Source organism: Pseudomonas fluorescens (genome assembly GCF_005938625.1).
Taxonomy (GTDB): domain Bacteria; phylum Pseudomonadota; class Gammaproteobacteria; order Pseudomonadales; family Pseudomonadaceae; genus Aquipseudomonas; species Aquipseudomonas fluorescens_BD.
The window spans coordinates 111713-168431 of sequence record NZ_VCNJ01000003.1 but is presented as its reverse complement, the minus strand read 5'-3'; the positions used below and the strand labels follow the sequence as shown (position 1 = coordinate 168431).

At 59.6% G+C, this 56719-nt stretch carries 51 protein-coding genes and 1 pseudogene (2 of these 52 cut by a window edge); 24 read left to right on the top strand and 28 right to left on the bottom strand.

The window, feature by feature from the left end; genetic code table 11:
* Positions 1–297, top strand: partial view of a hypothetical protein gene (locus FGA82_RS02710; RefSeq protein ID WP_007920327.1) — the 3' portion only. The gene continues 87 nt to the left of window position 1, outside the view; the window shows 297 of its 384 coding nt (coding positions 88–384); the start codon falls outside the window, past its left edge; its stop codon occupies positions 295–297.
* 192 nt (positions 298–489) lie between these two features.
* Positions 490–3102 (top strand): hypothetical protein, encoded by a 2613-nt coding sequence (locus FGA82_RS02705; RefSeq protein WP_141125931.1) that lies wholly within the window; start codon positions 490–492, stop codon positions 3100–3102.
* Between the two features lie 64 nt (positions 3103–3166).
* Here FGA82_RS02705 and FGA82_RS02700 read toward each other — a convergent pair whose 3' ends face one another.
* From FGA82_RS02700 to exbB, 6 genes are all read right to left on the bottom strand, one after another.
* On the bottom strand, positions 3167–4567 hold the full coding sequence (locus FGA82_RS02700; protein ID WP_064116442.1) for an aminoacyl-tRNA deacylase and HDOD domain-containing protein: 1401 nt from the start codon (positions 4565–4567) through the stop codon (positions 3167–3169).
* 79 nt (positions 4568–4646) lie between these two features.
* A complete protein-coding gene (gene recG, locus FGA82_RS02695) occupies positions 4647–6722 on the bottom strand; it encodes an ATP-dependent DNA helicase RecG (RefSeq protein WP_141125930.1) in 2076 nt (691 codons plus the stop codon).
* Positions 6723–6731: 9 nt separating this feature from the next.
* The gene (locus FGA82_RS02690) at positions 6732–7661 is read right to left on the bottom strand and encodes a hydrogen peroxide-inducible genes activator (protein WP_007920331.1); all 930 of its coding nucleotides are present in this window, start codon (positions 7659–7661) and stop codon (positions 6732–6734) included.
* A gap of 183 nt (positions 7662–7844) precedes the next feature.
* Positions 7845–8591, bottom strand: coding sequence for a TonB family protein (locus FGA82_RS02685; protein WP_038359287.1), 747 nt, complete (start codon positions 8589–8591; stop codon positions 7845–7847).
* Positions 8588–9016: a TonB system transport protein ExbD gene (gene exbD, locus FGA82_RS02680; protein ID WP_053125060.1), complete on the bottom strand. Its 429-nt coding sequence runs from the start codon at positions 9014–9016 to the stop codon at positions 8588–8590. The genes FGA82_RS02685 and exbD overlap by 4 nt, the downstream gene beginning before the upstream one ends.
* Before the next feature lie 6 nt (positions 9017–9022).
* Positions 9023–9982 carry a tonB-system energizer ExbB gene (gene exbB, locus FGA82_RS02675; protein ID WP_141125929.1) on the bottom strand — a complete coding sequence of 320 codons (960 nt, stop codon included), beginning with the start codon at positions 9980–9982 and terminating at the stop codon, positions 9023–9025.
* 188 nt (positions 9983–10170) lie between these two features.
* Between exbB and FGA82_RS02670 the strand changes: the two genes are divergently transcribed.
* Positions 10171–11028: an SDR family oxidoreductase gene (locus FGA82_RS02670; RefSeq protein WP_141125928.1), complete on the top strand. Its 858-nt coding sequence runs from the start codon at positions 10171–10173 to the stop codon at positions 11026–11028.
* A 78-nt stretch (positions 11029–11106) separates the two neighbouring features.
* Here the strand turns inward: FGA82_RS02670 and FGA82_RS02665 are convergent, their stop codons facing one another.
* From FGA82_RS02665 to FGA82_RS02640, 6 genes are all read right to left on the bottom strand, one after another.
* The gene (locus tag FGA82_RS02665) at positions 11107–11847 is read right to left on the bottom strand and encodes a hypothetical protein (RefSeq protein ID WP_141125927.1); all 741 of its coding nucleotides are present in this window, start codon (positions 11845–11847) and stop codon (positions 11107–11109) included.
* 67 nt (positions 11848–11914) lie between these two features.
* Positions 11915–12295, bottom strand: coding sequence for a RidA family protein (locus FGA82_RS02660; RefSeq protein WP_003229509.1), 381 nt, complete (start codon positions 12293–12295; stop codon positions 11915–11917).
* Positions 12296–12319: 24 nt separating this feature from the next.
* The gene (gene spoT, locus FGA82_RS02655; protein ID WP_007920338.1) at positions 12320–14425 is read right to left on the bottom strand and encodes a bifunctional GTP diphosphokinase/guanosine-3',5'-bis pyrophosphate 3'-pyrophosphohydrolase; all 2106 of its coding nucleotides are present in this window, start codon (positions 14423–14425) and stop codon (positions 12320–12322) included.
* A 57-nt stretch (positions 14426–14482) separates the two neighbouring features.
* Positions 14483–14746, bottom strand: a complete 264-nt coding sequence (gene rpoZ / locus FGA82_RS02650; RefSeq protein ID WP_016985812.1) for a DNA-directed RNA polymerase subunit omega — start codon at positions 14744–14746, stop codon at positions 14483–14485.
* Positions 14747–14913: 167 nt separating this feature from the next.
* Positions 14914–15534 carry a guanylate kinase gene (gmk, locus tag FGA82_RS02645; RefSeq protein WP_008078609.1) on the bottom strand — a complete coding sequence of 207 codons (621 nt, stop codon included), beginning with the start codon at positions 15532–15534 and terminating at the stop codon, positions 14914–14916.
* 13 nt (positions 15535–15547) lie between these two features.
* Positions 15548–16411: a YicC/YloC family endoribonuclease gene (locus FGA82_RS02640; RefSeq protein WP_141125926.1), complete on the bottom strand. Its 864-nt coding sequence runs from the start codon at positions 16409–16411 to the stop codon at positions 15548–15550.
* A gap of 268 nt (positions 16412–16679) precedes the next feature.
* Here FGA82_RS02640 and rph point away from each other — a divergent pair, with 268 nt between their 5' ends.
* From rph to gltS, 3 genes are all read left to right on the top strand, one after another.
* Positions 16680–17402, top strand: coding sequence for a ribonuclease PH (gene rph, locus FGA82_RS02635; protein WP_016985814.1), 723 nt, complete (start codon positions 16680–16682; stop codon positions 17400–17402).
* 28 nt (positions 17403–17430) lie between these two features.
* Complete coding sequence (locus FGA82_RS02630) at positions 17431–17799, top strand: DUF4870 domain-containing protein (RefSeq protein WP_007920344.1); 369 nt, start codon at positions 17431–17433, stop codon at positions 17797–17799.
* A 368-nt stretch (positions 17800–18167) separates the two neighbouring features.
* Positions 18168–19376: a sodium/glutamate symporter gene (gltS, locus tag FGA82_RS02625; RefSeq protein ID WP_141125925.1), complete on the top strand. Its 1209-nt coding sequence runs from the start codon at positions 18168–18170 to the stop codon at positions 19374–19376.
* An 80-nt stretch (positions 19377–19456) separates the two neighbouring features.
* Here the strand turns inward: gltS and FGA82_RS02620 are convergent, their stop codons facing one another.
* Positions 19457–20236 (bottom strand): exodeoxyribonuclease III, encoded by a 780-nt coding sequence (locus FGA82_RS02620; RefSeq protein WP_007920349.1) that lies wholly within the window; start codon positions 20234–20236, stop codon positions 19457–19459.
* Positions 20237–20318: 82 nt separating this feature from the next.
* Between FGA82_RS02620 and pyrE the strand changes: the two genes are divergently transcribed.
* On the top strand, positions 20319–20963 hold the full coding sequence (gene pyrE, locus FGA82_RS02615; RefSeq protein WP_042608114.1) for an orotate phosphoribosyltransferase: 645 nt from the start codon (positions 20319–20321) through the stop codon (positions 20961–20963).
* 183 nt (positions 20964–21146) lie between these two features.
* Here the strand turns inward: pyrE and argB are convergent, their stop codons facing one another.
* The 4 genes and pseudogenes from argB to coaBC all read right to left on the bottom strand — a co-directional run bounded on the left by argB (position 21147) and on the right by coaBC (position 25440).
* Positions 21147–22052, bottom strand: coding sequence for an acetylglutamate kinase (argB, locus tag FGA82_RS02605; protein WP_141125924.1), 906 nt, complete (start codon positions 22050–22052; stop codon positions 21147–21149).
* 17 nt (positions 22053–22069) lie between these two features.
* Positions 22070–23446, bottom strand: a pseudogene (locus FGA82_RS02600) (phosphomannomutase/phosphoglucomutase); the annotation flags it as partial.
* Positions 23447–23770: 324 nt separating this feature from the next.
* Complete coding sequence (gene dut, locus FGA82_RS02590; RefSeq protein ID WP_038359240.1) at positions 23771–24226, bottom strand: dUTP diphosphatase; 456 nt, start codon at positions 24224–24226, stop codon at positions 23771–23773.
* Positions 24227–24231: 5 nt separating this feature from the next.
* Positions 24232–25440: a bifunctional phosphopantothenoylcysteine decarboxylase/phosphopantothenate--cysteine ligase CoaBC gene (gene coaBC, locus FGA82_RS02585; RefSeq protein ID WP_141126114.1), complete on the bottom strand. Its 1209-nt coding sequence runs from the start codon at positions 25438–25440 to the stop codon at positions 24232–24234.
* Between the two features lie 135 nt (positions 25441–25575).
* Here coaBC and radC point away from each other — a divergent pair, with 135 nt between their 5' ends.
* Positions 25576–26250, top strand: a complete 675-nt coding sequence (gene radC, locus FGA82_RS02580) for a RadC family protein (RefSeq protein WP_077575044.1) — start codon at positions 25576–25578, stop codon at positions 26248–26250.
* A 134-nt stretch (positions 26251–26384) separates the two neighbouring features.
* Here radC and FGA82_RS02570 read toward each other — a convergent pair whose 3' ends face one another.
* The gene (locus tag FGA82_RS02570; RefSeq protein ID WP_141125923.1) at positions 26385–27971 is read right to left on the bottom strand and encodes an ABC transporter substrate-binding protein; all 1587 of its coding nucleotides are present in this window, start codon (positions 27969–27971) and stop codon (positions 26385–26387) included.
* 448 nt (positions 27972–28419) lie between these two features.
* Here FGA82_RS02570 and rpmB point away from each other — a divergent pair, with 448 nt between their 5' ends.
* Positions 28420–28653, top strand: a complete 234-nt coding sequence (gene rpmB / locus FGA82_RS02565; protein ID WP_007920377.1) for a 50S ribosomal protein L28 — start codon at positions 28420–28422, stop codon at positions 28651–28653.
* Positions 28654–28664: 11 nt separating this feature from the next.
* Positions 28665–28820 (top strand): 50S ribosomal protein L33, encoded by a 156-nt coding sequence (gene rpmG, locus FGA82_RS02560; RefSeq protein ID WP_003177274.1) that lies wholly within the window; start codon positions 28665–28667, stop codon positions 28818–28820.
* A gap of 76 nt (positions 28821–28896) precedes the next feature.
* On the opposite strand, the gene FGA82_RS02555 is transcribed toward rpmG, so the two are convergent.
* Positions 28897–29106, bottom strand: a complete 210-nt coding sequence (locus FGA82_RS02555; RefSeq protein WP_007920378.1) for a hypothetical protein — start codon at positions 29104–29106, stop codon at positions 28897–28899.
* Positions 29107–29264: 158 nt separating this feature from the next.
* The gene (locus FGA82_RS02550; protein ID WP_141125922.1) at positions 29265–29627 is read right to left on the bottom strand and encodes a cupin domain-containing protein; all 363 of its coding nucleotides are present in this window, start codon (positions 29625–29627) and stop codon (positions 29265–29267) included.
* A gap of 239 nt (positions 29628–29866) precedes the next feature.
* Here FGA82_RS02550 and FGA82_RS02545 point away from each other — a divergent pair, with 239 nt between their 5' ends.
* Both FGA82_RS02545 and FGA82_RS02540 read left to right on the top strand, forming a co-directional pair.
* Positions 29867–31360, top strand: a complete 1494-nt coding sequence (locus FGA82_RS02545) for an aldehyde dehydrogenase (RefSeq protein WP_141125921.1) — start codon at positions 29867–29869, stop codon at positions 31358–31360.
* Positions 31361–31548: 188 nt separating this feature from the next.
* Positions 31549–32694, top strand: a complete 1146-nt coding sequence (locus FGA82_RS02540) for an MFS transporter (RefSeq protein WP_141125920.1) — start codon at positions 31549–31551, stop codon at positions 32692–32694.
* An 88-nt stretch (positions 32695–32782) separates the two neighbouring features.
* Here FGA82_RS02540 and FGA82_RS02535 read toward each other — a convergent pair whose 3' ends face one another.
* Both FGA82_RS02535 and FGA82_RS02530 read right to left on the bottom strand, forming a co-directional pair.
* On the bottom strand, positions 32783–34351 hold the full coding sequence (locus FGA82_RS02535; protein ID WP_141125919.1) for a phospholipase D family protein: 1569 nt from the start codon (positions 34349–34351) through the stop codon (positions 32783–32785).
* Between the two features lie 60 nt (positions 34352–34411).
* Positions 34412–35833, bottom strand: coding sequence for a PLP-dependent aminotransferase family protein (locus tag FGA82_RS02530; RefSeq protein WP_141125918.1), 1422 nt, complete (start codon positions 35831–35833; stop codon positions 34412–34414).
* Positions 35834–36011: 178 nt separating this feature from the next.
* On the opposite strand from FGA82_RS02530, the gene FGA82_RS02525 reads away from it, so the two are divergent.
* Positions 36012–36257 (top strand): DUF1127 domain-containing protein, encoded by a 246-nt coding sequence (locus FGA82_RS02525; protein ID WP_141125917.1) that lies wholly within the window; start codon positions 36012–36014, stop codon positions 36255–36257.
* Positions 36258–36310: 53 nt separating this feature from the next.
* On the opposite strand, the gene FGA82_RS02520 is transcribed toward FGA82_RS02525, so the two are convergent.
* Positions 36311–37621, bottom strand: a complete 1311-nt coding sequence (locus FGA82_RS02520; RefSeq protein ID WP_141125916.1) for an NAD(P)/FAD-dependent oxidoreductase — start codon at positions 37619–37621, stop codon at positions 36311–36313.
* Between the two features lie 147 nt (positions 37622–37768).
* Between FGA82_RS02520 and FGA82_RS02515 the strand changes: the two genes are divergently transcribed.
* A complete protein-coding gene (locus tag FGA82_RS02515) occupies positions 37769–38122 on the top strand; it encodes a YkgJ family cysteine cluster protein (protein WP_038359217.1) in 354 nt (117 codons plus the stop codon).
* Between the two features lie 178 nt (positions 38123–38300).
* Here the strand turns inward: FGA82_RS02515 and FGA82_RS02510 are convergent, their stop codons facing one another.
* On the bottom strand, positions 38301–38789 hold the full coding sequence (locus FGA82_RS02510; protein WP_003177284.1) for an Lrp/AsnC ligand binding domain-containing protein: 489 nt from the start codon (positions 38787–38789) through the stop codon (positions 38301–38303).
* Positions 38790–38945: 156 nt separating this feature from the next.
* Between FGA82_RS02510 and dadA the strand changes: the two genes are divergently transcribed.
* The 6 genes from dadA (at position 38946) to FGA82_RS02480 (ending at position 45226) form a co-directional block, all read left to right on the top strand.
* Positions 38946–40250 carry a D-amino acid dehydrogenase gene (gene dadA, locus FGA82_RS02505; RefSeq protein WP_064389549.1) on the top strand — a complete coding sequence of 435 codons (1305 nt, stop codon included), beginning with the start codon at positions 38946–38948 and terminating at the stop codon, positions 40248–40250.
* Positions 40222–40575 (top strand): RidA family protein, encoded by a 354-nt coding sequence (locus FGA82_RS02500; protein WP_008086784.1) that lies wholly within the window; start codon positions 40222–40224, stop codon positions 40573–40575. The genes dadA and FGA82_RS02500 overlap by 29 nt, the downstream gene beginning before the upstream one ends.
* A 95-nt stretch (positions 40576–40670) precedes the next feature.
* Positions 40671–41744, top strand: a complete 1074-nt coding sequence (gene alr / locus FGA82_RS02495; protein WP_141125915.1) for an alanine racemase — start codon at positions 40671–40673, stop codon at positions 41742–41744.
* 88 nt (positions 41745–41832) lie between these two features.
* Positions 41833–42381, top strand: a complete 549-nt coding sequence (locus FGA82_RS02490; RefSeq protein ID WP_008086779.1) for a cupin domain-containing protein — start codon at positions 41833–41835, stop codon at positions 42379–42381.
* Between the two features lie 182 nt (positions 42382–42563).
* Positions 42564–42980, top strand: a complete 417-nt coding sequence (locus FGA82_RS02485) for a c-type cytochrome (RefSeq protein ID WP_053125000.1) — start codon at positions 42564–42566, stop codon at positions 42978–42980.
* A gap of 323 nt (positions 42981–43303) precedes the next feature.
* Positions 43304–45226, top strand: coding sequence for an acetyl-CoA hydrolase/transferase C-terminal domain-containing protein (locus tag FGA82_RS02480; protein WP_141125914.1), 1923 nt, complete (start codon positions 43304–43306; stop codon positions 45224–45226).
* Positions 45227–45354: 128 nt separating this feature from the next.
* Here the strand turns inward: FGA82_RS02480 and FGA82_RS02475 are convergent, their stop codons facing one another.
* Both FGA82_RS02475 and rep read right to left on the bottom strand, forming a co-directional pair.
* A complete protein-coding gene (locus FGA82_RS02475) occupies positions 45355–45927 on the bottom strand; it encodes a xanthine phosphoribosyltransferase (RefSeq protein WP_008086064.1) in 573 nt (190 codons plus the stop codon).
* 59 nt (positions 45928–45986) lie between these two features.
* Positions 45987–47996 (bottom strand): DNA helicase Rep, encoded by a 2010-nt coding sequence (rep, locus tag FGA82_RS02470; RefSeq protein ID WP_064116415.1) that lies wholly within the window; start codon positions 47994–47996, stop codon positions 45987–45989.
* Between the two features lie 262 nt (positions 47997–48258).
* On the opposite strand from rep, the gene FGA82_RS02465 reads away from it, so the two are divergent.
* The gene (locus FGA82_RS02465) at positions 48259–49929 is read left to right on the top strand and encodes a putative bifunctional diguanylate cyclase/phosphodiesterase (RefSeq protein ID WP_141125913.1); all 1671 of its coding nucleotides are present in this window, start codon (positions 48259–48261) and stop codon (positions 49927–49929) included.
* A 70-nt stretch (positions 49930–49999) separates the two neighbouring features.
* On the opposite strand, the gene FGA82_RS02460 is transcribed toward FGA82_RS02465, so the two are convergent.
* Positions 50000–51394 (bottom strand): NorM family multidrug efflux MATE transporter, encoded by a 1395-nt coding sequence (locus FGA82_RS02460; RefSeq protein ID WP_141126113.1) that lies wholly within the window; start codon positions 51392–51394, stop codon positions 50000–50002.
* A gap of 158 nt (positions 51395–51552) precedes the next feature.
* Here FGA82_RS02460 and FGA82_RS02455 point away from each other — a divergent pair, with 158 nt between their 5' ends.
* From FGA82_RS02455 to FGA82_RS02445, 3 genes are all read left to right on the top strand, one after another.
* A complete protein-coding gene (locus tag FGA82_RS02455; RefSeq protein WP_095119827.1) occupies positions 51553–52473 on the top strand; it encodes a LysR substrate-binding domain-containing protein in 921 nt (306 codons plus the stop codon).
* A 184-nt stretch (positions 52474–52657) separates the two neighbouring features.
* A complete protein-coding gene (locus FGA82_RS02450) occupies positions 52658–54634 on the top strand; it encodes a methyl-accepting chemotaxis protein (RefSeq protein ID WP_141125912.1) in 1977 nt (658 codons plus the stop codon).
* Positions 54635–54853: 219 nt separating this feature from the next.
* Positions 54854–56068 (top strand): aldose 1-epimerase family protein, encoded by a 1215-nt coding sequence (locus FGA82_RS02445; protein ID WP_141125911.1) that lies wholly within the window; start codon positions 54854–54856, stop codon positions 56066–56068.
* On the opposite strand, the gene FGA82_RS02440 is transcribed toward FGA82_RS02445, so the two are convergent.
* Positions 56065–56719, bottom strand: partial view of a YifB family Mg chelatase-like AAA ATPase gene (locus FGA82_RS02440; RefSeq protein WP_110718106.1) — the 3' end only. The gene runs 839 nt beyond the window's last position; 655 of the gene's 1494 nt are visible here — the last part of the coding sequence; its start codon lies off the right edge, out of view; the stop codon is at positions 56065–56067. The genes FGA82_RS02445 and FGA82_RS02440 overlap by 4 nt on opposite strands.

The window sequence follows — 56719 nt, the reverse complement described above, 5'->3', positions numbered from 1 at the left end:
GACAAGGATCTGGTGTTTCAGCTGCAGACGCTGGACGGGAAAGTGGCGCGGCATTTCGTGGTCAAGGATCAGCGCATCACCAGCAAGTCTGGCGTGGTGGCAGAGCCGGCGTTTGCGATTGCGTTTAAAGATGCCGGTTATGGCTTTGCGACGATGCAGGCGAAGAACAAGCAGTTGGCGTTTATGCAGGGGATTCAGGACAAGTCGATCCAGCTCAAGGGCAATCCGGCGCTGGTGATGTGGTTTCAGGGGTTGATGAAGTATTTGAAGCCAAGAAAGGCGAAGGCTAAAGCTTAAGAAGTCGCTGGCTTGAACAAACCCATGCGCGCGCACTGAATAACGGTGCGCTTGTCTTGTAAGGCCATCATTGCGGCTCGCAAAGACAATCGGACTGTCATTTCTATCAGGTGTTTTGTGCATCGTCGCGATGCTCTACTCAAGTTCCAGTTCCGGCCTTAAGGGACTTCACCGACTTGATGGAGCAAGCTCATGACGCAGACACACAGTATTTCGACCCCCAAGTCTCTCGATCCGACATTTGCTCAGGATGGCGTGCTGACCTTACCGATACCCGGCATTGCGGGCGACGAAGCGGCGGCGGTCTTGGCGCTTCCCGATTCTAAATTACTCGTTGCGATACCTTTAACGGGAGCGAACGCCCCGGTTGCCATTGCGAGGCTGAATGACGACGGTTCGCTGGACGAGACCTTCGGTCTGGCGCGCAGAGGTTTCGTTGAAATAGCGCTGGAAGGGGCTCGGATCAGCTATGTCTCCGGTCTCGATGCGCTCGAGGATGATGGTTGGCTGATACGCCTTCAGTATTTCTCGACTACCTCCGATGACGTTGGCCTCGCACTGGTCCGCCTGAAAAAGACCGGTGAACTGAACGAAACGTTCGGCACCAACGGCGTGCGGTTCATCTCCCATTATGGCAACCCCGACCCCGCTAGCGCGCCGCGCAAGACCAGTCATCCGAGCAGCAGGTTCTCTCAGACTGCGCACGCTTCATTACGGTCAACGGCCCTGAAGGTGGGCGGCAAAATCGTCCTGCTTCATCTCGTGTTTTTTGCTGATGCGCCATTGCCAGTGGGCGTTGTGATACGTCTGCAAGCGGATGGCTCCCTCGATCGATCATTCAACGGTTCGGGCTATGTGGTTGTGAATGTCGCCACATCGAATAACGTCTCCGGTATCGCCGTTCAAGCCGATGGCAAGGTGCTGGTCTGCGGTGCATACCAGGACGGATCGGGAGGCCGTGGAGTTTTTCTGGCGCGTCTGGACACAAATGGCGCGCTGGACAGTCGATTCAACAACGGCCTGGCCTTGTTGATTCCCGACGATGAAGGCGAGAATTTTCTGCAATCGATTTCGGTACGTGAAGGCGATGGCAGGATTATCGTCGCGGGCCAAGCCCTGCGTAATGGTCTCGACGGTGGGTTGATCGCTGCATTCACGACCAGCGGCGCGGCAAACCTTGTGTTCAATGGTGGCAAGCCGCTGTTTTCGCCGTTACTAAAAGGGTTGGCGTGGACGCATACCTCGCAGGTGGGTGGTTTGATCGTTGTTGTCGGGCAGGGTGAGTCAGCCGTGGTGACGGCGCGTTTTCTTGCTGATGGAAAACCGGATACGGCTTTCAACGGTACGGGGCATGCGTTGTTTGAAGACAGCGCAGGGGAAGCCTTCGCGCGAGGTTTGGCCGTCATGGGGGACAGCCGGATCGTGGTGTGCATTGAACTCTCCGTCCATTCTGATCTTCCCAAAGTCCCTGGGCGTTTCGTGCGCTATCTGGCGGGCACGCCATCCTTGAATAACGATCCGACCTTCGGCGACGGTGGCATCCTCAGATTTCCGTTTCCCGGGTTCTCGGGGTATGACGTCAGGGCACTGCTGGCGCTGCCGCAAAACAAATTGCTGGTTGCCGTTCGCCTTTCAACACCCGGTGCGCCTACACGGATCGTTCGCCTGCTTGAAGACGGTGCTCTCGACTCAGCTTTCGGTGGAGAAGACTCCGGCTACGTCGAGATCAGGCTGAAAGAAAGTTTTTACATGAGTCGGATCCTCGGGTTTACACCGCTGAGCGATGGCGGTTGGCTGGTTGGTGCTCAGTACACGGAAGAGGGCGCGAATAACTCGACGGGCCTGGTGCTGGTCAGACAGCGCGAGGACGGGCAACTGCATACGTCTTTCGGGGAACAAGGTGTGCTCTATCTTCCCTACGCGAAGATGGGCGGCGGCGGATATACCGGGGTGGTGCAAGCGTCTGCCAGCGGTGCCGCAGTGGCTGGCGCAGCAGGGCTGGTCGCGCAACAACTGGACGAAAAAATCGTCGTGGTCAGTACCGTTGAGGATGCTGCCGGACGGACAAAAGGTATCGCTCTGAGGTTCGATCCGAACGGTTCTCCCGATACGACCTTCAACGGCACTGGCTTTGCGTTCATAGAGCTTGCAGAGATTTCGCCTTCTGACATCGTTGCGCAAGCGATCGCGACCCATGTGGATGGAGCCGTGGTGATCTGCGGCCATTACTTCGCGAAGAGTGCGCATGGCGCCTTTGTTACCCGTCTCAACGCCACGGGCAAGGTTGACGCAGACTTTGGAAACAACGGCGCGGTGGACGTGCCCCACGATCAATGGATAAGCCTGGACGTTGCGGCAATCGTCGACGACAAGATTGTTGTGGCCGGCGGTGCGGCGGTGGAGGGCGTCTCTCAGGGCTTGATTGCGGTGCTCAATCTCAGCGGCTCCTACAATCGGGTGTTCAATGGTGGTCAACCACTGATTTCGTCACCTGTCTCCCAAGGTGTCAGATGGTTGCATTGCGTGCCGCGTACGGACGGTTCAGTCATCGTTTGCGGTAACAGTGGCACTGGCGCGCTTGATGAGAATCTCAGCGCGGTCACCGCACGCTTTCTGGCGGATGGTTCTCCAGACTCCTCTTTCTTTGGTTCGGGATTTACCGTTTTCAATGAAAGCGCGGGTTTCGAATACCCCCACGGCATGGCGGTAATGGACGATGGGCGCATCGTGGTGGGCGGAGTGTATTTCACCGACTCTGGGTACGATAAAGGCTGGGTGATCCGTTACCTGGACAAGTCGGCTTAAGCCGGAGGTTGGCCCATCGCGGGCAAGCGTCGCTCCAACTGGAGGTTGCTTGCCCGCTTTGCATTCAGGCCTGGCTGAACTGCGAAGCCAGTTCGCGCAATAACACCTCGGCCTCAAGCACTTTGCTGACGACGTCATTGGCTTTGTCGCGAGTCAGGCCGACGCGTTCGAGCAGCGCATCCGGAATATCTTCATCCGGTCCAGAGCCAATCCCGCGTCCACGCAGCAGGCGCACGGCCAGGCAGACGAGGTTCGGGTATTCGGCGTAGGCGCCGTCGTAGCTTGGGTCGTGCTGGAAGCGCAGGGCGGTGGCCAGTTCATCGGGCATGTCCCAGTAGCGCATCAGCCACGAGCCGATCTGTTCGCGGCTGATACCGAGCAGGTGTTGCTCGATGTAGCTGTGGCACAGGTGCGGGTTGACCTCCAGGTGGCGGCAGATCAGCGAGAAGTGCGGCGGGAACACGTGGGCCAGCAGCAGGTAACCGAAGTTGTGCAGCAGACCCGCCAGATACGTCAGGCCGGCTTCCGGACGCTGGGCGCGCGGCATGGCGCGGGTCAGGCCTTCGATGACGGCGGCGGTGTAGATCGATTGCTGCCAGTACGGCGTGGTGTGTTGCGGGTGGTCTTTCGGCAGGCTCAGGGTCTTGCCGAGGGCCAGGCCCAGCGCCAGGTTGATCACCAGATCGAAACCGAGCACGCGAACGATCGCGTCTTCCACCGAACGAATCTTGCCCGGCGAAGCGTAGTACGGCGACGCCGCCCAGCTCACCACTTGTGCGGCCAGCGCCGGGTCGGTTTCAACCACGCCGGTGATGTCGTCGATGGTGGCGTTGGGGTCAACGCGCAGCTTGATGATTTTTTGCGCGGTTTCGGCCAGCGGCGGAATCTCGATGGTCGCTTCCAGACGCTGCTGAATACGCCGCGCAGTGAAGGCTTGTACGGCCTGGGTGATTTCCTCGCGGTCATCGTCCGGGCGGTCGAGGTTCGGGCGGATACTGCTCAGGGCTTCGCCGAAGTTGGCGGCGCTGGCCTTGGTCAGCATGGTCTTGAAGTCTTCGCTGGCGATTTCCAGCAGCAGGCCCGGCTCGCCGGAGTTGATCAGCAACTTCGGTTCGCGCAGCAGGCTCTCTTCGTAGAGGCACGGCGAACTGGTCAGCGCCGGCAGGCCTGGCAGCAAGCTCAGGCTGTGCTTGCCGAGCATCTTTTCCAGGCGCTCGGTGGACACGGCGGTCAGGCGCCGGCCAGTCAGTTCGGCGAGTCTGTTGAGGTCGAGCAATTGGCTCTGCGGAAACAGCACCATCAGCGCGCCGACGGCGTCGTCCAGCAACACGGCTTGTACCTTGCGCGATGCATTGAGGCCGTGGTGGTCGAGCACTTCTTCGTAGGCGATGCCCAGCTTGCCCAGCAGCAGCCGAATGACAGACGGCGCGTGCGGGGATTCGGGGGCGAGAGCGGCTTCGGTCATGATCTGTATCCGTTTTTGAAACAATGGCAGGAGTATAACCACCTTGGTCAGAACGATCTGTCAGAAACTGCGACGGTGCTCACACTTGGCCGTATTGCTGCCCGTGGCGCAACCAGCGATCGAGTAATGGGCTGACGTGGGTTGGCCAGCGTTCCAGCAGGGCTTGCGCGGCGTCGCGGACGGCGGGCAGCAAGTCGGCGTCGCGCATCAGGTCGGCGACTTTGAATTGCAGCAGACCGGTCTGGCGGGTGCCGAGCATTTCGCCGGGGCCGCGCAGTTCGAGGTCTTTTTCAGCGATGACGAAACCGTCATTGGTCTCGCGCATGATGCCCAGGCGCTGGCGACCGATCTGCGACAGCGGCGGGTGGTAGAGCAGCACGCAATGGCTGGCGGCGCTGCCCCGGCCAACGCGACCGCGCAACTGGTGCAGTTGCGCGAGGCCAAGACGCTCGGGGTTTTCGATGATCATCAGGCTGGCGTTGGGCACGTCGACGCCGACTTCGATCACCGTGGTCGCGACCAGCAGTTGCAGGTTGCCGGCCTTGAATTCGGCCATCACGGCGGCCTTCTCGACGGGTTTCATGCGCCCGTGAATCAGCCCGACTTTCAATTCGCCGAGGGCAAGAGTGAGGTCTTCGAACGTGGTTTCGGCGGCCTGACAGGTCAGCTCTTCCGACTCTTCAATCAGCGTGCACACCCAGTAGGCCTGACGGCCCTCGGCGCAGGCACCGCGCACGCGTTCGATGACTTCGACGCGGCGGGTGTCGGTGACCAGTACGGTGTTGACCGGCGTTCGTCCGGGCGGCAGTTCGTCGAGGATTGAAGTGTCGAGGTCGGCGTAGGCGCTCATCGCCAGCGTGCGTGGAATCGGTGTGGCGGTCATGATCAGTTGATGCGGGCACATGCGCCCGCCGACGCCTTTCTGCCGCAGCGCCAGACGTTGTTGCACGCCGAAGCGGTGTTGTTCGTCGATGATCACCAGCGCGAGGTTCTTGAACTGCACTTCGTCCTGGAACAGCGCGTGGGTGCCAACCACCATCGGTGCGCCGCTGGCGATCTGTTCCAGCGCGGCAACACGGTTCTTGCCCTTGAGCTTGCCGGCCAGCCACGCGACTTCAATGCCCAGCGGCTCGAGCCAGCGCTTGAAGGTGATGAAGTGTTGTTCGGCGAGAATCTCGGTTGGCGCCATCAGCGCGACCTGATAACCGGCCTCCAGCGCTTGCAGGGCGGCGAGGGCGGCAACCACGGTTTTGCCGGCGCCGACGTCACCCTGAATCAGCCGCAACATCGGTTCGTGCTGACTGAGGTCGTAGGCGATTTCATTGCCAACGCGCTGTTGCGCACCGGTCGGATTGAAGCCGAGGTTGGCCAGATATTTCGGTGGCAGCTTTTTCGCCTTCGGCATCGCTGGCGCGCGCAGTGAACGCATGCTTTCTCGCAGACGCTGTTGCGACAGTTGATGGGTCAGCAGTTCTTCGAAAGCGAGACGATGCTGCGCCCAGTGATGACCGAGCGCGAGTTCGTCGACGTCGGCATCGGCGGGCGGGTTGTGCAGGTAGCGAATCGCATCGGCCAGCGGCGCCAGTTGATAGTCGCGGGCGAGTTCGGTCGGCAGCCAGTCGGGCAAGGTGTCTGGCTTGAGCATCGTCAGCGTTTGCAGGCACAGCTGACGCAGACGCGCTTGGGTCAGGCCTTCGGTGAGCGGGTAGACCGGGGTCAGGGTTTCATCCACCGGCGGCGGTTCGTCGCCGGTGATGGCGCGATATTCCGGGTGGTAGATTTCCAGTCCTGAGGCGCCGGGCCGGGCTTCGCCGTAACAGCGAACCCGCGTGCCGCGCTTGAGGCCTTCTTTCTGTGCGTTGCTGAAATGGTAGAAGCGCAGGCTGAGACCGCCGGTGCCGTCCTGCAGGCGCACGACGAGGCTGCGGCGTCGGCCCATGACCACGTCGGCGCCGCTGACGGTGCCTTCGACCACGGCGTCCTGTCCCGGTCGCAACGCGCCGATTGGCACCACACGGGTGCGATCCTGATAGCGCAGCGGCAGGTGGAACAGCACGTCCTGCAGATTCTCCAGGCCGACCTTGGCCAATTTCTCGGCCATGGCTTCGCCAACACCCTTGAGTGCCGTCACCGACACTTGCGACAGCTCAGTCATGACGCTCGCTTAACCGGCCGTAACCGGCGCCGCTGGCTTGGCCACCGAACACAGGCGAATGGAGTCGGCGAGGATCTCGATGGCTTTCGGCCGCGGGAAGCTCGCGCGCCAGGCGATGGCCACGGTGCGGAACGGCACCGGCGGCGACAGTGGGCGCACTTCAATCACGCCCGGAGCGTAGTGGTGGCTGTCGACCGCCGACAACGGCAGGATCGAGATGCCCAGACCGGAGGCGACCATGTGCCGGATGGTTTCCAGCGAGCTGGATTCGACCGTAGTGTGCTTGGCGCCGTCGTTGCCCTTGGTCAGGGTCGGGCAGGCTTCCAGCACTTGATCGCGGAAGCAGTGGCCTTCACCGAGCAGCAGCAGGCTCTTGTCGTTGAGCAGGCCGGCGTCGATGGTTTCTTTCTGCGTCCACGGGTGCTGCGCCGGCATCAAGACGTAGAACGGCTCGTCATAGAGCGGCAGGGTCAGCACGTCGGCTTCGTTGAACGGCAGGGCGATGATGATCGCGTCGAGCTCGCCGTTGCGCAGTTTGTCGCGCAGCACGTGGGTGAAGTTTTCTTCGATGTACAACGGCATCTGCGGGGCGACCCGGTGCAGTTGCGGAATCAGATGCGGGAACAGGTAAGGGCCGACGGTGTAGATTGCGCCGACTTTCAGTGGGGCGGTCAGCTGGTTCTTGCCGGCCTGGGCCAGTTCGCGGATGCCTTGGGCTTGCTCCAGAACCTTCTGCGCCTGGGCGACGATGCCTTCGCCGACCGGGGTCAGGCGCACGGCGCTTTTGCTGCGCTCGAAAATCAGCACACCGAGTTCGTCTTCAAGCTTTTTCACGCCCACCGACAGGGTCGGCTGGCTGACGTGGCAACGTTCGGCGGCGTGGCCGAAATGCTGCTCTTGGGCGAGGGTAACGATGTAGCGTAATTCTGTGAGGGTCATAGCAAGCGTCCATGAAGATGCGGGCCAAGCATACCGGCTGCAATCGATAGACGCACGTTATCAGACTGAGCGCTCAATGCGACTACGTCATAAAGCAAAAGATCGCAGCCTTCGGCAGCTCCTACAGGGAAATGCATTCCAATGTAGGAGCTGCCGAAGGCTGCGATCTTTTGATCTTGCTACTTAGCGGCGGCGTTCGAGCGAGTAAACAAACGGCGCCACAATTTCGATCGAGCCATTGTTCAACATGTCGGCCGGTGGCTTGGGCAACGGTTGTGCGCGGCGGATCATTTCCAGGGTAGCCCGGTCCAGATCGGCGTTGCCGGAGCGGCCCACCAGTTCGAACGACAGCACATTACCTTCGGCATCCACCACGAAACGCAGACGGTTCAAGCCTTCCTTGCCCCGTGCCTGAGCACTGGCCGGGTACTTTTTGTACTTGGCCAAATGCGCGAGCAGAGTGCCTTGCCAGCTGGCCTTGGCAGCCATCTGAGCAGGCGACGGACCCGGTGCAGGCTGGGCGGATTTCTCCGTCGGTGCCTGAGTCGGTTGCGTGTCGGCCGGTTTCTCCTCGGAAGGTTTTTCCTTCGGTGGATCGGGCAGCTTCTTCTCGACCGGCTTCGGCGGTTTAGGCTTGGGCTTCGGCTTGGGTTTCTGCACCGCGATTTCAGCTTTCGGTGCTTCGGCCAGCTTCGGAATCGGCAACTCTTCCACCGGGGCCGGTGGCTGCGGCGGTGTGACGACTTTCGGCGGAGCAGGCGGTGGCGGGGCCGGAACCGGGGCCAACTCGACCATCATTGCCTGCGGCGGCAATTCGATGGGCGGGCGGGCGGTCCAGTTCAGCGCCAGCGCGATGGCCAGCGCATGAACGCCCAGCACCACGGCCAGGCTACCGCTGTAACGCGTCAGCTTATGGCGCGTCGTGATCATTTCTTGGCTGCCGTCTCAAGTCCGACCAGACCGACCTTCAGGTAACCGGCAGAGCGCAGGTTATCCATCACGCTCATGAGATCGCCGTAATCCACGCCTTTATCGGCCTGGAAGAAGATGGTGGTGTCTTTCTTGCCCTTGGTTCTGGCGTCGAGGGTTGCGCCCAGTGCTTCGGGCTTCACTTCGTCTTCACCGAGGAACAGGCGTTGGTCAGCCTTTACGCTGAGGAACACCGGTTTCTCTGGCCGCGGCGCCGGTTTGGCGGTCGAGGCAGGCAGGTCGACTTTGATGTCCACGGTGGCCAACGGAGCGGCCACCATGAAGATGATCAACAGCACCAGCATCACGTCGATGAACGGCGTGACGTTGATTTCGTGGTTCTCGGCCAGATCGTCGTCTGCGCCTTCTTTCAAATGCAGGCCCATGGCCGATTACCCCACTTTGACCATGTGCGGCTGCGAGCTGCGCTCAGGCTGGTGGTCGAGGTCGCGGCTGACCAGCAGCAGAACTTCTGCCGAAGCGTCGGAAACCTGCGCCTTGTAACCGGCGATGGAGCGGGCGAACACGTTGTAGATCACCACGGCTGGAATCGCAGCAACCAGACCCAGTGCGGTGGCCAGCAGTGCTTCAGCAATACCGGGCGCTACGACAGCAAGGTTGGTGGTCTGGGTTTTGGCGATGCCGATAAAGGAGTTCATGATGCCCCATACAGTACCGAACAGACCGACGAACGGCGCGGTGGAACCGATGGTGGCGAGGACGCCGGTGCCGCTGCTCATGTTGCGACCACAGGCTGCAACCAGACGCTCAAGGCGGAAGCTGACGCGTTCCTTGATGCCTTCTTTCTCGCGGCTGTTGACCGACAGGCGCATCTCTTCGAGCGCGTCGTGCACCAGCAGGTTGGCGAGGGTGCCTTCCTTGCCGGCGGTCGCGCTGGCTTCTTTAAGGGTGGTGGCTTTCTTCAGGGCGGCGATTTCGCCACGCAGACGACGCTTGGCGCCCATCAGCTCGAAGCCTTTGGCGATCCAGATGGTCCAGGTGATGATGGAGGCGATGGCCAGACCGATCATCACGATTTTCACGATGATGTCGGCGTTCTGGTACATGCCCCACGGCGACAGGTCGTGGGCCATGCCCAGGCTGTTGTCGGCTTCGAGAACTTCAGGAACGTCGGCAGCGTCGACTGCTTGTACTGGATCGGTCGCGGCCGGAGCAGCGGCAGGGGCTTCAGCAGCAGGGGCGTGCTGTTCGGTCGCGGCCGGTGCGGCAGGTGCTTGAGCGTCGGCGAAAGCGGCAGTCGGTGCCAGCATCAGGCTGAGCAACAGAGCCGCCACTGCGCTCCAGGCGCGAGGTCGATTGGTTGGCGAAGCGGGGATTTGATTACGTGTCATGCTGGCCGGACCTGAGATAGAAAAACGGTGATGCTCTACCAGGCCTCGTAAGGCCGAGAACAAAAGTGGCGTGCATTATTGCAAGTAATTCTTGTTAACAAAAGTAATAGAGTATCTTTTTTTCCTGCATTGCTAGCCGCTCGTCCTGTCCCGAGGCTAGTCTGTGTCTTTCCGATAGGAGTTTTTTGATGTCCGCGCCTTCTGTTTTGATTGCCGGTTGTGGTGATGTCGGCAGTCGTCTGGCCAAGCAATTGCTGGCGGCTGGCTGGGAAGTTCATGGCTTGCGCCGGGATGTTTCGAAGCTGCCTGCTGGGGTGACCGGCGTTGCCGGTGACCTGTTCAATGAAGACTGCCCGGCGACCTGGCCGGTCGGTGCCGTGGACTATCTAGTGTATTGCGCAGCGGCAACCGATCACGATGAAGCCGGTTATCGCGCGGCTTATGTGCAGGGTTTGCAGAACGTGCTGAGCTGGCTCGACGACTATGGTCAGGTGCCTGAGCAACTGATCTTCGTGTCCAGTAGCAGCGTTTATGGGCAGCAGGAGGGTGAGTGGGTCGATGAGAACTCAGAGACCATCGCTGCCGGTTATTCAGGACGATTGATGCTGGAGGCTGAGCAGGTCGCGCTTAAGAGTGGCATTCCTGCGAGCATTCTGCGGTTGACCGGCATCTATGGCCCGGGCCGCGAGTGGCTGCTGACTCAAGTGCGTCGCGGCTATCGCGTTGCGGTCGATCCGCCGCTGTATGGCAATCGGATTCATGCTGACGACGCGGCAGGGTTGCTGGCGTTCCTGTTGGAGAAGGCTCGGCAGGGCGTGAAGCTTGAGGATTTCTACATCGGTGTCGACGATGCACCGGCGCCATTGGCGGAAGTCGTAGGCTGGTTGCGTGAGTATCTGGGCGTTACCGAGTGGGCGGACGACGCCAGCGTACGGCGCACGGGCAGCAAGCGTTGCAGCAATGCCCGGGCTAAAGCGTTGGGCTGGACGCCAATGTACCCAAGCTACCGCGAAGGCTATGCCGCGATCCTCGAAGGTAAATGCTGACTTTTTAACAACACAAAACAACTATGGGAGCGAGCAGGCTCGCTCCCACATTTGATCTTCAGTGGTTTCAGAAGCGGGTTACTGCTTCTCCAGCAACCACTTGCGCTCGCCCGGCGTGTACTGCGGCATTTCATCCGCCAGCGCTGTGTTCACGGCCTGGAAAATCTCCAGTTCCTTGCCCTTGCGCGCAAAGATGTAGGCATTGCCTTGACCGTTGAGTTGCAACCACATGTTGTCGTTGGTGCTGCTCATCGACGCGCAATCGCCCGCCAGGCACAAGGCATAACGGTCGGCCCCCGGCAAACCGGAAACCTGGCCATCAGCCTGGAACTGCACGGTGCTGCCTTCGCCCTGACCATTGGCGATTGTCCAGCTGCCGCCCATGTAGGCGGAATACAGCGCGCGTTCGAAACTGGCACCGATCGGCGCGCCTTCCGGCACCGGAATCTGTGCGCGGTCGAACACCTGCTCGGGTTCGTTCTCGCTGGCGGCTTGCTGCAGTTGCCCGCCGTCGCGTTTCAGCTCGCTGGCGGAGCTGCCATAGAAGTCGACTTTCCAGGCGCCGGATTTCTCACCCAGCAGCCGTCCTTCGACGTTCTCAAAACCGTTGGTGTAGCGGGCCTGACTGGCCTTGGTGTTGACGTCCCACTCAAGGTTCGGGCCGTAAGCCTGAAGCGCTTCGCGCAGGGGGCCGCCCTTGGCTGCGGCATCGATCGCCACCTGGTTGATCCAGGTGCCGCTGATGTCACGGTCGGCAGGGTTGCTGGCGCAGCCGCCGAGGAAAATGGCGAGCAGCGGGAGAGCTAGCGCTTTGCGCATGGTGGAATCCTTTCAAAACCTTTTCTTGCAGCAACCGGCGCGGCGTTTGAAGGCCGCGCCGTGCGCATCACTCGATGACCAGAATGGCATCCATTTCAACCTGCGAACCCTTCGGCAGGGCAGCAACGCCGATGGCGGCGCGGGCCGGGTATGGCTGGTCGAAGTACTTGCCCATGATCTCGTTGACCTTGGCGAAGTGGCTCAGGTCGGTGAGGAAGATGTTCAGTTTGACGATGTCCTTGAACGAACCGCCAGCGGCTTCAGCCACGGCTTTGAGGTTCTCGAACACCTGGACGGTCTGGGCTTCGAAGCCTTCAACCAGTTCCATGGTTTTTGGGTCCAGAGGAATCTGACCCGACATGTAAACGGTGTTGCCTGCCTTGATCGCCTGGGAGTAAGTACCGATGGCGGCCGGGGCCTTGTCGCTGGTGATAACAGTCTTGGTCATGTATGACTCCTTGTAATGGTTGAGTTATGCACGCATGCGGGTGATGCGGATCACCCCGGTCAAGGCGCGCAGCTTCTTGATCACGCGGGCCAGGTGCACACGGTCGTGGACGCTGACCACCAACTGGACCACGCTGATGCGACCATCGCGTTCGTCCATGCTGATTTTCTCGATATTGCCGTCGGCTGCGTTGACGCTGCTGGCCAGCAGGGCGATCAGGCCGCGCTGGTGTTCCAGCTCGACGCGCAGTTCGACGTTGAATTCGCCCGTGACATCCTTGGCCCACGAGAGCTGGATGCATTTTTCCGGGTTGTGCCGGATTTCGCTGATGTTGCGGCAGTTGTCCAGGTGCACGACCATGCCTTTGCCCGCCGACAGGTGCCCGACAATCGGGTCGCCCGGGATCGGCGTGCAGCACTTGGCGTAGCTGAGCACCAGACCTTCGGTGCCGCGAATCGCCAGCGGGCCTTCCGGGCTTGGCAGTTGTTCGCCTTCGCCGAGCAGGCGGCGGGCGACCACGTAGGCCATGCGGTTGCCGAGGCCAATGTCTTCGAGCAAGTCTTCGATCAGTTCGAGGCGGTATTCGGTGAGCATCGCCTTGACGCGTTCGGCCGGAATCTTCTCCAGCGAACTGTCGAAACCGTTGAGCACCTTGTTCAGCAGACGTTCGCCGAGGCTGATGGATTCAGAGCGGCGTTGCAGTTTCAATGCATGGCGGATGTGCGTGCGCGCCTTGCCGGTGACGACGAAATTGAGCCACGCCGGGTTCGGCCGTGCGCCGGGGGCGCTGACGATCTCGACCGTGGAGCCGCTTTGCAGCGGTTCGGACAGCGGTGCGAGACGACGGTTGATCCGGCAGGCGATGCAGCTGTTGCCGACATCGGTGTGCACCGCGTAGGCAAAGTCGACCGCCGTGGAGCCTTTCGGCAGCTCCATGATCCGGCCTTTTGGTGTGAACACGTAGACCTCGTCCGGGAACAGGTCGATCTTCACGCTTTCGATGAATTCCAGCGAGTTGCCGGCACGTTGCTGCATTTCCAGCACGCCTTTGACCCACTGGCGGGCACGGGCGTGGGTGCCTTTCGGCTGCTCGTCACCGCTGGACTTGTACAGCCAATGGGCGGCGATGCCGTTGTTGGCCATCTCTTCCATTTCGCGGGTGCGGATCTGGATCTCGATCGGTACGCCGTGCATGCCAAACAATGTGGTGTGCAGCGACTGATAGCCGTTGGCCTTGGGGATCGCGATGTAATCCTTGAAGCGCCCCGGCAACGGTTTGTACAAGTTATGTACAGCACCCAGCACGCGGTAGCAGGTATCAACCTTGTCGACGATGATCCGGAACGCATAGACGTCCATGATCTCGTTGAAGGCCCGACGCTTGCCGCGCATTTTCTTGTAAATGCCGTAGAGGTGTTTCTGACGACCGCTGACTTCGCCCTGGATACCGTCGATGGCGAGGCAATGACCAAGGGACTCTTCGATCTTGTTGACGATTTCCTTGCGGTTGCCCCGGGCGCGTTTGACTGCCTGGTAGATCCGCGCGGAACGCATCGGGTGCATGGCCTTGAAGCCGAGGTCTTCGAATTCGATGCGGATCGCATGCATGCCCAGCCGGTTGGCGATGGGCGCGTAGATTTCGAGGGTTTCCTTGGCGATGCGTCGGCGTTTTTCCCCGGACAGCACTTCGAGCGTGCGCATGTTGTGCAGGCGGTCGGCAAGCTTGACCAGGATCACGCGAATATCGCGTGCCATGGCCATGGCCATTTTCTGGAAGTTTTCAGCCTGGGCTTCGGCCTTGGTCTCGAAATTCATCTGGGTCAGTTTGCTGACCCCGTCGACCAGTTCGGCCACGGTTTCACCGAACTGCGCTTGCAGCGCTTCCTTGGCAATACCGGTGTCTTCGATCACGTCATGCAGCATCGCGGCCATCAGGCTCTGATGGTCCATGTGCATGTCGGCAAGAATATTGGCCACGGCAAGAGGATGCGTGACGTACGCCTCGCCGCTGCGACGGCGCTGACCGTCATGGGCTTGTTCGGCGTAGAAATACGCTCGGCGGACCAGGTTGACCTGGTCATTGCCGAGGTAGGTCGATAAGCGATCGGCGAGGGCGTCTATGCTCGGCATGATAATTCCTGCCGTAAGCTGTGATCCCGCGCCGTGCTACGTCGACCAGGCATAGGCTTAGACGGCCTCGTTGGACTCGTCCTCGAACGCTGCGAACAGCGGCTCATCCTGGACGATTTCCTGCTCGGCGATGAACTCGTAGCTCATCAGGCCTTCAGCGATTTCACGCAGCGCTACAACGGTAGGCTTGTCGTTTTCCCACTGAACCAGTGGCTCTTTGCCGCCGGTGGCCAGTTGACGGGCACGTTTGGTAGAGAGCATGACCAGCTCAAAACGGTTTTCCACGTGGTTCAGGCAGTCTTCAACGGTTACGCGGGCCATGGTATTCCTCGGAGCGAATGCAATATGCGCGCTGCCCGGTTGGGCGAGCGGACTAAACAGTTTAAAAAATCACCAGCGATTAGGGAAGCGCTGATTTTTTGACCAAGCCCTTCAACGCGCTGCAAGCACCAATGTAAAGCGCTTGCAGCTGTTTTGGGAAGTGCTGATTATCCGAGCAATTCGGCCAGCAACTTGCCGAAACGTACTTGCTGGCGTTTCTGTTGGAGTTGATTGGCGCGGAAAATCGCCTTCAGATCGTCAAGTGCATGAGCAAAATCGTCGTTGATGATCAGGTAGTCGTACTCGACATAGTGACTCATCTCGCTGACCGCTTCGCGCATCCGGCCGTCAATGATCTCGTCGCTGTCCTGGCCACGGTTGGTCAGGCGCTGGTGCAGTGCCTGAAGCGACGGCGGCAGGATAAAGATCGAGCGAGCTTGCGGCATCAGCTTGCGCACTTGCTCGGCGCCCTGCCAGTCGATTTCCAGAATCAGGTCGTGACCTTCGTCCAGCGTCTGCTGCAGGCGGCTTTGCGAGGTGCCGTAGAAGTTGCCGAAGACTTCGGCACGTTCGAGGAAGTCGCCGTGCTCGCCCATCTTCACGAACTCTTCGCGCGTCACGAAGTGATAGTTCACGCCGTCCACTTCACCCGGACGCATTGCGCGCGTGGTGTGGGAAACCGAAACACGAATTTCCGGTATGGCGTCGGTCAACGCCTTGACCAGACTGCTCTTGCCCGCGCCCGATGGCGCGGAAATGATGTACAGGGTGCCGGTGCTGTGGGTCATGTCAGGGATAGCCTTACTCAATATTCTGCACTTGTTCGCGCATCTGCTCGATCAACACCTTGAGGTTGACGGCGGCTTGGGTGCTGCGCGGGTCGAAGGCCTTGGAGCCCAGTGTGTTGGCTTCGCGGTTGAGTTCCTGCATCAGGAAATCGAGGCGGCGTCCGGCCGCGCCGCCGGATTTGAGCACCCGGCGCACTTCGATGATGTGGGTGCTCAGGCGATCCAGTTCTTCGGCCACGTCGCTCTTTTGCGCGAGCATGACCATTTCCTGTTCGAGGCGCTGCGGGTCCAGCTCGGCCTTCATGTCGGCGAAGCGGTCGAGGACTTTCTGGCGTTGGGTGGCCAGCATCTGTGGCACCAGTTCACGCAGGGTCACCACGTCTTCCTCAATGGAGGTCAGACGCTCGTTGATCAGGCGTGCCAGCTCAGCGCCTTCGCGCTCGCGGCCGGCCTTCAACTCTTTCAGGCCTTGATTGAACAGGGCCAGTGCGTCGGCGTTCAGTGCCTGCGGGTCAGTCGCATCACCCACCAGTACGCCGGGCCAGGCCAGCACTTCCAGGGGATTGAGTGCGGCAGGATTCTTGATCAAGCCGGCAATGGTCTCGGCCGCTGCGACCAGTTGCGCGGCGCGCTCGCGATCGACTTGCAGGGTTTTGCCGGTGCTTTCTTCGGTGAACCGCAGGGTGCATTCGAGTTTGCCCCGCGACAGGCCCTGACGCAGCGCTTCACGCACCGCGCCTTCGAGATCGCGAAACGACTCCGGCAGACGCAGGTGAGGTTCAAGGTAGCGGCTGTTGACCGAGCGCAGTTCCCAGCTCAGGGTGCCCTGTGCGCCGGCTTTTTCGACGCGGGCGAAGGCGGTCATGCTGTGCACCATGGCGGTGACCTCGCAATGCAGATCGGCGCAGCAGGATGTTCCGCAGGCGCGATATCAATGAATTTAAGCCGACTGGCAGCAAAGGCGCAGGATTGTAGCGCAGTGCAGCGAATGCGCCCAAACACACGGTGTGACAAAGGGCTGCAGCCCGTCGGTAATGGGAGTTTCAGGGCCTTCGGTCGACGCTCGGGTTTTTAACGAGTGCCCAGGCGCGGTGCAGCGCTCTATAATGCTCGGCAGTTTTCCGTCCCCAGTACAGGTATTCCCTATGAAACGTCCAAGTGGTCGCGCTGCCGATCAGCTCCGCTCGATCCGCATTACCCGCAACTACACCAAACACGCCGAGGGATCCGTACTGGTCGAATTCGGTGATACCAAAGTCATCTGCACCGTCAGCGTCGAAAACGGCGTGCCGCGCTTCCTCAAAGGCCAGGGTCAGGGTTGGTTGACCGCCGAGTACGGCATGCTGCCGCGCGCCACTGGCGAGCGTAACCAGCGTGAAGCGAGCCGTGGCAAGCAGGGCGGTCGCACCCTGGAAATCCAGCGTCTGATCGGCCGTTCCCTGCGCGCTGCGCTGGACATGTCCAAGCTGGGCGACGTGACCCTGTACGTCGACTGCGACGTGATCCAGGCCGACGGTGGTACTCGCACGGCTTCGATCACCGGTGCCATGGTTGCGCTGGTTGATGCGCTGAAAGTGATCAAGAAGCGTGGTGGCCTGAAGGGTGGCGATCCGCTCAAGCAGATGATTGGTGCCGTGTCGGTCGGCATGTATCAGGGCGAGGCCGTGCTGGATCTGGACTATCTTGAAGATTCCGCTGCCGAGACTGACCTCAACGTAGTGATGACCAGCACCGGTGGTTTCATCGAAGTGCAGGGCACTGCCGAAGGCGCGCCGTTCCAGCCTGAAGACTTGAACGCCATGCTGGAGCTGGCCAAGCAGGGCATGAACGAAATCTTCGAACTGCAAAAGGCTGCATTGGCCGACTGAGCAGGTTATTAACCGCAAGGAGGACGCGATGAGTGACGAGCAAGAGCTGCTGCCCAAACCGAGCCAGGAGGTTCGCCAATGGGCGATGTTTTGTCACTTGTCCGCCTTGCTGGGGATCTGGATTCCGTTCGGCAATCTGATCGGACCGTTGATCCTCTGGCAGATGAAGCGCGAAACGGACCCGTTCATCGATGCTCAAGGTAAAGAGGCGCTGAATTTTCAGATCACCGTCGCCATCGCATCGTTGATCTGCTTCCTGCTGATGGTGCTGATCATCGGGTTCTTTCTGCTGGGAATATTGGCTATCGGCGCACTGGTTTTGACGATCATTGCGGGAGTTAAGGCTAATGAAGGCTTCCCGTACCGATATCCGTTTACCTGGCGGCTGATCAAATAAAAAGATTATAAAGTTTTAGAATAAATGCCCTGACATGTCAGGGCTTTTTTATTTCTGAAGCAGAGCTAACTCGCGTTGTATGTAGGAATAATCCTTCTGCGATGAGTGGTGTATAACATTTTATATAAAGGCCGCCGTTACACGTTTGGTCACAACTGCATTGCCTTGCTGCTGATATATGTCCTTGGAATCGGGTGTGGCGATTGTTAAAGTTTCCCCGTTAATACTTCTCCAGAAATATTAAGATATATTCAAGCCATCGAAGGTTCTTGAATTCCCGAGTAATCAGTGTTGAGACAATCAGCCGGTTCATGAGGCGCGTGCAGGTAAACAACTCGTCTCTGAATATATAGCCAAGAATAATCCCAATGATTCAGCTCGATTTTTACGGAACACTTGTGGCCGCATCCTTAGTACTTCTGCTAGGGCGTGGGCTAGTTAGGCGTGTTGGTTTTATGCGCAGTTACAATATCCCTGAGCCTGTCGCGGGTGGGCTGGTAGTTGCCTTGCTGTTGTTGCTGCTGCGAACGTTCGATATTGAAGTTCGTTTCGATACTTCCCTGCAGACACCTTTGATGCTGGCCTTTTTTGCCACCATCGGTTTAAGCGCAGACTTCGCCAGTCTGAAGAAAGGTGGCCGGATAGTGGGGATATTTCTCCTGGCGGTCACCGGGCTCTTGGTGGTGCAGAATGCCATGGGGATCGGGCTGGCAAAAATGCTTGGGCTCGACCCGTTGATGGGGCTGCTGACCGGATCGATCACCCTGGCGGGCGGTCATGGCACCGGCGCTGCGTGGGGCACGGTATTCAGCGAGAAGTACGGCCTGGCCTCAGCGTCCGAACTGGCGATGGCCGCCGCGACGTTTGGTCTGGTGCTGGGTGGTTTGATCGGCGGGCCGGTTGCGCGGTTGCTCATCAAGCGTGTAGAGGTGCCCGGTTGCAATCAGCAGGAAGCGCCACGGTTGCCAAAAGGTTTTGAACAGCCGAACAAGGAACGCTCGATCACGCCATTTTCGTTTGTCGAAACCCTGGCTCTGATTGCAGTGAGCTTGCTGGCGGGCAATCTGTTGAATGGCCTGCTGCAAGGGACTGCATTCGAGTTGCCGACGTTCGTGTGTGTCCTGTTTGTAGGCGTGGTGTTGCGCAACGGGCTCTCGGCGCTGGGCCTGTATCAGGTGTTCGAGCGTGAAGTGTCGGTGCTGGGTAATGTCAGCTTGTCGCTGTTTCTGGCGATTGCCCTGATGTCGCTCAAGTTGTGGGATCTGGCCGCACTGGCGTTGCCGATTTTCATCATTCTGGCTGTACAGGCGCTGGTCATGGCGTTGTTCGCGATTTTCGTGACGTTCCGGGTGATGGGCCGCAACTACGATGCCGCCGTGCTGGCCGCTGGACATTGCGGTTTTGGTCTTGGTGCCACGCCGACTGCCATTGCCAACATGCAGGCCGTGACGCAGCGCTACGGCCCCTCGCAGATCGCGTTTCTGGTGGTGCCGATGGTGGGGGCGTTCTTCATCGACATTATTAATGTCGTCGTGATCAAGCTGTACTTGATGTTGCCGTTCTTCGCCGCCGTCTGAGTTCGATTCCGCTTCGAGCGCAGGCATAAAAAATGCCCGTATCGCAAGATACGGGCATTTTTTGTACTGCGAAACGACGCTTAGATGGTCAGCGTCCAGTCGTAGTCGACGATCAGCGGCGCGTGCTGCGAGAACCGCGGCTGACGTGGCAGGCGTGCGCTGCGTACGAAGCGTCGCAGGCCTGGAGTCAGGATCTGGTAGTCGAAACGCCAGCCCAGATTGAGCATCTCGGCCTGTTCGTTATCCGGCCACCAGCTGTACTGGTCGCCTTCACGGCTGACTTCGCGCAGGGCATCGACATAGCCCATGTTGCCGACAATCTCGTCCATCCAGGCGCGTTCTGGCGCCAGGAAGCCCGGGGATTGCTGGCTGTCGCGCCAGTTCTTGATGTCGAGCTTCTGCTGCGCCACGTACAGCGAGCCACAATAAATGTACTCGCGACGTTTACGCCGCTGTTTGTCCAGGTACTTGCCGAAGTCGTCCATGAGCTTGAACTTCTGGTTCAAGTCCTCATCGCCGTTCATCCCCGAAGGAAGCAGCAAGGTGGCAATACTGACTTTGTCGAAATCTGCTTGCAGGTAGCGCCCGTAGCGGTCGGCCGTCTCGAAACCGAGACCGCTGATGACAGCCTTCGGTTGCAACCGCGAATACAAAGCCACGCCGCCTTGGGCAGGGACTTCAGCATCGCAGGCATAAAGGAAGTAGCCATCCAGTTGGAAGGCTGGGTCATCCAGTTCAAAGGCGGAGGCACGGGTGTCCTGCAGGCAGATGACGTCGGCATTCTGTGCTTGCAGCCAACTGAGCAAACCACGCTCGACTGCCGCCTGAATACCATTGACGTTCACACTGATGATCCGCATAAATGGCCCCAAAAATCGCGTGCGTGTATGATACACGGCGTCAAGCTAATTAGCTAAATCCGTGGTATTTGGGGTTTTTTTCATGCAAGCGTATCAGCGCGATTTCATTCGTTTTGCCATCGATCGCGGCGTTTTGCGCTTCGGTGAGTTCACCCTGAAGTCCGGGCGCACCAGTCCTTACTTCTTCAACGCCGGCCTGTTCAACTCGGGTTCGGCTCTGGCGCAGCTGGGGCGTTTCTACGCTGCAGCCATTGCCGAAAGCGGCATTCCCTTCGATGTTTTGTTTGGCCCGGCCTATAAAGGCATCCCGTTGGCGGCAACCACTGCTGTTGCGCTGGCCGAACATCACGACCGCGACCTGCCATGGTGCTTCAACCGCAAGGAAGCCAAGGCCCACGGCGAAGGCGGCAGCCTGGTTGGCGCACCGCTGACCGGCGAAGTACTGATCATCGACGACGTGATCACTGCTGGCACCGCGATTCGTGAGGTGATGCAGATCATCGCTTCCCAGGACGGTGCCAAGGCTGCTGGCGTGCTGATTGCGCTGAACCGTCAGGAGCGTGGCAACGGTGAGTTGTCGGCGATCCAGGAAGTCGAACGCGACTTCGGCATCCCGGTGATCAGCATCGTTTCGCTGAATCAGGTGCTGGAATTCCTCGCCGATGATCCACAGCTCAAGCAGCACCTGCCAGCCGTAGAAGCCTATCGCGCCCAGTTCGGCGTCTGACACACCTTCTCTGTAGGAGCTGCCGAAGGCTGCGATCTTTTGATTTTGGCATTTGGGAGCAAGATCAAAAGATCGCAGCCTTCGGCAGCTCCTACACAGGAGAGGTTCAGAACTCTGAGGTTGCAGACAAAAAAAGACCCCGCTCAGCCAGGCTGAGCGGGGTCTTTTTGCGTGCGCTACGGCTTAAGGACGCTTGCGATTGCTGATCAGCGTACCCACACCGGTGTCGGTGAAGATTTCCAGGAGGATCGCGTTCGGCACACGACCGTCGATGATCAACGAGCTGCCCACGCCGCCCTGCACCGCTTCCAGTGCGCAACGGATCTTCGGCAGCATGCCACCGTAGATGGTGCCATCGGCAATCAGATCATCGACCTGCTGGGTGCTCAGGCCGGTCAGCACGGTGCCCGACTTGTCCATCAGGCCGGCGATGTTGGTCAGCAGCATCAGCTTCTCGGCTTTCAACGCTTCGGCCACTTTACCAGCGACGAGGTCGGCGTTGATGTTGTACGACTCGCCGTTCTCACCGACGCCGATCGGCGCGATGACCGGGATGAAGTTGCCTTTGACCAGCAGATTCAGCAGTTCGGTGTTGATCCCGACCACTTCACCTACCTGACCGATGTCGATGATTTCCGGTTGAGTCATCTCCGGTGTCTGGCGGGTCACAGTGAGCTTCTTCGCACGAATCAGCCCGGCGTCTTTACCGGTCAGGCCAATGGCGCTGCCGCCGTGACGGTTGATCAGGTTGACGATGCTCTTGTTGACCTGGCCGCCGAGGACCATTTCTACCACGTCCATGGTCGCGGCGTCGGTGACTCGCATGCCGTCGACGAAATGGCTTTCGATCGACAGGCGCTTGAGCAGATCGCCGATCTGCGGGCCGCCACCGTGCACGACCACCGGGTTGATGCCCACGGCTTTCATCAAGACGATGTCGCGGGCGAAACCGGTTTTCAGCTCCTCGCTTTCCATCGCGTTGCCGCCGTATTTGATCACCAGGGTCTTGCCGGCATAGCGTCGGATGTAAGGCAACGCTTCGGACAGGACCTGGGCGGTATGGGCGGCGGCTTCGCGTTCGAGGGTCATTCAGGGCTCCGGGTGGATCAGAACGGTAGTTGGAGATCAGGTGCAACGCGTTTCAGTTGGGCGTGGAACACATCCTTGATGCGTTGCAATTCAGCCTCGTCATCGGCCTCGAAGCGCAGCACCAGCACCGGCGTGGTGTTGGATGCGCGCACCAGGCCCCAGCCTTTGGCGTAATCGACTCGCACGCCGTCGATGGTGGTCAGGTCAGCGCCTGCGCCCCACTGTGCGTCGTGCAGTGCATCAATGATGCTGAATTTGCTCTCTTCGGTCACATGGATATTGATTTCCGGCGTAGAAATATCGTTCGGGAAGGTCGCAAACAGCTCTTCCGCGGTGGATTTTTCCTTGCTGAGGATCTCCAGCAGCCGTGCGGCACTGTAGATACCGTCGTCGAAACCGAACCAGCGCTCCTTGAAGAAAATGTGCCCGCTCATTTCACCGGCCAATAGCGCGCCGGATTGTTTCATTTTCTTTTTGATCAACGAATGACCGGTCTTCCACATTAGCGGACGACCACCGTATTCCTTGATCAGCGGCACCAGGCGACGGGTGCATTTGACGTCGAAAATGATCTCGGCGTCCGGGTTCCGCGCAACCACGTCACGGGCAAACAGCATCAGCAGGCGATCCGGGTAGACGATGCTGCCGGTATTGGTCACCACGCCGACACGGTCGCCGTCGCCGTCGAAAGCCAGGCCGATGTCGGCGTTGGTTTCCTTGACCTTGGCGATCAGGTCGACGAGGTTTTCAGGCTTGCCCGGATCCGGATGATGGTTCGGGAAGTTGCCGTCGACTTCGCAGAACAGCGGGATGACTTCGCAGTTCAGCGCTTCGATCAGTTGCGGGGCGATCACGCCGGCCGCGCCGTTGCCGCAGTCGACCACAACCTTCATGCGCCGCGCCAGTTTGATGTCCTGGACGATTTCGGTGTTGTAGCGGTCGAGGATCTCGACCTGAGTGACGCTGCCGGTACCGCTGCTCAAGTTGTTGGTCTTGAGGCGCTCGTGCAGGGCCTGGATCTGTTCGTTGGCGAGGGTGTCGCCGGCGATGACGATCTTGAAGCCGTTGTAGTTCGACGGGTTGTGGCTGCCGGTGAGCATCACGCCCGACTTGCCGGCCAGCACGTTGGCGGCGTAGTACAGCGCCGGCGTCGGCACCAGGCCAACGTCGCTGACGTGGCAGCCGCTTTCGGCGATACCGCGAATCAGCTCGGCAACCAGCTCCGGGCCGGACAAGCGGCCGTCGCGACCGACGGACACGTTTGGTTCACCCTGAGCCAGGCTCTGCGAACCGATGGCGCGGCCGATCCAGTAAGCGGTTTCGGCATTGAGGAATTCCGGCACGGTGCCGCGAATGTCATAGGCGCGGAAAATGCTGTCGGGCAGCTTCGGGGCAATCTTGGCTGGGGTGCTCATCTACGGAAATGCTCCATCTCGAAAGTGGCGGGACAGACCGACGAATCGTTCGACGGCAGGCTCAAACTGAAGGGTATGACGGCGTTTTCCACAGAGAGTTCGTGGTGTGAAAGGGCCATGACGCCTCGGCTGGCGTGGCTTTCGGCCGGCAAAACCTTGATTTACGGTGTTAAAACCTGTCGCGGAAACTGCACAAATTTCCCCTGTAGGAGCTGCCGAAGGCTGCGATCTTTTGGCTTTGTTTTTTAAGATCAAAATCAAAAGATCGCAGCCTGCGGCAGCTCCTACAGGAGATGTATTCGGTTATTTCGTGCCGGTATGGCCGAAACCGCCGGTGCCGCGTTCGGTTTCGACGAACTCTTCAACCATTTCGAAATGCGCCTGCACTACCGGCACCAGCACCAGCTGCGCCAGACGTTCGCCGACGGTCATGGTGAAGTCGGTCTGACCACGGTTCCAGCACGACACCATCAGCGGGCCCTGGTAATCCGAATCGATCAGGCCGACGAGATTGCCCAGCACGATGCCGTGTTTATGGCCCATGCCGGAGCGCGGCAGGATCAGCGCGGCGAGGTTCGGGTCGCCGATGTAAACCGACAGACCGGTGGGGATCAGCACGGTTTCACCCGGTTTGATCACAATGTCCTGATCCAGCATGGCGCGCAGGTCGAGGCCGGCGGAGCCCGGGGTGGCGTATTGCGGCAGCGGGAAATCGGTACCGATGCGTGGGTCGAGGATCTTGGCTTGCAAAGCGTGCATGTAAATTAAACCTGGTTCAGACGTTCGGCGATAAAAGTGACCAGTTGGCGAGCGATCTTGCTCTTGCTGGTCTGGGCGAAAACCGTGGCGTGCAGCTCACGGTCAATCACGCTGCAGGCGTTTTCTTCGCTGTTGAAACCGATGCTCGGGTTGGCGACGTCATTGGCGACGATCAAATCGAGATTCTTGTCCTTCAGCTTGCGTGCAGCGTAGTCGAGCAGGTGTTCGGTCTCGGCGGCAAAGCCGACACTGAACGGACGGTCGGGACGGGTCGCGATGGTGGCCAGGATGTCCGGGTTACGCACCATTTGCAGGACGAAGCCGTCACCGCTCGTAGGATCTTTCTTGAGTTTTTGCGGGGCGACGACTTCCGGGCGGTAGTCCGCAACCGCAGCCGAGGAAATGAACACGTCGCACGGAATTGCGGCTTCGCAGGCCGCGAGCATGTCGCGGGCGCTGACCACATCGATTCGCGTGACGCGATCCGGGGTTGGCAGGTGCACCGGGCCGCTGATCAATGTGACGCGGGCGCCGGCTTCAACCGCTGCTTCAGCCAGGGCAAAGCCCATTTTCCCGGAGCTGTGGTTGGTGATGTAGCGCACCGGGTCGATGTTTTCCTGGGTCGGGCCGGCGGTAATCACCACGTGTTTACCGGTCAGCGCCTGCCGCTGAAAGCAGTCTGCTGCGCATTGCGCCAGATCGGTGGCTTCCATCATGCGGCCCATGCCGACGTCGCCGCAGGCCTGACTTCCAGACGCCGGGCCGAAGGCCTTAAGGCCACGGCTTTCCAGGAGTTGCAGGTTGGCTTGGGTCGCCGGATCGCGCCACATCGCCTGATTCATTGCCGGAGCAACGGCGACGACAGCGTCGGTGGCCAACACCAAAGTGGTCAGCAAATCATTGGCAATGCCTTGGGCCAGGCGGGCGAGCAGGTCGGCGGTGGCCGGGGCGATCAGTACCAGATCGGCCCACTTGGCCAGTTCGATGTGGCCCATCGCGGCTTCGGCGGCCGGGTCGAGCAAATCGAGGTGCACCGGGTGGCCGGACAGCGCCTGCATGGTCAGCGGGGTGATGAATTCGGCGCCGCCATGGGTCATGACCACGCGCACTTCGGCACCCTGGTCGATCAGGCGACGAACCAGATCGGCGCTCTTGTAGGCCGCGATACCGCCGCCGACGCCCAGAACGATGCGTTTCCGATACAGCCGCTGCATAGGTCTGCCTTTCATTTCGTGGGTGACATACGTGGCGAAACCCCCTCCCCAGGGTGAATTCGCCCGCAAAAAAGATGGGCTAAGATATCACAGCGACCGCTACGGAACAGCGGCGCCCACAGACAGGGAATGTGTATGAGTATTCGCGATTGGCCTGCGGCGGAACGCCCGCGGGAAAGGTTATTGGAGCACGGTGCAGCGAGCCTTTCGGACGCTGAGTTGTTGGCCATTTTTCTGCGCACCGGATTGCCCGGAATAAGCGCTGTGGACCTGGCGCGCAACCTGTTGACTCAATTCGGCAGCCTGCGTTTGCTGCTTGAGGCCGATCAGCACGCATTCAGCAAACAATTGGGGCTCGGGCCGGCGAAGTTTGCGCAACTGCAAGCTGCTCAGGAAATGAACAGGCGGCATCTGGCTGAGAAATCCCGGCAGAAACCAGCCCTGGAAAACCCTCAGGTCGTTCGCGATTATCTGAAATCGATGCTGCGTCACGAACCGCATGAGGTGTTTGGTTGCCTGTTTCTCGACTCCAAACATCAAGTACTGAATTTCGAGATACTGTTTCGCGGCTCCATCGATAACACCAGCGTGCATCCGCGCGAAGTAGTTAAGCGATGTCTGGCCAATAACGCGGCGGCGTTGATCCTGTGCCACAACCATCCATCGGGGAACACTGACCCCAGTCAGGCTGATCGATTACTGACCAAGCGTTTGCAGAAGGCGCTGGAGCTGATTGATGTGCGAGTGCTGGATCACTTCATCGTCGGTGACGGAGAGCCGCTGTCGATGGCAGAGTGTGGCTGGATGTAACGCTCAGGGGAAAAACGCTAAACCCCTGTAGGAGTGAGCCTGCTCGCGATAGCAATTTTCCAGTCACCGAATGTGTTGACTGAAATGACGCCATCGCGAGCAGGCTCACTCCTACAGGTTATGTGCTGGGCAGGTTATTTGAGGTTGACCTTGGAATAGTCCTGGCGGCCAAACGGGCTGACGGAGTAACCCTGCACGTCTTTGCGTGTGAGCGCATAGGCGGTCGGGTGCGCCAGCGGCAACCACAACGCCTGCTGCTGAATCTGCGTCTGCGCCTGCTCATACAGCTTGGTGCGCACACCTTGCTCACTAGTGGTCTTGCCCGCACTGATCAACTTGTCCAGATCAGCGTTGCAGTACCGCGCAAAGTTGGTCCCGGACTTGACCGCCGCGCAGGAAAACTGCGGCGTGAGGAAGTTGTCCGGATCGCCGTTATCGCCGGCCCAGCCCATGAACAGCAGGTCGTGCTCGCCAGCCTTGGCGCGACGAATCAGTTCGCCCCACTCGATCACGCGGATTTCCGCCTGAATGCCGATTTCCGCCAGATCCGACTGCAGCATCTGCGCACCCAGGCTTGGGTTCGGATTCAGCAGGCTGCCGGAAGGACGCGTCCAGATGGTGGTCTGGAAGCCGTCCTTCAACCCAGCCTTGGCCAGCAACGCTTTGGCTTTGACGACATCATGCGGATACCCCGGCAGACTCTTCGCGTAGCTCCAGGTGTTCGGCGGGTAAGGGCCGTTGGCGGCTTCGGCGGTGTCTTCAAACACAGCCTTGATGTAGTTGGCCTTGTCGAATGCGAGGTTGATTGCCTGACGCACTTCCGGCTTGTCCAGCGGCGGATGCTGGCTGTTGATGCCGATGAAAGCGGTCATGAACGCGTCAGTTTTTTCGACTTTCAGCGTCGGCTCTTTCAGCGCGGCCTGTACGTCCAGCGGTTTTGGCGACAGGGCGATCTGGCATTCGTTACGTCGCAGCTTTTGCAGGCGCACGTTGGCGTCCGGGGTAATGGCGAAGATCAACGGATCCACCGCAGGCTTGCCACCGAAGTAATCCGGGTTGGCCTTGTAGCGGATCGCCGCGTCTTTCTGAAAGCGGTTGAACACGAACGGGCCGGTGCCGATCGGTTGGCTGTTGAGCTTGTCCGTGGCGCCGGCCTTCATCAGTTTGTCGGCGTATTCGGCGGAGTAGATCGAAGCGAAGCCCATGCTCAGGGTCGCCAGGAATGTCGAGTCCGGGTGGTCAAGGGTGAAGCGCACGGTCAGCGGATCGAGCGCGTCGATCTTCTTGATCAGCGCTGGCAACTGCATCGACTGCGCATGCGGGAAGCCGCTCTGGGCGACTTTGTGCCACGGGTTGGCCGGGTCGAGCATGCGGTCGAAGCTGAATTTGACGTCTTCGGCGGTCAGCTCGCGGCTCGGCTTGAAGTATTCGGTCGTATGAAACTTCACCTGCGGGTGCAACTTGAACACATAGGTCAGGCCATCGGTACTGACCTCCCAGCTGTCAGCCAGGCTGGGGACGACTTTGCCGCTGGCGGTGTCGAAATCCACCAGACGGTTCATAAGCACGTCAGCCGAGGCATTGGTGGTGGTCAGCGAGTTGTATTGCACCACATCGAACCCTTCCGGGCTGGCCTCGGTACAGACGCTCAGCGCGGCGGCCTGAGCCAGAGGGCTCAGCAGGAGCGGGGCGAGCAACAGGGGTAGGGCAGCGAGGCGCATGGTCGGTTTCCTTTTACAGATCGAAGGCCCATCTGCAAGTGCAGTCTGGAAAAGGCCTACCCTAGAGGTCTGGATTACAAATGACTATCCCCTTTTTGCATTTTCGGGGCACAGTGATAGCCGTTTTTCAGACGGCGGCGCGCGGTGAAAAGTCCGGATCGCCCTCAAGGACGATTTTCTGCGACGAGTGGTAAAAATCGATGTCAGCCTTTATCCATGGCGTTCGCAGGCTGAAAAAGCGCCTTTATGTGGATTGATTGCACACGGAATGTTGTTGCACTCCGGTCTTTCTGGTATAAAGCAGCGCTCTTTTCTAGGGGCCCGGTTCCTTCACTGTAGGTGTAGCCGGTAAGACCTCTAAAGAAACGCGGCGCCTGGCGCCAAATGACTGAGAGATTAAGCGGCCAACCCATGCCGGGTTGGGCATGTGGTTTTAGAGGGCTGAGGCATGTCGAGAGTATGTCAAGTTACCGGTAAGGGTCCGGTGACTGGGAATAACATTTCCCACGCAAACAACAAAACCCGTCGTCGTTTCCTGCCGAACCTGCAGCATCACCGCTTCTGGGTTGAAGAAGAGAAACGTTTTGTGCGTCTGCGCGTATCTGCCAAAGGCATGCGTATCATCGACAAGCGTGGCATCACTGTCGTGCTCGCCGAACTTCGCCGCGATGGCAAGATTTAAGGGAGCTAATCATGCGTGAATTGATTCGTTTGATCTCGAGCGCCGGTACTGGTCACTTCTACACTACCGACAAGAACAAGCGTACTACCCCGGACAAAATCGAGATCAAGAAATATGATCCGGTTGTTCGCAAGCACGTGATCTACAAGGAAGGCAAAATCAAGTAATTGATTTTTCCCGACTTACGAAAAAGGCCCGTATCTCACGATACGGGCCTTTTTTGTTGCCTTGAAGCCTGATCGATCAACCACAGATCAGTTCAATGATCTCGTTTTTCTCGTTGACCAGGACTCTGATGCGGTCCGCATCAGTGCGCAGGTTGTACATGCCATCCGGCACTTCGAGGCGATGCTTTGTTACTCCGGCTGCGTTGCGCACAGCGAGCAGGTTGTCAGTAGTAGCAACATCACCGAGGAAAAATTGCGCGTTGTAGAGATTGCATTGACTGGACATTGTGCCTCCTTGCTTTGGTTTGAGTTGAGGCCCCTATTCATCGAATCAGACTAACCTCCTGGTTTGACTGATCTTTTCTCGATTCCTAAGCGCCCAGCCGAAGTTTCACTCAAATCTGCTGGATATGCCTTACCCTGCTCGTCACCGTGTGTGTCGGATCAGCTTTTCTGTTCAAAGATCACATAGACCTTGCGGCAAACCTCCAGCACTTCCCAAGTGCCACGAAACCCCGCCGGAATCACAAACCGGTCACCAACACGCAACGTCTTGGCATTACCCTCGCCATCACGCAGCACCGAAACGCCCTGCAAGATCTCGCAGTATTCATGCTCGGTGTAATTCACTGTCCATTGCCCAACCGCACCTTCCCACACGCCAACGCCCATTTGCCCACAAGGGCTGTCGTATTGATGGAACACGGCTTGCTCCGGGTCACCCTTTAGCACTTTGGTCGGGTCCGGGCGATAACGTTCGGCTTCGCTGCTGGTGAGGCTGATGTCGACGACGTTCTGGATGTTCATTGTTGTTATCCCCCGTGAATACGGCGCGATTGGCTGGAAAGGGCCAAAGTCTATGTTGATTAAAATCAACACCGCAAGGCCGTATGGCCACCTTATGTCAAATATATTGAAACAACCCCGGCCGCTGGTTTAGGGTGGCGGGTGCCTCTGGCCGAAAAACCGGCTGGCCGGGCAGAATTCCTGAGGACGCTGGCGAAGAACGCGCGGCGCTCGTATTCAACAAGCGGAGGACACTCGAAATGACCACCCTGACTCGTGCCGACTGGGAACAACGCGCCCGTGACCTGAAAATCGAAGGCCGCGCCTACCTCAATGGCGAATACACCGAAGCCGTCTCCGGCGAGACCTTCGAGTGCATCAGCCCGGTCGATGGCCGTCTGCTTGGCAAAATCGCCAGTTGTGACGCCGCCGACGCCCAGCGTGCCGTGGAAAATGCCCGCGCCACCTTCAATTCCGGTGTCTGGTCGCGCTTGGCACCGACCAAACGCAAAGCCACCATGATCCGTTTTGCCAGCCTGCTGAAGCAGCACGCCGAAGAACTGGCCCTGCTCGAAACTCTCGACATGGGCAAGCCGATCAGCGACTCGCTGTACATCGACGTCCCGGGCGCGGCGCAAGCGCTGAGCTGGAGCGGTGAAGCGATCGACAAGATCTACGACGAAGTGGCTGCTACGCCGCACGACCAGCTGGGTCTGGTGACCCGCGAGCCGGTGGGCGTGGTCGGCGCCATCGTGCCGTGGAACTTCCCGCTGATGATGGCCTGCTGGAAACTCGGTCCGGCACTGTCGACCGGTAACTCGGTGATCCTCAAACCGTCGGAAAAATCCCCGCTGACCGCCATCCGCATCGCTGCGCTCGCCGTTGAAGCCGGCATTCCGAAGGGCGTGCTCAACGTGCTGCCGGGTTACGGTCACACCGTTGGCAAGGCGCTGGCGCTGCACAACGATGTCGACACACTGGTGTTCACTGGTTCGACCAAGATCGCCAAGCAACTGATGATCTACTCCGGCGAATCGAACATGAAACGCGTCTGGCTCGAAGCTGGCGGCAAGAGCCCGAACATCGTCTTTGCCGATGCGCCGGATCTGCAAGCCGCCGCCGAGTCCGCTGCCAGCGCTATCGCCTTCAACCAGGGCGAAGTCTGCACCGCCGGATCGCGTCTGCTGGTGGAGCGTTCGATCAAGGATAAATTCCTGCCGATGGTGATCGAGGCGTTGAAAGCCTGGAAGCCGGGCAATCCGCTGGATCCGGCGACCAACGTCGGTGCACTGGTGGATACGCAGCAGATGAATACCGTGCTGTCGTACATCGAGTCCGGCCATACCGACGGCGCCAAACTGGTCGCTGGCGGTAAGCGCATCCTGCAGGAAACCGGTGGCACCTACGTCGAGCCAACGATTTTCGACGGCGTGAGCAACGCGATGAAGATCGCTCAGGAAGAGATCTTCGGGCCGGTGCTGTCGGTTATCGCTTTCGATACTGCCGAGGAAGCCATCCAGATCGCCAACGACACGCCGTATGGCCTGGCCGCAGCAGTCTGGACCCAGGACATCTCCAAGGCGCACTTGACCGCCAAGGCCCTGCGCGCCGGCAGCGTGTGGGTCAATCAGTACGACGGCGGCGACATGACCGCGCCGTTCGGTGGCTTCAAGCAATCGGGCAACGGTCGCGACAAATCGCTGCACGCGTTCGACAAGTACACCGAGTTGAAGGCGACGTGGATCAAGCTATAAACCGCTGAAGGGAGCCTGATTCAACCAGGCTCCCGAACCAGACAGAGATTCCCTGTGGGAGCGAGCTTGCTCGCGAAAGCGGAGTATCAGTCAGCAGACCTGCTGAATGTGAACCCGTATTCGCGAGCAAGCTCGCTCCCACATTGGTTTTGTGGTGCACATAAAAATAATCCACAGGAGCGTGGAACATGCGGTGGGCGACGTATTTCGCCGTGTTGGCGTCTGTCTTGAGTGTCGGTCTGGCCCTGGGGGTCAGTATGCCGCTGGTTTCTTTGCGCCTGGAAGGCTGGGGTTACGGTTCCTTCGCCATCGGTGTAATGGCCGCGATGCCGGCGATTGGCGTGTTGTTGGGCGCGAAGATTTCCAGTCATTTGGCGGCGCGCTTTGGCACGGCGAACCTGATGCGCCTGTGCCTGTGGGCTGGGGCATTGTCTATCGGTTTGCTGGCGTTGTTACCGAGTTATCCGATCTGGCTGGTGCTGCGCCTGATGATCGGCGTGATCCTGACCATCGTGTTCATCCTCGGCGAGAGCTGGATCAATCAACTGGTGGTCGAAAACTGGCGCGGTCGCCTGGTGGCGCTGTATGGCAGCAGCTATGCGTTGAGCCAGCTCTGCGGCCCGTTACTGTTGGGCGCGCTGGGCACCGAGCATGACTACGGTTTCTGGGTCGGTGTCGGCCTGCTGCTGGTTTCGCCATTGTTGCTGCTGGGCCGCAGCGGTGCACCAAGCAGCGAAGCGAGCAGCGTAACGTTCCGTGACCTGTGGGGATTCGCTCGTGAGCTGCCGGCGATTGCCTGGGCGGTTTCATTGTTCGCCGCGTTCGAGGCGATGATCCTGACGCTGCTGCCGGTGTATTGCCTGCAGCAGGGTTTTACCGCCGAGATTGCACTGGCGATGGTCAGCACCGTAGTGGTGGGTGATGCGTTGTTGCAACTGCCGATTGGCGCGTTGGCCGATTACCTGTCGCGACGTACTTTGTTCGCAGGTTGTGCGGTGGTGTTGATGCTGTCGAGTCTGGCGATTCCGCTGTTGCTCGATACGCTACTTATTTGGCCGTTGTGGGTGCTGTTCGGGGCGAGTGCCGGTGGTTTGTTTACCCTGTCGCTGATTCTGATTGGCGAGCGTTATCGCGACGATGCGCTGGTGCGCGCCAATGCGCATATCGCGCAGCTCTGGGGCGTCGGTTGTCTGATCGGGCCGCTGGCGGCGGGGGCGGGAAGTCAGTGGATCAACGGGCATGCGTTGCCGTTGTTGATGGCGATTGGGGCGTTTGGGTTGGTGATATTGCTGTTGCGCCAAGGTGCATTTGGCGCAGTTACTGAGCCTGCCTGACATCAAAAGATCGCAGCCTTCGGCAGCTCCTACAGAAGGAATGCATTTCAACTGTAGGAGCTGCCGAAGGCTGCGATCTTTTGCTTTATTAAAGCATTCGCTCAAGGCCTACCGTGGTGCTGAACCAAGCATTGAACCGCCGCCACCAACTCCCCGGCTCCTTGGTCAGGGTGTGCATCTGGCCGTTGTCCTCAGTCATCCAGACAATCTGACCATTCTGTAACTTCGCCTCATAACTCAGCGCGGGCGCCATGCCCTGCAAGGCCAGTTCACGCACATGCTCGGCCAGCTCGGGGCTGTCGACCAAGACCCCGACTTCGGTGTTCCACAGCACCGAGCGCGGGTCGAAGTTGAATGAGCCGATAAACGACTTCTGCCGATCAAAAATCATCGCTTTGCTGTGCAGGCTTGAATCGGAACCGCGAAACGACTTGCTGTAAAACACATGCGGGCCGCTGCCGTAGTTATCCCCAGGCTGGCGCCGCAGTTCGTACAACTTCACGCCGTGCTCCAATAGCGCCTTGCGATACGGTGCATATCCGCCATGCACCGCCGGCACATCGGTGGCCTCCAGCGCGTTGGTCAGCAGGCTCACCGAGACGCCGGCATCGGCGCGACCGGTCAGGTACACCAGTCCCGGCTGGCCTGGTACGAAATAGGCCGAAATCATGATCAGCTCTTTGCTCACGCCTCTGAGCTCGGGTGCCAGTTGCGTGGTCAGCAGCAATTGCGGATCCGGTTCGCCCTTGGCCAGCACTTTACTCGGCGCATCCCACAACGCCTGATTCCACGCCCAGATCAGCTCTTTGCGCCAGATGTCCATGCGCGGTTCGGTCTTGAACGTCATCAACTGCTGATACAGCGCGTGATTCTGTTTGCGGGTGTCTTCCAGCGATTCTTCCAGGCGTGTGCGGGTGTTCTCCAGGTCCTTGGCGGTAGGTTGGCTGGTAAGGAACTCGTCGATCGGTTTGCTCAGCGCGCTGTTCCAGTACTGGTCGAAACTGTGTCCGAGCTGCTCGGCCACCGGCCCGACACTGAGCATGTCGATGTCGGTGAAATTCAGGTTCGGCTCGGCGTCGAAATACTCGTCACCCAGATTGCGCCCGCCGACGATGGCCACGCTGTTATCCGCCAGCCACAGCTTGTTGTGCATGCGCCGGTGTTGCAGCGATAGATTGAACAAGCGGCCTGCTGCCCGCGTGACGCCGGTACTGCGGCCAAGGTGTAGTGGATTGAACAGACGAATCTGAATCTGCGGATGCGCCGCGAGTGTGGCGATGATCTGGTCGAGGCCATCGCTGGTGGTGTCATCGAGCAGGATGCGCACGCGTACGCCACGATCGGCAGCCTTGAGCAGTTCCTCCACCAGCATCCGCGTGCTGATGCCATCGTGGACGATGTAGTACTGCAGATCGAGGCTGGTCTGGGCGTTGCGGATCAGTTCGGCGCGGGCGGTGAACGCCTCGCTGCTGTTGGACAGCAGGCGAAACCCCGAGCGGCCTTGATAGGGCGCCGCTTGCGCCTGAATCGAACGGCCGAAGCTGGAGTCTGTCGCCGGCAATGCCTGACTCGGCTCGCGCGGAACATCGAGACTGGCACAGCCGCTCAGGAACGAGGCGAGTATCAGCAAAGCGAACAGGGGCTGTCTGAAGCTCACGTAGGGTCATTCCGAATGGCGGCTAGGGTCGGCATATGGACGCGGTTCTCTGGAAAAAGGTCAGTCGGCTGCGGCCAGTAATCTGACGGCCGTCTCGCCGACCTTGCGCACCGCCTCTTCGATCTGCGCTGTCGGTTTGGCAGCGTAGTTCATCCGCAGGCAATTGCGGTACTTGCCCGAGGCGGAAAAAATGCTGCCGACGGCAATCTGTACGCCTTGGTCGTGCAACTCACGATTGAGTTTCAAGGTATCGAAACCTTCCGGCAATTCGACCCACAACATGAAACTGCCTTGCGGCCGGCTGGCGCGGGTGCCTGCCGGGAAATAGCGGGTAACCCAGTCGATCATCAGGTCGCGACTGCGTTGGTATTGCGTGCGCATGCGCCGCAAGTGCGGTTCGAAATGGCCGGCTTTGAGGAATTCGGCGATGGCGATCTGCGGCTGCGGTGCGGTCGATCCGGTGCTGATGTATTTCATGTGCAGCACCCGCTCGAGGTATCGGCCCGGTGCGACCCAACCAATGCGCAGCCCCGGCGCCAGGGTCTTGGAAAACGAACTGCACAGCAATACGCGGCCGTCTTCGTCGAAGGATTTGATCGTGCGTGGGCGCGGGTAGGTGTAGGCCAGTTCGCCATACACATCGTCCTCGATGATCGCCACGTCAAAGCGCTGCGCGAGGTTGAGCAGGGCGCGTTTGCGCGACTCCGGCATGATGTAGCCGAGCGGGTTGTTGCAATTCGGGGTGAGCTGAATGACCTTGATCGGCCATTGTTCGAGTGCGAGTTCCAGCGCTTCGAGGCTGATCCCGGTGAGCGGGTCGGTGGGAATTTCCAGAGCCTTCATGCCCAGGCCTTTGAGCGTCTGCATGGCGCCGTGAAAGCTAGGCGAGTCCACTGCAACGATGTCGCCCGGCTCGCAGATCGCATGGATGCTGGTAGACAGCGCCTCATGACAACCGGTGGTGATGACAAGGTCGCTGGCGTTCAACTGGCAGCCGGAATCGAGCATTAGTCGAGCGATCTGCTCGCGCAATTCGAGGGTGCCGTGGATGTTGTCGTAATACAAACCGGGCATGTCCTGGCGGCGGCTGATCCGTGCCAAGCCGCGCAACAGCGGTTTCATGGTCGGCGAGCTGATGTCCGGCATGCCGCGACCCAGTTGCACGACATCCTTGCGCGGCACCGCGCGAATCAATTCCAACACTTGATCCCACTGCGAAATCTCCACCGGCCGTTGCGCCGGGCGGCCGATGGCGGGCAACTCCGGCAACTCGCGCCCGACCGGTACGAAGTAGCCGGATTTGGGTTTCGGCGTGGCCAGACCGCTGTCTTCGAGCATGCGATAAGCCTGTTGCACCGTGCTCAGGCTGACCCCGTGTTCGACGCTCAAGGCGCGCACCGACGGCAACCGATCGCCGGGTCGATAGAAGCCGTTTTCGATGCGTGTACCGAGCAATTCGGCGAGGTTTACATAAAGGGTCATGGCGCTGCCTCGGTGCGGTGATTCAATAAACCAGTACAGATGCGGCAAAAATCGACAATTCAGTGGGTAAAGTGGCAAATCTGTATGGAGTTAATACAGTTGCTTTGAATCTGTAATGGTTTTGCTCGCCCGCGCATCATGGAATCTCTGGCTACCCAAGTAAACAGGAGCATTGAAAATGAACGGCTTGAGCGATGTGCGGCTGACGTTACACAGTCAGGAACTGGCGGCAGGGCAGAAGGACAGTGCGCGCAATGAGATCATGCGCAAGCCACCGTCCGGCCTGAATCGCTGGAGTCTGTTGTGGCATCGTCTGCACACGCGCAGGGCGTTGCTGGCGCTGACGGCGGATCAGCTCAAGGACATCGGATTGACCCGTGAGCAGGCGCAGGAAGAGGGGTTGAAGCCGTTCTGGCGGATCTGACAACCACTGATCGTTCCCACGCTCTGCGTGGGAACGATCAACAGAGGGGGGGGTTAGGTCAACTCTTTCATCCGATGCCACAACATTCCCAACGCCAACAGCGGCGAACGCAAATGTTTGCCGCCCGGGAAAGTGATGTGCGGCACCTTGGCAAACAGATCAAAACCTCTGCTGTGCTGCCCGCTGATCGCCTCGGCCAGCAGCTTGCCCGCCAGGTGCGTGGCATTCACGCCGTGGCCGGAATAGGCTTGGGCGTAGTACACGTTCGGCTGATCATTGAGCCGGCCAATTTGCGGCAAGCGGTTGGCGCCGATGCCAATCATGCCGCCCCACTGATAGTCGATCTTTACGCCAGCGAGTTGCGGGAATACCTCGAGCATCTTCGGCTGCATGTAGGCGCCGATATCCTTCGGATCGCGCCCCGAATAATGGCAGGCACCGCCAAACAGCAAACGACGATCCGCCGAGAGCCGGTAGTAATCCAGTGCGACACGCTGGTCGCAGACCGCCATGTTCTGCGGCAGCAGGTTGTGCGCCTGTTCTTCACTCAACGGTTCAGTGGCGATGATGTAGCTGCCGGCGGGCAGGACTTTGCCGCTGAGTTGCGGATTCAGACCATTGAGATAGGCATTGCAGCCGAGCACCAATGTTTTGGCACGCACCGAACCCTGAGCGGTATGGATTTTCACTTCAGGGCCGTAATCGATACGGGTCACTGCCGAATGTTCGAACAGCTGCGCGCCCGACTGCTGCGCCGCTGCCGCTTCACCCAAGGCCAGGTTCAGCGGATGCAGATGCCCCGAACCCATGTCGATCAAGCCACCGACATAGCGCTTGGAACCGACCACGGTGTGCATCTCGCTGGCTTGCAGCAAACGGGTTTCGTAGCGATAACCGAGGCTGCGCAGTTCTTCGGCGTCTTCGGCGAAGCCTTCGAGGTCTGAGGGCTTGTTGGCGAGATCGCAGTAGCCCCAGGTCAGGTCACAGGCAATCTGAAAACGCTCGACGCGTTGGCGAACGATTTCCACCGCTTCCAGGCCCATCAGTTTCATCTCGCGCACGCCGTCGGTGCCGATGACGTTGGCGAACTGATCAAGACCGTGACCGACCCCGCGAATCAACTGTCCGCCATTACGACCACTGGCACCCCAGCCGATCTTGTGTGCTTCCAGCAACACTACGCTGAGGCCGCGTTCAGCCAGTTCCAGCGCCGTGTTCAACCCGGAAAACCCGCCGCCCACCACGCAGACGTCCGCCACTACCTCACCTTGCAGCAGCGGATGATCCGGCTGCGGCAGGCTGCTGGCGGCGTAGTAAGAGGCAACGTGGGGTTGGCTCGCGGAGGTGAAGGCGCGGGCGGTCATGGGCGTCATCCAACGGCTAAGTGTCGAGAAAATTTGACGGAGCATAAGCCGCACCCCCGAACATGGGCAACACTGGTCGGCCTGCGGTGTCTGGATCACGGCTTTTGCGGCACAATTGTCGCCTACTTCACCTTGGTCACTGCTTCAATGAGCTGCAACAGCCAGACAGTCCGCACTTTGCGCCAGCAGATCCCCTCGTTCGAGTGTGTGCCCGGCTGCCACGATTGCTGTGGGCCGGTGACCACCTCGCCGGAAGAAATGGCCCGCCTGCCGCGCAAGACCCGCGCCGAGCAGGATGCGGCGATGGAAGAGTTGAACTGCGTGCATCTGGGGCCGAATGGCTGCACGGTGTATGAAGAGCGGCCGTTGATTTGCCGGCTGTTCGGCACGACCAAAACCTTGCCTTGCCCGAACGAGCGGCGGCCGGTGGAGCTGATTCATCCGCGGGTGGAGAAGCAGATTTTCGAGTACATGGCGGCGAATCGGCAGGTGCTGGTTTAACGGGTTCACTCGGAACCGTGTCGACGCCATCGCTGGCAAGCCAGCTCCCACAGGTTTCATGATCGTTCCCACGCTCTGCGTGGGAATGCAGCCCGGGACGCTCTGCGTCCCAAATGCCGAACGCGGAGCGTCCGAAGAGGCATTCCCACGCAGAGCGTGGGAACGATCGTCGCGGTGCTCAATCCGGAATCGGCAGGCTCAGGCTCTCTTTCACTTCTTCCATTACGATATAACTCTTCGACTCGCGCACATGCGGCAGCTTCAGCAGAATGTCGCCCAGCAGCTTGCGGTACGAGGCCATCTCGGAAATCCGCGCCTTCACCAGATAGTCGAAATCCCCTGACACCAAATGGCACTCCAGCACGTGCGGCAATTTCAGCACCGCGCGGCGGAACTCCTCGAACGTGTCGCCGGATTTGTAGTCGAGGCTGATCTCGACAAACACCAGCAAGCTACCCTTCAAATGCTGCGGATTGAGCCGGGCGTTGTAGCCCATGATGATTCCTTCGCGCTCCAGACGCCGTACGCGCTCGGTGCACGGCGTGGTCGAGAGCCCGACCTTTTCGCCCAGTTCGGTAAAGGAAATCCGCCCGTCCGCCTGCAGGATCCGCAAGATGTTGCGGTCAATCTTGTCCAGCTCACGTTTGGTCTGAGTGTTGGTACGCATAGGGGATGCGCCTCCGTGAAAAGGGTTTTTGCCGAGAATTGTCGCCAAATATAGGCGCTTATATAGTGAAAAGCACTGGCATTTCTTTTTTACACTGCGCGCATCATTGCTCTAACAACAGACGTACGCGGCCACGCCGCGATGAGGGATACAAAAATGCGCGTAATGGTCTTGGGTAGCGGCGTCATCGGTACCGCCAGTGCTTACTATCTGGCCCGTGCCGGGTTCGAAGTAGTGGTGGTCGACCGGCAGCCGGCTGCGGCCATGGAGACCAGTTTCGCCAACGCCGGCCAGGTCTCGCCGGGCTATGCCTCGCCGTGGGCCGCGCCGGGCGTGCCGCTGAAAGCGATCAAGTGGTTGCTGCAACGCCACGCTCCTCTCGCGATCAAGGCCACCGCCGACATCGATCAGTACCTGTGGATGGCGCAGATGCTGCGCAACTGCACCGCCAACCGTTACGCGGTGAACAAGGAGCGCATGGTGCGTCTGTCCGAGTACAGTCGCGACTGCCTCGATGAGTTGCGTGCTGAAACCGGCATCGCCTACGAAGGCCGCAGCCTCGGTACGACTCAGCTGTTCCGCACTCAGGCGCAGCTTGATGGCGCCGCCAAAGACATCGCCGTGCTGAAAGAATCCGGCGTGCCGTTTGAAGTGCTCGACCGCGCCGGCATTGCCCGCGTTGAACCGGCACTGGCGGGTGTGACTGACATCCTCGCCGGTGCCCTGCGCCTGCCGAACGACCAGACTGGCGACTGCCAGATGTTCACTACCCGTCTCGCCGAAATGGCGGTGAAACTCGGTGTCGAATTCCGCTTCGGTCAGGACATTCAGAAACTCGACTACGCCGGTGATCGTATCAACGGCGTGTGGATCGACGGCAAGCTGGAAACCGCCGACCGCTACGTGCTGGCCCTCGGCAGCTACTCGCCGCAATTGCTTAAGCCGCTGGGCATCAAGGCTCCGGTGTATCCGCTCAAGGGTTACTCGCTGACCGTGCCTATCACCAACCCGGCGATGGCGCCGACTTCGACTATTCTCGACGAGACCTACAAGGTCGCGATCACCCGTTTCGACAACCGCATCCGCGTCGGCGGCATGGCCGAGATTGCCGGTTTTGACCTGTCGCTCAACCCGCGTCGCCGCGAAACTCTGGAGATGATCGTCAACGACCTTTATCCTCAGGGCGGCAATCTGGCCGAGGCAAGTTTCTGGACCGGCCTGCGGCCGACCACCCCGGACGGTACGCCGATCGTCGGCGCCACGCCGTTCAAGAATCTGTTTCTCAACACCGGTCACGGTACGCTTGGTTGGACCATGGCGTGCGGTTCCGGTCGCTTGCTGGCAGACCTCATGGCGAAGAAAAAGCCGCAGATCAGTGCCGAAGGCCTCGATATTTCCCGTTACGGCAACAAAATTCAGGAGTCCGCAAAACATGTCAATCCAGCGCCAGCTCACCAATGAGCGCATGAGTCAGATCGTCAGCCACAACGGTACCGTGTATCTGGCCGGGCAGGTCGGTGACGACTTCGACGCCGGGATTGAACAGCAGACCCGCGACGTGTTGGCCAATATCGAGCGTTTGCTTGATCTGGCCGGCACCGACAAACAGCATTTGCTGTCGGCGACGATTTACCTGAACGGCATCGATGAGCACTTCGCCGGGATGAACTCGGTGTGGGATCAGTGGCTGCCAAAAGGTGCTGCTCCGGCCCGCGCCACCGTCGAAGCGAAAATGGCCAAGCCGAGCATTCTGGTGGAGATTTCCATCGTCGCCGCGCTGCCGTAAAAAGTTGTAAAGATCCCTCTCCCGGCGCTGTTGGCGGTTCACGTCGTCAGTCGGCGCCGGTTTTTCTTCCCATGACCGCCTAGAAGTCTGCCGCCATGCGTCCTGCCCGTGCCCTGATCGACCTAGAAGCCCTGCGCCATAACTACCGAATTGCCCGCGAAGTCACTGGCGCCAAGGCGCTTGCGGTGATCAAGGCCGATGCCTATGGCCATGGCGCGGTGCGTTGCGCTCAGGCGCTGGAGGCCGAGGCCGACGGTTTTGCTGTCGCCTGCATCGAGGAAGCGCTGGAGCTGCGCGCCGCCGGCATTCGTGCGCCGGTGTTGCTGCTCGAAGGGATTTTCGAGGCCGATGAACTGGCGATGATCGTCGAGCATGATTTCTGGACGGTGGTGCACTCGCTTTGGCAGCTCGAAGCGATCGAGCAGGCAGCGCTGAGCAAGCCGATCACGGTGTGGCTGAAACTTGATTCGGGCATGCACCGCGTTGGGCTGCATCCGAAGGATTATGCGGCGGCTTATCAACGTCTGCTGGCCAGCGGCAAAGTGGCGAAAATCGTCTTGATGAGCCACTTCGCCCGCGCCGATGAACTGCACGCGCAGAGCAGCGCCGAACAAGTCGCGGTGTTTGAAGCGGCGCGTCAGGGCCTGGCGGCGGAAGTCAGCCTGCGCAATTCGCCTGCCGTACTCGGTTGGCCGCAGATTCATAGCGATTGGGTGCGCCCCGGCATCATGCTTTACGGCGCAACCCCGTTCGAGGAAGCCAACGCCGTGGCTGATCGCCTGCAACCGGTGATGACCCTCGAATCGAAAGTCATCTGTGTGCGTGAGTTGCCGGCCGGCGAGCCGGTGGGCTACGGCGCCAAGTTCATCACCGACAAACCGATGCGTATCGGCGTGGTCGCCATGGGTTACGCCGACGGTTACCCGCGTCAGGCGCCGACCGGTACACCGGTTTTGGTGGCTGGCAAACGCAGTCGCATTCTCGGTCGTGTGTCGATGGACATGCTTTGCATCGACCTGACCGATGTGCCGGAAGCCGACCTTGGTTCGACCGTCGAGCTGTGGGGCAAAAACATCCTCGCCAGCGAAGTGGCGCAGTGGGCTGACACCATCCCGTACCAGATCTTTTGCAACCTGCGTCGGGTGCCAAGGCTCTATTCCGAGGGTTGACGCCGCTGCGGGGGCCAAGTGTTGTAAATACTGAACGCTGTCGCCATGATAACGCTCAATATTCTTACAACATCAGGAGGCTCGCGCCTTGGACGTCGGTGAACGACTGCAATCGATCCGCAAGCTCAAAGGGCTTTCCCAGCGTGAACTCGCCAAACGCGCGGGCGTCACCAACAGCACCATTTCGATGATCGAAAAGAACAGCGTCAGCCCTTCGATCAGTTCACTGAGGAAGGTACTGGGCGGCATCCCCATGTCCATGGTCGAGTTCTTTTCCGAAGAAATCCTGCAGGAAGTCCCGACCCAGATCGTCTACAAGGCCAACGAGCTGATCGACATTTCCGACGGCGCCGTGACCATGAAACTGGTCGGCCGCGCGCACCCCAGCCGCGCCATCGCCTTCCTCAACGAAATCTACCCGCCGGGCGCCGATACCGGCGAAGAAATGCTCACCCATGAAGGCGAGGAAACCGGGATTCTGGTGGAAGGTCGACTGGAACTGGTGGTGGGTCTGGAAACTTTTATTCTCGAAGCCGGTGACAGCTACTACTTTGAAAGTACCAAGCCGCATCGTTTCCGTAATCCGTTCGACTTGCCTGCGCGACTAATCAGCGCAGCCACGCCGGCAAACTTTTAAACCAAGAGGCGCCAGGCCATTACGGCCAAGGCACCCAAGCTGTTTTACCGATGCGCAACAAGACCCCTTTAATCATGGGGTTGTTTCAGTGTGGCGGGCTACCCGCTATACTTGCGCCCGCCTGCGAACCGTGGCCGCAGGCGTGAATAGCCACCATTGAGGGTGAACGCGTGAATCTAATTATGAAAATGCTGGCTGCACCAGCAACCGTATTGGCCCTCTGGGCTGTCAGCGCTCAAGCTGCGACGAATGACGACATTGCCAAACGCCTCGAGCCCGTCGGCCAGGTGTGTGTTCAAGGGCAGGAATGCAAGGGGATGGAAGTCGCGGCAACTGCCGGTGGCGGTGGCGGTGCGAAGACTCCGGATGAAGTGATTGCCAAACATTGCAACGCTTGCCATGGCACGGGCTTGTTGGGTGCGCCGAAAATTGGTGATGCCGCCGCCTGGAAAGACCGCGCCGATCATCAGGGCGGCCTCGACGGGCTGTTGGCCAAAGCCATTACCGGCCTGAACGCGATGCCTCCGAAAGGCACCTGCGCCGATTGCTCGGATGACGAGTTGAAGGGCGCAATCCAGAAGATGTCCGGCCTGAAATAAGCCGCGCTTCTGATGAAAAAAACCGTCTTCGGACGGTTTTTTTGTGCCTGCGATTCAAGAGCCCCTCACCCTCACCCCAGCCCTCTCCCAGAGGGAGAGGGGGCCGATCGAGGTGTCTGGCGTCCGACATCGACCTGAAAGACCTTAGCGATTATGGATTCAGCAAAGCTATTTCACGTCGGCGTACCTCCCCAATATCCCCCAATCAGTCCCCTCTACCTCTGGGAGAGGGTTAGGGTGAGGGAAATCTGACTCTGTTCATTGCAGCAAACTCAAGGCAAGCTCGGTCTACCCCTATTCACGGAACGGGCAGGAGGCTTCAGATGGTGCAGTTGTGTTCGATCGAACAGGCAGTGGATGACGTGCTGGCACGCTTGCCGGCACATATCCACATGGGCATGCCGCTGGGCCTGGGCAAACCCAATCACTTCGTCAACGCGCTGTACCGGCGGATCAAAGGCTTGCCCGAGCGGCAACTGACGATCTACACCGCGCTGTGCCTCGGCCGCCCGGCGTTGGGCGACGGTTTGCAAAAGCGCTTCATCGAACCCTTCGTCGAGCGCGTCTTCGGTGACTATCCGGAATTCGATTTCCTCGCCGACCTGCACCGCGACAGCCTGCCCGCCAACATCCGTATCGAACAGTTCTTCATGCAGCCCGGCAGCCTGCTCAACAGCGCGCCGGCCCAGCAGGATTACGTCAGCAGCAACTACAGCCACGCCGCCCGCGACATCAACGCCGCCGGGCTGAACCTGGTGGCGCAGTTATTGGCCAGCAGCAGCGAACACCCGGATCGCCTGAGCCTGAGCTGCAACCCCGACATCACCCTCGACCTGTTCCCGATGATCGCCAAGCGTCGCGAAGCCGGGGAGACGATTCTGCTGGTCGGCCAAGTCCACACCGATCTGCCGTACATGCCCGGCGATGCCGAAGTCGATATCGACACCTTCGACCTGCTGATCGACGCGAAGGACAGCAGTACGCTGTTTTCCACGCCGAACATGCCGGTGGGGTTTCAGGATCATTTCATTGGTTTGCATGCGAGCACGCTGGTGCGCGACGGCGGCACGCTGCAGATCGGCATTGGTTCGATGGGCGATGCATTGACCGCAGCGCTGCTTGCGCGTCAGGCGGATAATGCCGGCTATAAAGCGTTGCTCGACGACATCAACCTCAGCCAATGGGCGCAGTTGATCGACCGCGAGGGCGGCACCGGGCCATTTGCCAAAGGGCTTTACGGTTGCAGCGAAATGTTCGTCAACGGCTTGTTGGTACTGGCGGATGCCGGGATCATCCGGCGCAAGGTCTATCCCGACGTACAGACTCAGGAGCAGGCCAACGCCGGCACCCTCGACGAGGCAGCACAGACTGACGGCATCTCGGTGCACGGCGGTTTCTTCCTTGGCCCGCGCAGTTTCTACGAGCGCCTGCGTGAGCTGCCACTGAGCAAACGCCTCGAATTCAACATGACCCGCATCAGTTACATCAACGAGCTCTACGGACAGGAAGAACTCAAGCGCTTGCAGCGCCTCGATGCGCGCTTCATCAACACCGTGTTCACCATGACCTTGCTTGGCGCGGGCGTGGCGGATCAACTCGAAGACGGACGTGTGCTCAGCGGTGTCGGTGGGCAGTACAACTTTGTGGCGCAGGGACATGCGTTGCACGATGCGCGGTCGATTCTGATTCTGCGCAGCTGGCGTGAGTCCGGTGGCGATGTCAGCTCCAACATCGTCTGGGAATACGGCCACTGCACGATTCCACGGCATCTGCGCGACATCGTAGTCACCGAATACGGCATCGCCGATCTGCGCGGCAAATCCGACGCTGTGGTGATCGAGTCATTGCTGAATATCAGTGACTCTCGCTTCCAGCAGGGTTTGATCGAGCAAGCGCAAAAAGTCGGCAAGCTGCCAAAGGATTTCCGCCTCGACCCACGCTTTGCCGATAACACACCGCAGCGTTTGCAAGCCATCGCCGCACGGCACAAAAACCTGTTTCCGGAGTACCCGCTGGGCTGTGATTTCACCGCGATCGAACGGGATTTGCTGCGGGCGCTGAACTGGCTGAAAAGCAAATTCAAACTCACCGAAATCCTCGAACTGGGCAAAGCAGCCCTCGACGCCCCCGAGGCATCGCTCTACCCCGAGCATCTTGAACGCATGCAACTGACAAACCCGGACGGCCTGAAAGAAGACCTCTTCCAACGTCTGCTCCTCACCGGCCTCAAAGCCACCACCCAATAACTGCCGGACCTAAAACAACTGTAGGAGTGAGCCTGCTCGCGATAGCGGTGTATCAGCCGACGAAAATATCAGCTGACACTACGCTATCGCGAGCAGGCTCACTCCTACAGGGGGGCTGCGGTGTGGCTTTATTCGATGAAGGTAACGACGCCATCCTTCAGCGATTTCACCCGGGCCAGCGATTCAACGCGGTAGCCCTGCGAATCCAGTTCGGCGCGGCCGCCCTGGAACGACTTCTCGATGACGATACCCAGACCGGCAACGGTCGCGCCAGCTTGCTTGATGATCGAGATCAGCGCTTGCGACGCCTTACCGTTGGCCAAAAAGTCATCGATGATCAGCACGCGGTCGCTGCTGGTCAGGTGGCGCGGGGAGATGGCCACGGTGCTTTCGGTCTTTTTGGTGAACGAGTAAACGGTCGCCGACAGCAGGTTTTCGGTCAGGGTCAGGGACTGTTGCTTGCGGGCGAAGATCACTGGCACGCCGAGGTTCAGACCGGTCATGATCGCCGGGGCGATGCCCGAGGCTTCGATGGTGACGATCTTGGTGATGCCCGAATCCTTGAACAGCGCGGCGAATTCGTCGCCGATCAGCTTCATCAGGGCCGGGTCGATCTGGTGGTTCAGGAAGGCGTCGACCTTCAGGACCTGGTCGGAAAGCACAATGCCTTGTTCGCGGATTTTCTGGTGCAATGCTTCCATGAAGCTGTCCTCTTTTGGCGCTTTGTGCGCCGAAGGTCTAGTAAAAAAAGTGGTCAATTCTAGCGCTTTAACATCGCGCGTATATCTGCCAGTGCGCTATTGCCACGCACGACTTTGACTTCGGTCGGTGTATCGTCGTTGCCTTCCCAGGCCAGATCGTCCGGTGGCAGCTCATCGAGGAAGCGGCTCGGCGCGCAGTCGATGATTTCGCCGTACTGCTTGCGCTTGGCGGCGAAGGTGAACGCCAGGGTCTGGCGCGCGCGGGTGATGCCCACGTAGGCCAGGCGACGTTCTTCTTCGATGGTGTCGGCTTCGATGCTGGAGCGGTGCGGGAGGATTTCCTCTTCCATGCCCATGATGAACACGTAAGGGAATTCCAGACCCTTGGACGCATGCAGCGTCATCATCTGCACGCCTTCGGCGCCATCCTCTTCTTCCTGCTGACGTTCGAGCATGTCGCGCAGGACCAGTTTGCCGATGGCGTCCTCGACGGTCATTTCGCCTTCTTCGTCCTTCTCGAGGGTGTTTTTCAACGCCTCGATCAAGAACCAGACGTTGCTCATCCGGTAATCGGCCGCCTTGTCGCTGGAGCTGTTGGTGCGCAGCCAGTTCTCGTAGTCGATGTCCATGACCATGCTGCGCAGCGCCGAGATCGGATCCTCGCCGGCGCACTGCTCGCGGACCTTGTCCATAAAGCGCTTGAAGCGCGACAGGCGATCGGTGAAGCGGCTGTCCAGATGCTCGCCCAGACCGATTTCGTCGGTGGCGGCATACATCGAGATTTTGCGTTCGGTGGCGTAGTTGCCGAGTTTTTCCAGGGTGGTCGAGCCGATTTCCCGGCGCGGTACGTTGATCACGCGCAGGAAGGCGTTGTCGTCATCCGGGTTGACGATCAGGCGGAAGTAGGCCATCAGGTCTTTCACTTCCTGACGGCCGAAGAAGCTGTTGCCGCCGCTCAGACGGTACGGCACCTGGTGGTGCTGCAGCTTCAACTCGATCAACTTGGCCTGATAGTTACCGCGATAAAGAATCGCGAAATCGCTGTACGGGCGGTCGGTGCGCAAGTGCAGGCTGAGGATTTCCATGGCCACGCGCTCGGCTTCGGCGTCTTCGTTGCGGCAGCGGATCACGCGGATCTCGTCGCCGTGGCCCATCTCACTCCACAACTGTTTTTCGAATTCGTGCGGGTTGTTCGAGATCAGCACGTTGGCGCAGCGCAGGATGCGACTCGTCGAACGGTAGTTCTGCTCGAGCATCACCACTTTCAGCGATGGATAGTCGTCCTTGAGCAGCATCAGGTTTTCCGGCCGCGCACCGCGCCAGGCGTAGATCGACTGGTCGTCGTCGCCCACCACGGTGAACTGGTTGCGCTTGCCGATAAGCATTTTTACCAGCAAATATTGGCTGGCGTTGGTGTCCTGGTATTCGTCAACGAGCAGGTAGCGCACCTTGTTCTGCCACTTTTCGAGAATGTCGGCGTGTTCTTCGAAAAGCTTTACCGGCAGCAGGATCAGGTCGTCGAAGTCCACCGCGTTGAACGCTTTCAGCGTGCGCTGATAGTGGGTGTAGACGATGGCGGCGGTCTGTTCCTTGGGATTGCGCGCGTTCTCCAGCGCCTGAGGCGGCAGGATCAGGTCGTTTTTCCAGGCGCCGATCATGTTCTTGATCTCGTCGACGCCGTCTTCGCCCGCGTATTCCTTTTGCATGATGTCGGTCATCAGTGCTTTTACATCGGTCTCGTCAAAGATCGAGAAACCTGGCTTGTAGCCCAGCCGTGCGTGTTCCTTGCGGATGATGTTCAGACCGAGGTTGTGGAACGTGCAGACGGTCAGACCGCGACCTTCACCGGCGCGCAGCAGGGTGCCGACCCGCTCTTTCATTTCGCGCGCGGCCTTGTTGGTAAAGGTCATGGCGACGATGTACTGGGCGCGGATGCCGCAGTTCTGGATCAGGTGCGCGATCTTGCGCGTGATCACGCTGGTCTTGCCGGAGCCAGCACCGGCGAGCACCAATAGAGGGCCGCCGACGTAGTTCACGGCTTCTTGCTGCCGGGGATTGAGTCGGGACATACGAAAATTCGGGAGTCGTTGACGAAATGGGCCGGCATTTTAACAGGCTCAGAGAATTGTGCTGCTCTCTCCGACTTGTGACGTACCACGCGATTCAAATTTGCCGGTTTTGTTACTTTCGCGGAGGATGCGCGGTGATTTTGCGGCTAATGTTCTCATTCGTGACACAAAATAACGTTTTGATAACCGTTGTCATTTGGTCATTGAACATCGCAACGGCATAATGCCCCGCCCACATCTTTGCAGAGTCTAGGGAGCTAGCTTGTCTACGCCTGTCGAACCCTTGCGTTTGCTGCTACTGGCCGAAGAGCCAGCGTGGACAGCGTTATTGCGCGAGTGTCTGGCTCCGTTGGGGAGCGCGGCGGTGCTGATCAGCGCGCCGAGCTGGGAGTCGGTCAGCAGTTTGTTCGAAGACAACCGCAATGCGGTGCTGTTGACCCTTCCGGCATTGCAACCGGCACCGGGCCGTTGCAGCCTGCCGACGGTATTGCTGCTGGAACATGAACCGGACACCGCGCCGGTTGGCGTCAGTGACTGGCTGGTGTTCGACGCCCTCGACGCCGGCATGCTGCGCCGTTGCCTGCGCCATGTGCGTGAGCGCGGCGTTCTCGAAAACACCCTGCAACGCCTTGCCGAACAGGACCCGCTGACCGGCATCGCCAACCGTCAGGGGTTCCAGACCTTGCTCGCCGCGCGCCTCGCGGAAAGTGATGGTCGCGGGCTGGCCCTTGGGCATCTTGATCTCGATAACTTCCGGCATGCCAACGATGCGCTTGGCCATCAGGCGGGCGATCGCTTGATCCTGCAAGTCGTTGCGCGGCTGAAAAGTCAGCTGGAGGCCGGTGATCAACTGGCGCGGCTGGGCAGCGACGAATTCGCTCTGCTGATCGACACCCGTCGGGCGCCACAACGCGCCGAGTGGATGGCTGAACGCATCACCGAAGCGCTCGCCGAGCCGTATTGGGTGGATGGTGAAAGCCTGTTGATCGGCTCCAGCCTCGGCATCGCCCACGCCCGTGCACAGGGCGGCGCCGACCCGCTGATGTGGCACGCGCACATCGCCATGCAGCAAGCCAAGAGCACCCAGGGCTGCACCTTTCATATCTTCAACGAACGCATCAACCGCAACGCGCGAAGCATGGCTGACCTCGAAAGCGAGCTGCGCCGGGCCTTGCGTCGCGATGAGCTGGAGCTGCATTACCAGCCCCGTCTGAACATGCAGGATGGCCAGATTGTCGGCCTCGAAGCCTTGGTGCGCTGGCGTCACAGCGAGCGCGGTTTGCTGCCGCCGAGTGAGTTCGTGCCACTGGCCGAGCAGAGTGGTTTGATCGTGCCGTTGGGTTACTGGGTGATTTCCCGGGCGCTGCGCGATATGCAGGCCTTGCGAGAACGCGGTTTGCCGGCGCTGCACATGGCGATCAACCTGTCGTTCCGCCAGTTTCAGGACAGCCAATTGTTGCCGACGCTCAGCCGCTTGATCGCCGAGCGTGGCGTCGAGGCGCAGTGGCTGGAATTCGAACTGACGGAAACGGCGGTGATGCGCCGCAGCGATCTGGTCAAGCAGACCATGGATGCTCTGGGGCGTCTCGGTGTGCGCTTCTCGCTGGATGACTTCGGCACCGGGTTTTCCTCGTTCGTGCATCTCAACAGCCTGCCGATCACTTTGCTGAAGATCGACAAGAGCTTTGTCGGCGGCATGGAGCAGCGCGAGGAGAACCGCAAACTGGTACACGCGATGATCAATCTCGCGCACAACCTGCATTTGGAAGTGGTCGCGGAAGGGGTTGAGACGCCGGAGCAGCTTGAACTGCTGCGTGGGTTTGGCTGCGATCAGGTGCAGGGTTATCTGATCAGCCGGCCGTTGCCGTTGGCGGAGTTGGTTGAATACCTGACCTTCGGCTCAAGCCAACAGGTTTCTGTGGAGGCTGTTTAAAAGATCGCAGCCTGCGGCAGCTCCTACACCGATTCATGTAGGAGCTGCCGAAGGCTGCGATCTTTTGATCTTAATCCGCGCGAACAGCCTCGAACCTCGGTGACACAGGCTCCAGCCGAATCATCCGCTTCATCTTCCATTCAAATGCCAGCGTCAGGCTCACCGCCGCACACGCCAACCCCAGTGCCAACCCCCACCAGACGCCCGTTGGCCCCCAGTTCAAATGGAACGCCATCCACCACGCCGCCGGTGCACCGATCAGCCAATAGCAGGCGAGCCCGACCAGAAACGTGGTCTTGGCATCCTTGAGCCCTCTAATGCAGCCCATGGCAATCGTCTGCGTGCCGTCGAACAACTCAAACCACGCCGCCACCGCCAGCAGGCTCACCGCGAGGCGAATCACCTCGGCAAACGCCGGATCGTTGTGATCGAGAAACAACCCGACCAACTGGTTCGGCAGCAACCAGAACACCATGGCGAAACCCAGCATGACCACGGCGCCGAAGACGATCCCGACCCGCCCGGACATTCGCGCATCGTTCAATTGCCCGGCACCGTAGTGCTGGCCGACGCGCATGGTGATCGCGTATGACATCCCCGCCGGCACCATGAATGCCACCGAAACAATCTGCAGGGCAATCTGGTGTGCGCCCAGTTGCGTGCTGCCCATGGTGCCCATACACAGTGCCGCGAAGGCGAACAAACCGACTTCCACAGCGTAGGTGCCGCCGATTGGCAGGCCGAGGCGCCACAACTCTTTCAGGTACTGCCGATTCGGCCGCGACAGGCCCGCGCGCAGCGGATAAGCGTCATACGCCGGATGCCGACGGATATGCCAGGCCAGCGCCAACGCCATGCAGTTGGCAACAATTGCCGTGACCAGGCCGATCCCCGTCAGGCCCATTTTCGGCAAGCCGAACATGCCGGTGATCAGCGCGTAATTGAGCAGGAAGTTGGCCACCGTGCCGGCGAGGCTGATCACCATCACTGGCGTCGCCCGGCCGATGGCACTGGTGAAACCGCGCAAAGCCATGAAGCTGAGGTAGCCGGGCAGGGCGAAGGGCAGGGCAATCAGGAATTGCCCGGCGGCGTTGACGTTGGTTTCGGTCTGGCCGAACAGCAGTAACACCGGTTTCAGGTTCCACAGCAGCAACCCGGCGCCCAGCGCCATCAGCCACGCCAGCCACAGGCCAGCCTGAGTCAACCGTGCGGCGCCAATGATGTCGCCGGCACCCTTGCGAATCGCCACCAGCGTGCCAACCGCCGCAATCACGCCGATACAGAAAATCGACACGAACGAATAGGTCGCCGCACCCAGTCCGCCGCCAGCCAACGCTTCCGGACTCAGGCGCGCCATCATTAAAGTGTCAGTCAGCACCATCAACATGTGCGCCAACTGTGAAGCGATCAACGGCCCTGCCAGCCGCAGGATGGCCCAGAGTTCGGTACGCACAGGATGCTGCATGGTCATCACCACTCAATTTCAGAGGGAACAGGAGACCGTCGATTCTCGGCGCTTGGCAGGCGTTGCACAAAGGGATAAAAAGGATGGATGGCATGAGTAAAACTCATCCTGAGCAAATTCATTCAGGCTGGCTGCATCCCGCTATAGGAGCTTTCTGTATGTCCCGTCGCCTTCCTCCCTTGTATGCCCTGCGCGCATTTGAAGCGGCGGCGCGACATAGCTCGTTCACCCGTGCGGCCGAGGAGTTATCGATTACCCAGAGTGCGGTGAGTCGGCACATTCGAACCCTCGAAGATCACTTCGCCTGTCGGCTGTTTCATCGCAGCGGGCGCAATCTGCAACTGACCGAAGCCGCGCGTTTACTGTTACCCGGAATCCGCGAAGGTTTCAGTGCGCTGGAGCGGGCCTGCAATACCTTGCGCGCCGAAGACGACATTTTGCGCATGAAAGCCCCGTCGACCCTGACCATGCGCTGGCTGCTGGCGCGGCTCAGTCGCTTTCGCCACTTGCAGCCGGGCAACGAAGTGCAGCTGACCAGCGCCTGGATGGATGTGGATTCGGTGGACTTCAACGATGAGCCTTTCGACTGCGCTGTGTTGTTGAGTGACGGGCATTTTCCGCCGGACTGGGAGGCCAGTCTGCTCTTTCCTGAAGAGCTGATTCCGGTGGGTGCGCCGAACCTGCTCAACGATCAACCGTGGGATCTGGCCCGGCTGGCGTCCACCGAATTGCTCCATCCGACCCCGGATCGGCGTGACTGGCGCAGTTGGCTGGAACACATGGGGCTGTCCGATCAGGTGTCGCTGAAGGGCGGACAGGTGTTCGATACCCTCGAACTGGGCATGATCGCGGCGGCTCGCGGTTACGGTGTATCGATGGGCGATCTGTTGATGGTCGCCGAAGATGTGGCGCAGGGAAGATTGAGCCTGCCGTGGCCAACCGCCGTCGCCAGCGGACTGAATTATTACCTGGTGTGGCCAAAAACCCGTCCTGGAGGTGAACGTTTGCGCCGCCTCAGCGACTTCCTCCAAGGCGAAGTCCGCGCCATGGAACTGCCGGCAGTTGCGCGCTTGAGCTGAAACGTTCGAGCCGCCACAATGGCGGCCTTGCGCCATACCCACGTTGCGCGCTCAAGTATTCGGTTTTACCGCCGACTATGAGCAAGTGGAACCGTCGTGCCGGTATCCTCGATTCACCCCCACTATTAGAAAATTATCCGAGTCGAGATCAAGGAGGATCCCGTGGCTCGGCCAGGAGCTGTCCATGTCTCAACCTCGCGCTCGGATCGCCTCGCAGCTGGGCCTCGCGCTCGCTGTGATACTGGCGATAGTTATCAGTGGCAGTACGGTGTTCGCCCTGCGTTCGCTGGATTCGGCCAACCTCGCCACCCGTGAAGAGCATCTGGCCAGTGAGGCGCGGCTGCTGGCCGACCAACTGAGTACCTTTCACGGCACGCTGCGTGAAAGCACCCAGCGTCTGAGTGGGTTGTTCGAGAAGCGCTTCAGCGCCGGCTTGAGCATCCACCCGAGTGAGCCGGTGACGGTGGCAGGCACCCCGACCCCGGGCCTGCACCTGGGCAGCGAAGTGCTGAACAACAACTTCAAGGAAGTCGACGAGTTCAAGCAGATGACCGCCGGTGTCGCCACGCTGTTCGTGCGCAGCGGCGAAGACTTCGTCCGGGTCAGCACCTCGCTGACCAAACAGGACGGCACGCGCGCCATCGGCACCTTGCTCGATCATGCGCACCCCGCCTACGCGAAGTTGATGGCGGGGCAGGGCTACGTCGGTCGCGCCTTGCTGTTTGATCGTTCCTACATGACCCAATACACCCCGGTGCGAGATGGCAGCGGCAAGGTGATTGCGGTGCTGTTCGTCGGCTTCGATTACACCGATGCGCAGAACGCCCAGTTCGACAACCTCAAGCGTTTCCGCATCGGTCAGACCGGCTCGCTGGCGTTGCTCGACGAGCAGAACAAATGGCTTGTCGCGCCAGCCGGTGTGCAGGCGCTGGATCAGTCGATTCCAGTGATCGCTGGTCTGGCCAAGATGCCGGGCAAAGGTCAGTTCTGGGCTGACAAGTCCGAAGATTTCTACAGCGTTGCCGTGCCGTTCGACGGCGGGCCATGGTCGGTAGTGGCGAGCATGCCGAAAGCCGAAATCCGCGCGGTGACCTGGAGCGTCGGTACGCAACTGGCGATCGGCAGTCTGTTGGCGATGCTGTTGGCGGTCGGTTCTGTGGTATGGCTGCTGCGCAGCAAGCTCGCACCATTGAGTGATCTGGTGCGTCAGGCCGAGGCCTTGGGCGCCGGTGATCTGAGCGTGCGCCTGAACGTGTCGAGCAATGACGAAATCGGTCAGCTGTCCCGCGCGTTCAACCAGATGAGCCAAGCGCTTTCGACGATGGTCGAGCACATCCGCCGCTCTTCGGAAGAGGTCAACAGCCGTGCGCAAGCCTTGTCTGGCCTGTCCGGCGGCGCGTACGAAGGCATGGAGCAGCAGTCCGGCGAAATCACCAGCATGGCCGGCGCGGTGGAAGAATTCAGCGCGACCTCGTTGAACATCGCCGACAACATGGGCGCGACCCAGCGTCTGGCGCAGGAAAATGCTCAGCAAACGCAGATTGGTCGCAGCTCGATGGAAGAGGCTTCGTCGTCGCTGGAGCAAATTGCTGGCGCCTTGAACAGCACCGCCACCGTGATCAACACCCTCGGTCAACGTTCGCAGGAAATTGGCGGCATCGTCGGTGTGATCACCTCGATTGCCGAGCAGACCAATTTGCTCGCGCTCAACGCTGCAATCGAGGCAGCCCGTGCCGGTGAGCAGGGTCGTGGCTTTGCTGTGGTGGCGGATGAGGTGCGCAGCCTGGCTTCGCGTACTCGCCAGGCCACCGATGAAATTTCCAGCATGATTCATAGCATCCAGCAGGAAACCGGCAACGCGATCAGCACCATGGAGCAGGGCAATGTGCTGATGCAGGAAGGCCTGTCGCGTAACGCCAATGTCGCCTCGGCGCTGGCGCGCATCGATGAGCAGAGCCGTTCGGCGGGGCAACAGTTTGCCGCGATTACCACGGCGACCCAGGAGCAGAGCAGCACCGCGACGTTGTTGAGCAGCAATTTGCAGAGCATTGCGCTGGCCAACAGTGAGCAGCGTGAGGTTGTGTCGAACCTGGCTGTTACGGCTAAAGAGCTTGAGAAACTGGCGGCGGATCTGCGTTCCGAAGTTGATCGCTTCCGTTGATGAATGGCTGAAATCGCTATCGCGAGCAGGCTCACTCCTACAGGTGTATCGGTTGGTCGCAATGTTTGTGATCACTGAAGATCCCTGTAGGAGTGAGCCTGCTCGCGATCGCCTCACTGCCAATCTGGGATAAAACACTCGAACTCTTGATCTTTCATACTTGCTGAAACGTTTCCGCAGCGCTATAAAAATGGCACAACTCCAATAAAGGCTGCTGCCATGACCCCGCTCAAACTCGCCGTCGCCCTCGGCGCTTTCACTGCTGCTTCCCACGCCATGGCCTGGGATTACGTCCTTCTCGATACCAACAAGCCCGCGCAAAACTGGAGCATCACCAGTGAACAGCTCGGGGTGAAAACCGACAAACCCTTCTCCGTAAGCCTGCGTACCTTGCACGGTGGGCGGCAGGAAGGCGTCAGCATTGTCGATATCGATAACGGCACGATGAAACTCTCGGTGGTACCAACCCGAGGCATGAATGTCTTGCAAGCCTCTGTCGGCAACGTGCGCATGGGGTGGGATTCGCCGGTCAAGGACGTGGTCAACCCGGCCTTCATCGAGCTCAATGGACGCGGCGGGCTGGGCTGGCTGGAAGGTTTCAATGAGCTGGTCGCCCGCTGCGGTTACGAATGGGTTGGCCATCCCGGCATCGATAATGGTGAGCTGCTGACCTTGCACGGCCGCGCCGCCAACATCCCGGCCAGTACCGTCACGCTGCACATCGACGAAAAGCCACCGTACGCCATCAGTCTGCGCGGCGAGCTGAAAGAGCAAGCCTTCAAGAAAGTCGACTTTTCGGTGGTCACGGAACTGGTCACCGAGCCTGGCAGCGTGCGCTTTGCACTTAACGATACGCTGACCAACAACGGCGACTATCCAAAGGAATACCAGGCGCTGTACCACAGCAATTTCAGCACGCCGTTCCTCGAGCAGGGCGCCCGTTTTGCTGCACCGGTAAAACAGGTCTCGCCGTTCAACGACAAGGCCAAAGGCGATCTGGCTGACTGGCAGACCTATCGCGCGCCGACCAAGGACTACGACGAAACCGTCTACAACGTCGTGCCCTATGCCGATGCCAAAGGCGAAACCCTGGCTGTTCTGCATAACAAGGCGGGCAGCCTCGGTGTCTCCGTCGGCTTCAATACCCAGCAGTTGCCAGTGTTTTCCCTGTGGAAAAACACCGATACCCAAGGGCAGGGCTATGTCACGGGGCTGGAACCGGGCACCAGTTTTTCTTACAACCGCCGCTATCAGCGTCCGCTGAATCTGGTGCCGACCATTGCACCGAAGGAACACAAACAGTTCCAGATCAGCTACAGCCTGCTCGCAGACAAAGGTGCTGTGGATAACGCCTTGAAGCGCGTGACCGAGATTCAGGCCGGGCGTGAAACTGAAGTGCGGCAGACGCCGTTGGTGGATCTGACCGAGCATTAAGGTGTCGCCGGCCGATATTGCAGCGCCTCGGCCAAGTGTTCGCGTTTGATTGCATCGACTTGCTCAAGGTCTGCCAGAGTGCGGGCGACTTTGAGTAGGCGATGCGCTGAACGCAGCGATAGCGTCAGCCGTTCACAGGCTGATTCCAGCCATTTCTCATCGGCTGTGGATAACTTGCAGTGTTTTTTCAGTCCTGGCAGATCGAGAAACGCGTTGGCGCAGCCTTGACGCTTCTGCTGTCGTTCGCGAGCCTCTGCCACCAACGCCGCAGCGCTGGCACTGTCCTCTCCCGGCTTCACCTGCGGGTTCAACGCCGTCGCTTCCCGCGCCACCGTCAGGTGCAGATCAATCCGATCCAGCAAAGGCCCCGATAGCTTGTTGCGATAGCGCTGCACCATGTCCGGTGTGCACGAGCACTTGCCGCTCGGCTCGCCAAGATATCCACAAGGGCACGGGTTCATCGCCGCCACCAATTGGAAGCGCGCGGGAAAACGTACGCGATCCTTCGCTCGGGCGATGACGATATGTCCTGACTCCAAAGGCTCGCGTAAAACCTCCAATACCTTGCGATCAAATTCCGGCAGCTCATCGAGAAACAGCACGCCGTGATGGGCGAGGGTAATCTCACCGGGTTGCGGTTTCGAACTGCCA

Bases quoted from the DNA above. Each gene is read 5' to 3' on its own strand.
- coaBC (WP_141126114.1), bottom strand. From the start codon at position 25,440: ATGCAGCGGCTGTATCGGAAACGCATCGTTCTGGGCGTCGGCGGCGGT.
- rpmG (WP_003177274.1), top strand. From the start codon at position 28,665: ATGCGTGAATTGATTCGTTTGATCTCGAGCGCCGGTACTGGTCACTTC.
- alr (WP_141125915.1), top strand. From the start codon at position 40,671: ATGCGTCCTGCCCGTGCCCTGATCGACCTAGAAGCCCTGCGCCATAAC.
- recG (WP_141125930.1), bottom strand. From the start codon at position 6,722: ATGACTGAGCTGTCGCAAGTGTCGGTGACGGCACTCAAGGGTGTTGGC.
- dadA (WP_064389549.1), top strand. From the start codon at position 38,946: ATGCGCGTAATGGTCTTGGGTAGCGGCGTCATCGGTACCGCCAGTGCT.
- FGA82_RS02660 (WP_003229509.1), bottom strand. From the start codon at position 12,295: ATGACCAAGACTGTTATCACCAGCGACAAGGCCCCGGCCGCCATCGGT.
- spoT (WP_007920338.1), bottom strand. From the start codon at position 14,425: ATGCCGAGCATAGACGCCCTCGCCGATCGCTTATCGACCTACCTCGGC.
- pyrE (WP_042608114.1), top strand. From the start codon at position 20,319: ATGCAAGCGTATCAGCGCGATTTCATTCGTTTTGCCATCGATCGCGGC.
- FGA82_RS02450 (WP_141125912.1), top strand. From the start codon at position 52,658: ATGTCTCAACCTCGCGCTCGGATCGCCTCGCAGCTGGGCCTCGCGCTC.
- rph (WP_016985814.1), top strand. From the start codon at position 16,680: ATGAAACGTCCAAGTGGTCGCGCTGCCGATCAGCTCCGCTCGATCCGC.
- FGA82_RS02475 (WP_008086064.1), bottom strand. From the start codon at position 45,927: ATGGAAGCATTGCACCAGAAAATCCGCGAACAAGGCATTGTGCTTTCC.
- rpmB (WP_007920377.1), top strand. From the start codon at position 28,420: ATGTCGAGAGTATGTCAAGTTACCGGTAAGGGTCCGGTGACTGGGAAT.
- FGA82_RS02630 (WP_007920344.1), top strand. From the start codon at position 17,431: ATGAGTGACGAGCAAGAGCTGCTGCCCAAACCGAGCCAGGAGGTTCGC.
- dut (WP_038359240.1), bottom strand. From the start codon at position 24,226: ATGCACGCTTTGCAAGCCAAGATCCTCGACCCACGCATCGGTACCGAT.
- FGA82_RS02530 (WP_141125918.1), bottom strand. From the start codon at position 35,833: ATGACCCTTTATGTAAACCTCGCCGAATTGCTCGGTACACGCATCGAA.
- FGA82_RS02515 (WP_038359217.1), top strand. From the start codon at position 37,769: ATGAGCTGCAACAGCCAGACAGTCCGCACTTTGCGCCAGCAGATCCCC.
- FGA82_RS02520 (WP_141125916.1), bottom strand. From the start codon at position 37,621: ATGACCGCCCGCGCCTTCACCTCCGCGAGCCAACCCCACGTTGCCTCT.
- FGA82_RS02445 (WP_141125911.1), top strand. From the start codon at position 54,854: ATGACCCCGCTCAAACTCGCCGTCGCCCTCGGCGCTTTCACTGCTGCT.
- FGA82_RS02500 (WP_008086784.1), top strand. From the start codon at position 40,222: ATGTCAATCCAGCGCCAGCTCACCAATGAGCGCATGAGTCAGATCGTC.
- FGA82_RS02700 (WP_064116442.1), bottom strand. From the start codon at position 4,567: ATGACCGAAGCCGCTCTCGCCCCCGAATCCCCGCACGCGCCGTCTGTC.
- FGA82_RS02540 (WP_141125920.1), top strand. From the start codon at position 31,549: ATGCGGTGGGCGACGTATTTCGCCGTGTTGGCGTCTGTCTTGAGTGTC.
- gltS (WP_141125925.1), top strand. From the start codon at position 18,168: ATGATTCAGCTCGATTTTTACGGAACACTTGTGGCCGCATCCTTAGTA.
- FGA82_RS02685 (WP_038359287.1), bottom strand. From the start codon at position 8,591: ATGATCACGACGCGCCATAAGCTGACGCGTTACAGCGGTAGCCTGGCC.
- FGA82_RS02670 (WP_141125928.1), top strand. From the start codon at position 10,171: ATGTCCGCGCCTTCTGTTTTGATTGCCGGTTGTGGTGATGTCGGCAGT.
- FGA82_RS02480 (WP_141125914.1), top strand. From the start codon at position 43,304: ATGGTGCAGTTGTGTTCGATCGAACAGGCAGTGGATGACGTGCTGGCA.
- argB (WP_141125924.1), bottom strand. From the start codon at position 22,052: ATGACCCTCGAACGCGAAGCCGCCGCCCATACCGCCCAGGTCCTGTCC.
- FGA82_RS02525 (WP_141125917.1), top strand. From the start codon at position 36,012: ATGAACGGCTTGAGCGATGTGCGGCTGACGTTACACAGTCAGGAACTG.
- rpoZ (WP_016985812.1), bottom strand. From the start codon at position 14,746: ATGGCCCGCGTAACCGTTGAAGACTGCCTGAACCACGTGGAAAACCGT.
- rep (WP_064116415.1), bottom strand. From the start codon at position 47,996: ATGTCCCGACTCAATCCCCGGCAGCAAGAAGCCGTGAACTACGTCGGC.
- FGA82_RS02455 (WP_095119827.1), top strand. From the start codon at position 51,553: ATGTCCCGTCGCCTTCCTCCCTTGTATGCCCTGCGCGCATTTGAAGCG.
- exbB (WP_141125929.1), bottom strand. From the start codon at position 9,982: ATGACACGTAATCAAATCCCCGCTTCGCCAACCAATCGACCTCGCGCC.
- FGA82_RS02545 (WP_141125921.1), top strand. From the start codon at position 29,867: ATGACCACCCTGACTCGTGCCGACTGGGAACAACGCGCCCGTGACCTG.
- radC (WP_077575044.1), top strand. From the start codon at position 25,576: ATGAGTATTCGCGATTGGCCTGCGGCGGAACGCCCGCGGGAAAGGTTA.
- FGA82_RS02640 (WP_141125926.1), bottom strand. From the start codon at position 16,411: ATGGTGCACAGCATGACCGCCTTCGCCCGCGTCGAAAAAGCCGGCGCA.
- FGA82_RS02485 (WP_053125000.1), top strand. From the start codon at position 42,564: ATGAAAATGCTGGCTGCACCAGCAACCGTATTGGCCCTCTGGGCTGTC.
- FGA82_RS02510 (WP_003177284.1), bottom strand. From the start codon at position 38,789: ATGCGTACCAACACTCAGACCAAACGTGAGCTGGACAAGATTGACCGC.
- FGA82_RS02460 (WP_141126113.1), bottom strand. From the start codon at position 51,394: ATGCAGCATCCTGTGCGTACCGAACTCTGGGCCATCCTGCGGCTGGCA.
- FGA82_RS02620 (WP_007920349.1), bottom strand. From the start codon at position 20,236: ATGCGGATCATCAGTGTGAACGTCAATGGTATTCAGGCGGCAGTCGAG.
- FGA82_RS02550 (WP_141125922.1), bottom strand. From the start codon at position 29,627: ATGAACATCCAGAACGTCGTCGACATCAGCCTCACCAGCAGCGAAGCC.
- FGA82_RS02555 (WP_007920378.1), bottom strand. From the start codon at position 29,106: ATGTCCAGTCAATGCAATCTCTACAACGCGCAATTTTTCCTCGGTGAT.
- exbD (WP_053125060.1), bottom strand. From the start codon at position 9,016: ATGGGCCTGCATTTGAAAGAAGGCGCAGACGACGATCTGGCCGAGAAC.
- FGA82_RS02665 (WP_141125927.1), bottom strand. From the start codon at position 11,847: ATGCGCAAAGCGCTAGCTCTCCCGCTGCTCGCCATTTTCCTCGGCGGC.
- FGA82_RS02570 (WP_141125923.1), bottom strand. From the start codon at position 27,971: ATGCGCCTCGCTGCCCTACCCCTGTTGCTCGCCCCGCTCCTGCTGAGC.
- FGA82_RS02690 (WP_007920331.1), bottom strand. From the start codon at position 7,661: ATGACCCTCACAGAATTACGCTACATCGTTACCCTCGCCCAAGAGCAG.
- gmk (WP_008078609.1), bottom strand. From the start codon at position 15,534: ATGACCCACAGCACCGGCACCCTGTACATCATTTCCGCGCCATCGGGC.
- FGA82_RS02705 (WP_141125931.1), top strand. From the start codon at position 490: ATGACGCAGACACACAGTATTTCGACCCCCAAGTCTCTCGATCCGACA.